This is a genomic window from Corynebacterium sp. S7, from assembly GCF_054401105.1.
The window spans coordinates 1313423-1371093 of sequence record NZ_CM136760.1; the positions used below are offsets into that span (position 1 = coordinate 1313423).

48 protein-coding genes, 2 tRNA genes and 1 pseudogene (1 of these 51 cut by a window edge) are annotated in these 57671 nt (G+C 57.2%); 36 read left to right on the forward strand and 15 right to left on the reverse strand.

Annotation, left to right across the window (positions count from 1 at the left end):
• Both ACXZ66_RS06330 and ACXZ66_RS06335 read left to right on the forward strand, forming a co-directional pair.
• Nucleotides 1-52 carry the 3' end of an alpha/beta hydrolase gene (locus tag ACXZ66_RS06330; protein ID WP_458751038.1) on the forward strand. Its footprint begins 1181 nt before the window's first position, so only the last 52 of its 1233 coding nucleotides appear in the window; its start codon lies beyond the left edge, outside the window; the stop codon is at nucleotides 50-52.
• Nucleotides 49-2472, forward strand: coding sequence for a bifunctional lysylphosphatidylglycerol flippase/synthetase MprF (locus tag ACXZ66_RS06335; RefSeq protein WP_458751039.1), 2424 nt, complete (start codon nucleotides 49-51; stop codon nucleotides 2470-2472). Before ACXZ66_RS06330 ends, ACXZ66_RS06335 begins: the two co-directional genes overlap by 4 nt.
• On the opposite strand, the gene ACXZ66_RS06340 is transcribed toward ACXZ66_RS06335, so the two are convergent.
• Nucleotides 2460-3269 (reverse strand): spermidine synthase, encoded by an 810-nt coding sequence (locus tag ACXZ66_RS06340; RefSeq protein ID WP_458751040.1) that lies wholly within the window; start codon nucleotides 3267-3269, stop codon nucleotides 2460-2462. The genes ACXZ66_RS06335 and ACXZ66_RS06340 overlap by 13 nt on opposite strands.
• A 25-nt stretch (nucleotides 3270-3294) precedes the next feature.
• On the opposite strand from ACXZ66_RS06340, the gene mnmA reads away from it, so the two are divergent.
• Both mnmA and ACXZ66_RS06350 read left to right on the forward strand, forming a co-directional pair.
• Complete coding sequence (gene mnmA / locus ACXZ66_RS06345; RefSeq protein ID WP_458751041.1) at nucleotides 3295-4374, forward strand: tRNA 2-thiouridine(34) synthase MnmA; 1080 nt, start codon at nucleotides 3295-3297, stop codon at nucleotides 4372-4374.
• 37 nt (nucleotides 4375-4411) lie between these two features.
• A complete protein-coding gene (locus tag ACXZ66_RS06350) occupies nucleotides 4412-5296 on the forward strand; it encodes a uroporphyrinogen decarboxylase/cobalamine-independent methonine synthase family protein (RefSeq protein WP_458751042.1) in 885 nt (294 codons plus the stop codon).
• 4 nt (nucleotides 5297-5300) lie between these two features.
• Here ACXZ66_RS06350 and ACXZ66_RS06355 read toward each other — a convergent pair whose 3' ends face one another.
• A complete protein-coding gene (locus ACXZ66_RS06355; RefSeq protein WP_458751043.1) occupies nucleotides 5301-5978 on the reverse strand; it encodes an exonuclease domain-containing protein in 678 nt (225 codons plus the stop codon).
• 29 nt (nucleotides 5979-6007) lie between these two features.
• Between ACXZ66_RS06355 and ligA the strand changes: the two genes are divergently transcribed.
• Nucleotides 6008-8026 carry an NAD-dependent DNA ligase LigA gene (gene ligA, locus ACXZ66_RS06360; protein ID WP_458751044.1) on the forward strand — a complete coding sequence of 673 codons (2019 nt, stop codon included), beginning with the start codon at nucleotides 6008-6010 and terminating at the stop codon, nucleotides 8024-8026.
• Nucleotides 8027-8029: 3 nt separating this feature from the next.
• Here ligA and ACXZ66_RS06365 read toward each other — a convergent pair whose 3' ends face one another.
• Complete coding sequence (locus ACXZ66_RS06365) at nucleotides 8030-8695, reverse strand: ACT domain-containing protein (protein WP_458751045.1); 666 nt, start codon at nucleotides 8693-8695, stop codon at nucleotides 8030-8032.
• Nucleotides 8696-8823: 128 nt separating this feature from the next.
• Between ACXZ66_RS06365 and gatC the strand changes: the two genes are divergently transcribed.
• The 6 genes from gatC (at nucleotide 8824) to ACXZ66_RS06395 (ending at nucleotide 16076) form a co-directional block, all read left to right on the forward strand.
• Entirely contained in the window at nucleotides 8824-9123 is a 300-nt protein-coding gene (gene gatC, locus ACXZ66_RS06370; RefSeq protein ID WP_458751046.1) for an Asp-tRNA(Asn)/Glu-tRNA(Gln) amidotransferase subunit GatC, read from the forward strand.
• Nucleotides 9124-9125: 2 nt separating this feature from the next.
• Nucleotides 9126-10610: an Asp-tRNA(Asn)/Glu-tRNA(Gln) amidotransferase subunit GatA gene (gene gatA, locus ACXZ66_RS06375; protein WP_458751047.1), complete on the forward strand. Its 1485-nt coding sequence runs from the start codon at nucleotides 9126-9128 to the stop codon at nucleotides 10608-10610.
• A 216-nt stretch (nucleotides 10611-10826) separates the two neighbouring features.
• Nucleotides 10827-12005 (forward strand): P-loop NTPase family protein, encoded by a 1179-nt coding sequence (locus tag ACXZ66_RS06380; protein ID WP_458751048.1) that lies wholly within the window; start codon nucleotides 10827-10829, stop codon nucleotides 12003-12005.
• Between the two features lie 25 nt (nucleotides 12006-12030).
• Nucleotides 12031-13719: an ABC transporter transmembrane domain-containing protein gene (locus ACXZ66_RS06385; protein WP_458751049.1), complete on the forward strand. Its 1689-nt coding sequence runs from the start codon at nucleotides 12031-12033 to the stop codon at nucleotides 13717-13719.
• 19 nt (nucleotides 13720-13738) lie between these two features.
• A complete protein-coding gene (locus ACXZ66_RS06390) occupies nucleotides 13739-15034 on the forward strand; it encodes an MFS transporter (RefSeq protein ID WP_458751050.1) in 1296 nt (431 codons plus the stop codon).
• Nucleotides 15035-15044: 10 nt separating this feature from the next.
• Nucleotides 15045-16076: a 6-phosphofructokinase gene (locus ACXZ66_RS06395; protein WP_458751051.1), complete on the forward strand. Its 1032-nt coding sequence runs from the start codon at nucleotides 15045-15047 to the stop codon at nucleotides 16074-16076.
• Nucleotides 16077-16084: 8 nt separating this feature from the next.
• Here ACXZ66_RS06395 and ACXZ66_RS06400 read toward each other — a convergent pair whose 3' ends face one another.
• On the reverse strand, nucleotides 16085-17002 hold the full coding sequence (locus ACXZ66_RS06400) for a PrpF domain-containing protein (protein ID WP_458751052.1): 918 nt from the start codon (nucleotides 17000-17002) through the stop codon (nucleotides 16085-16087).
• A 118-nt stretch (nucleotides 17003-17120) separates the two neighbouring features.
• Here ACXZ66_RS06400 and gatB point away from each other — a divergent pair, with 118 nt between their 5' ends.
• The 3 genes from gatB to mgrA all read left to right on the forward strand — a co-directional run bounded on the left by gatB (nucleotide 17121) and on the right by mgrA (nucleotide 21176).
• Nucleotides 17121-18620 carry an Asp-tRNA(Asn)/Glu-tRNA(Gln) amidotransferase subunit GatB gene (gatB, locus tag ACXZ66_RS06405; RefSeq protein WP_458751053.1) on the forward strand — a complete coding sequence of 500 codons (1500 nt, stop codon included), beginning with the start codon at nucleotides 17121-17123 and terminating at the stop codon, nucleotides 18618-18620.
• 175 nt (nucleotides 18621-18795) lie between these two features.
• Nucleotides 18796-20076 (forward strand): YkvI family membrane protein, encoded by a 1281-nt coding sequence (locus ACXZ66_RS06410; protein ID WP_458751054.1) that lies wholly within the window; start codon nucleotides 18796-18798, stop codon nucleotides 20074-20076.
• 23 nt (nucleotides 20077-20099) lie between these two features.
• Complete coding sequence (gene mgrA, locus ACXZ66_RS06415) at nucleotides 20100-21176, forward strand: L-glyceraldehyde 3-phosphate reductase (protein WP_458751055.1); 1077 nt, start codon at nucleotides 20100-20102, stop codon at nucleotides 21174-21176.
• 35 nt (nucleotides 21177-21211) lie between these two features.
• On the opposite strand, the gene ACXZ66_RS06420 is transcribed toward mgrA, so the two are convergent.
• On the reverse strand, nucleotides 21212-21685 hold the full coding sequence (locus tag ACXZ66_RS06420) for a MarR family winged helix-turn-helix transcriptional regulator (RefSeq protein ID WP_458751056.1): 474 nt from the start codon (nucleotides 21683-21685) through the stop codon (nucleotides 21212-21214).
• Between the two features lie 81 nt (nucleotides 21686-21766).
• Between ACXZ66_RS06420 and ACXZ66_RS06425 the strand changes: the two genes are divergently transcribed.
• Complete coding sequence (locus ACXZ66_RS06425) at nucleotides 21767-22264, forward strand: N-acetyltransferase family protein (protein ID WP_458751057.1); 498 nt, start codon at nucleotides 21767-21769, stop codon at nucleotides 22262-22264.
• On the opposite strand, the gene ACXZ66_RS06430 is transcribed toward ACXZ66_RS06425, so the two are convergent.
• On the reverse strand, nucleotides 22245-22943 hold the full coding sequence (locus ACXZ66_RS06430) for a LysE/ArgO family amino acid transporter (RefSeq protein WP_458751058.1): 699 nt from the start codon (nucleotides 22941-22943) through the stop codon (nucleotides 22245-22247). The genes ACXZ66_RS06425 and ACXZ66_RS06430 overlap by 20 nt on opposite strands.
• A gap of 69 nt (nucleotides 22944-23012) precedes the next feature.
• Here ACXZ66_RS06430 and ACXZ66_RS06435 point away from each other — a divergent pair, with 69 nt between their 5' ends.
• Entirely contained in the window at nucleotides 23013-23870 is an 858-nt protein-coding gene (locus tag ACXZ66_RS06435) for an ArgP/LysG family DNA-binding transcriptional regulator (protein ID WP_458751059.1), read from the forward strand.
• Here ACXZ66_RS06435 and ACXZ66_RS06440 read toward each other — a convergent pair.
• Nucleotides 23842-24915 (reverse strand): glutathione S-transferase family protein, encoded by a 1074-nt coding sequence (locus ACXZ66_RS06440; RefSeq protein ID WP_458751060.1) that lies wholly within the window; start codon nucleotides 24913-24915, stop codon nucleotides 23842-23844. The genes ACXZ66_RS06435 and ACXZ66_RS06440 overlap by 29 nt on opposite strands.
• Before the next feature lie 419 nt (nucleotides 24916-25334).
• On the opposite strand from ACXZ66_RS06440, the pseudogene ACXZ66_RS06445 reads away from it, so the two are divergent.
• Nucleotides 25335-25826, forward strand: a pseudogene (locus ACXZ66_RS06445) (DoxX family protein); the annotation flags it as partial.
• Nucleotides 25827-25907: 81 nt separating this feature from the next.
• Here ACXZ66_RS06445 and ACXZ66_RS06450 read toward each other — a convergent pair.
• Genes ACXZ66_RS06450 through ACXZ66_RS06465 form a run of 4 tightly spaced genes read right to left on the reverse strand, consistent with a single transcriptional unit; the run spans nucleotide 25908 to nucleotide 31649 of the window.
• A complete protein-coding gene (locus ACXZ66_RS06450; RefSeq protein WP_458751061.1) occupies nucleotides 25908-27314 on the reverse strand; it encodes a glycosyltransferase family 87 protein in 1407 nt (468 codons plus the stop codon).
• A gap of 10 nt (nucleotides 27315-27324) precedes the next feature.
• Complete coding sequence (ilvD, locus tag ACXZ66_RS06455) at nucleotides 27325-29166, reverse strand: dihydroxy-acid dehydratase (protein WP_458751062.1); 1842 nt, start codon at nucleotides 29164-29166, stop codon at nucleotides 27325-27327.
• 1 nt (nucleotide 29167) lies between these two features.
• Nucleotides 29168-29779, reverse strand: a complete 612-nt coding sequence (locus ACXZ66_RS06460; RefSeq protein WP_458751063.1) for a PH domain-containing protein — start codon at nucleotides 29777-29779, stop codon at nucleotides 29168-29170.
• 10 nt (nucleotides 29780-29789) lie between these two features.
• Nucleotides 29790-31649 (reverse strand): mechanosensitive ion channel family protein, encoded by a 1860-nt coding sequence (locus ACXZ66_RS06465; RefSeq protein ID WP_458751064.1) that lies wholly within the window; start codon nucleotides 31647-31649, stop codon nucleotides 29790-29792.
• Nucleotides 31650-31933: 284 nt separating this feature from the next.
• Here ACXZ66_RS06465 and ACXZ66_RS06470 point away from each other — a divergent pair, with 284 nt between their 5' ends.
• The 15 genes from ACXZ66_RS06470 (at nucleotide 31934) to ACXZ66_RS06540 (ending at nucleotide 50333) form a co-directional block, all read left to right on the forward strand.
• The gene (locus ACXZ66_RS06470; RefSeq protein WP_458751065.1) at nucleotides 31934-33802 is read left to right on the forward strand and encodes an acetolactate synthase large subunit; all 1869 of its coding nucleotides are present in this window, start codon (nucleotides 31934-31936) and stop codon (nucleotides 33800-33802) included.
• A 3-nt stretch (nucleotides 33803-33805) separates the two neighbouring features.
• Nucleotides 33806-34315, forward strand: a complete 510-nt coding sequence (ilvN, locus tag ACXZ66_RS06475) for an acetolactate synthase small subunit (RefSeq protein ID WP_018295731.1) — start codon at nucleotides 33806-33808, stop codon at nucleotides 34313-34315.
• A gap of 126 nt (nucleotides 34316-34441) precedes the next feature.
• Entirely contained in the window at nucleotides 34442-35458 is a 1017-nt protein-coding gene (gene ilvC, locus ACXZ66_RS06480) for a ketol-acid reductoisomerase (protein WP_458751066.1), read from the forward strand.
• Nucleotides 35459-35578: 120 nt separating this feature from the next.
• The gene (locus ACXZ66_RS06485; RefSeq protein ID WP_458751068.1) at nucleotides 35579-36526 is read left to right on the forward strand and encodes a cation diffusion facilitator family transporter; all 948 of its coding nucleotides are present in this window, start codon (nucleotides 35579-35581) and stop codon (nucleotides 36524-36526) included.
• A gap of 38 nt (nucleotides 36527-36564) precedes the next feature.
• The gene (locus tag ACXZ66_RS06490) at nucleotides 36565-38421 is read left to right on the forward strand and encodes a GmrSD restriction endonuclease domain-containing protein (RefSeq protein WP_458751070.1); all 1857 of its coding nucleotides are present in this window, start codon (nucleotides 36565-36567) and stop codon (nucleotides 38419-38421) included.
• Nucleotides 38422-38545: 124 nt separating this feature from the next.
• Nucleotides 38546-39292, forward strand: a complete 747-nt coding sequence (locus tag ACXZ66_RS06495; protein WP_458751072.1) for a hypothetical protein — start codon at nucleotides 38546-38548, stop codon at nucleotides 39290-39292.
• Between the two features lie 80 nt (nucleotides 39293-39372).
• Nucleotides 39373-40956: a phosphoglycerate dehydrogenase gene (serA, locus tag ACXZ66_RS06500; protein ID WP_458751074.1), complete on the forward strand. Its 1584-nt coding sequence runs from the start codon at nucleotides 39373-39375 to the stop codon at nucleotides 40954-40956.
• Between the two features lie 264 nt (nucleotides 40957-41220).
• A complete protein-coding gene (locus ACXZ66_RS06505; protein WP_458751304.1) occupies nucleotides 41221-43467 on the forward strand; it encodes a carbon starvation CstA family protein in 2247 nt (748 codons plus the stop codon).
• Nucleotides 43468-43522: 55 nt separating this feature from the next.
• Nucleotides 43523-43717 (forward strand): YbdD/YjiX family protein, encoded by a 195-nt coding sequence (locus ACXZ66_RS06510; RefSeq protein WP_458751076.1) that lies wholly within the window; start codon nucleotides 43523-43525, stop codon nucleotides 43715-43717.
• A gap of 43 nt (nucleotides 43718-43760) precedes the next feature.
• A complete protein-coding gene (locus ACXZ66_RS06515; RefSeq protein WP_458751077.1) occupies nucleotides 43761-44777 on the forward strand; it encodes a 3-isopropylmalate dehydrogenase in 1017 nt (338 codons plus the stop codon).
• Nucleotides 44778-44927: 150 nt separating this feature from the next.
• On the forward strand, nucleotides 44928-46439 hold the full coding sequence (locus ACXZ66_RS06520; RefSeq protein ID WP_458751306.1) for a cell wall-binding repeat-containing protein: 1512 nt from the start codon (nucleotides 44928-44930) through the stop codon (nucleotides 46437-46439).
• Between the two features lie 59 nt (nucleotides 46440-46498).
• Nucleotides 46499-48349, forward strand: a complete 1851-nt coding sequence (locus ACXZ66_RS06525; protein ID WP_458751079.1) for a DUF294 nucleotidyltransferase-like domain-containing protein — start codon at nucleotides 46499-46501, stop codon at nucleotides 48347-48349.
• Nucleotides 48349-48918 carry a 3'-5' exonuclease gene (locus tag ACXZ66_RS06530; protein WP_458751081.1) on the forward strand — a complete coding sequence of 190 codons (570 nt, stop codon included), beginning with the start codon at nucleotides 48349-48351 and terminating at the stop codon, nucleotides 48916-48918. The genes ACXZ66_RS06525 and ACXZ66_RS06530 overlap by 1 nt, the downstream gene beginning before the upstream one ends.
• 43 nt (nucleotides 48919-48961) lie before the next feature.
• On the forward strand, nucleotides 48962-49753 hold the full coding sequence (locus ACXZ66_RS06535; RefSeq protein WP_458751083.1) for a fumarylacetoacetate hydrolase family protein: 792 nt from the start codon (nucleotides 48962-48964) through the stop codon (nucleotides 49751-49753).
• Entirely contained in the window at nucleotides 49740-50333 is a 594-nt protein-coding gene (locus ACXZ66_RS06540) for a class I SAM-dependent methyltransferase (protein WP_458751085.1), read from the forward strand. Before ACXZ66_RS06535 ends, ACXZ66_RS06540 begins: the two co-directional genes overlap by 14 nt.
• Here ACXZ66_RS06540 and ACXZ66_RS06545 read toward each other — a convergent pair.
• Nucleotides 50311-51426 (reverse strand): isochorismate synthase, encoded by a 1116-nt coding sequence (locus tag ACXZ66_RS06545; protein ID WP_458751086.1) that lies wholly within the window; start codon nucleotides 51424-51426, stop codon nucleotides 50311-50313. The genes ACXZ66_RS06540 and ACXZ66_RS06545 overlap by 23 nt on opposite strands.
• Before the next feature lie 147 nt (nucleotides 51427-51573).
• Here ACXZ66_RS06545 and gltX point away from each other — a divergent pair, with 147 nt between their 5' ends.
• The 3 genes from gltX to ACXZ66_RS06560 all read left to right on the forward strand — a co-directional run bounded on the left by gltX (nucleotide 51574) and on the right by ACXZ66_RS06560 (nucleotide 53400).
• Nucleotides 51574-53055 (forward strand): glutamate--tRNA ligase, encoded by a 1482-nt coding sequence (gene gltX / locus ACXZ66_RS06550; protein ID WP_458751088.1) that lies wholly within the window; start codon nucleotides 51574-51576, stop codon nucleotides 53053-53055.
• Nucleotides 53056-53229: 174 nt separating this feature from the next.
• Nucleotides 53230-53301: transfer RNA gene (locus tag ACXZ66_RS06555), tRNA-Gln, on the forward strand.
• A gap of 26 nt (nucleotides 53302-53327) precedes the next feature.
• Nucleotides 53328-53400: transfer RNA gene (locus ACXZ66_RS06560), tRNA-Glu, on the forward strand.
• Nucleotides 53401-53475: 75 nt separating this feature from the next.
• On the opposite strand, the gene ACXZ66_RS06565 is transcribed toward ACXZ66_RS06560, so the two are convergent.
• Together ACXZ66_RS06565 and ACXZ66_RS06570 are read right to left on the reverse strand one after the other, a co-directional pair.
• On the reverse strand, nucleotides 53476-53673 hold the full coding sequence (locus tag ACXZ66_RS06565) for an RNA helicase (protein ID WP_458751090.1): 198 nt from the start codon (nucleotides 53671-53673) through the stop codon (nucleotides 53476-53478).
• Nucleotides 53670-54020 (reverse strand): hypothetical protein, encoded by a 351-nt coding sequence (locus ACXZ66_RS06570; RefSeq protein ID WP_458751092.1) that lies wholly within the window; start codon nucleotides 54018-54020, stop codon nucleotides 53670-53672. The genes ACXZ66_RS06565 and ACXZ66_RS06570 overlap by 4 nt, the downstream gene beginning before the upstream one ends.
• 1215 nt (nucleotides 54021-55235) lie before the next feature.
• Here ACXZ66_RS06570 and ACXZ66_RS06575 point away from each other — a divergent pair.
• Complete coding sequence (locus ACXZ66_RS06575; RefSeq protein ID WP_458751094.1) at nucleotides 55236-55607, forward strand: hypothetical protein; 372 nt, start codon at nucleotides 55236-55238, stop codon at nucleotides 55605-55607.
• A 562-nt stretch (nucleotides 55608-56169) separates the two neighbouring features.
• Here ACXZ66_RS06575 and ACXZ66_RS06580 read toward each other — a convergent pair.
• Complete coding sequence (locus tag ACXZ66_RS06580; protein ID WP_458751095.1) at nucleotides 56170-57387, reverse strand: zinc ribbon domain-containing protein; 1218 nt, start codon at nucleotides 57385-57387, stop codon at nucleotides 56170-56172.
• Between the last annotated feature and the right edge of the window lie 284 nt (nucleotides 57388-57671).

The following is a 57671-nucleotide window of genomic DNA, read 5'->3' on the forward strand; positions in this document are numbered from 1 at the left end:
AGCCCTGCGACAAAGCTTCGAAGAAGTAGCGAAGTTCGGAGGGATCAAATGATCGAGTTATTGAAAAGAATCCGGCTCTCGCTGATCGGCGCCGTGTTGCTGTGGGTGCTCTATCCACTGCGCGATAACTTGGCCCTGACCGGTTCAGGAGATGCAGAAGGTTGGCACCTGTTTACCTCGGGCATGACTACCGACCACTGGGTACCACTGATCATGGTGACACTGGCGGTTATCGCACTCGGTGGAGCAGCCGAGGTTGCCTTCGGCTCGAGGCGCTACCTGATTGTGGCGTTCGCCTCGCAGATGATCTCGGTCCCTCTCGGTTTCCTCGCTGCCGAAATCATTGAGAACTTGGGCTTCAACGAATGGGGAGAGGATCTCCTCAACGCTACCTACTTGTCGCCGCTGGGCTGGTTGTTCACCACCACCGCCGCGGCTACCGCGTGGATGCCACTGTTGTGGAAACGCCGCTTACGAGTCTTCCTGATTGCGCTTTCTGCAACCATGGTGCTGTATGCAGGTACGTTGGTGTGGGTCGTTGCGGCTGTTGGTGTTGCCTTTGGTGTTCTGGCAGGTGAAGTGCTCACTGGGCAAACGTTCACCCTGAAAAAGCCTTCCATGTCCATCCGAGAGGCCCGCATCCTGGTGGCCTTGGTCTATACCTCGGTGGCTGTTGGTCCGCTGCTTTCTGCCATTAATCCTCAATCTGATGGTCCTTTCTCGCTGGTGACTCAGCTGCTGTGGCAGCCCACTGTCTCCGGGCACATGGTGCACAAGTTGTGCACCGAGGATCCAAATAGTGTTGCTTGCTTCGATGCAACCACAATCAACCAGCTCAGCGGCATCGGCCCGACCTTAAGCAACCTGGTTCCATTCATCCTCCAGCTCGTCATCGCTTACGGCTTGGTGCGCGGGCGCAGGTTGTCATGGATTTTGGCGATTTTGACTCAAATTGTCACCATCGCCGTGATTTCCGCGCAGGTCGTTGTCACACCGTCGAATCTTCCGGCTGAACTCTTCGGCGTGAACCTCTTCTTCCTGTTGCTGCCATGGATCGTGTGCAGCGCCGTCCTGATTCGAACCTACCGGCACTTCTACGTCCGGATCAACACCTCGGCCGCGCGCAACAACACCTTGATTGTGCTCGCTGCATTCCTTGTCACGGCCGTGGCCTGGATCGTCGGTGCGAGCGCCTTCTCGCACAGGTTTACACCGCACCTGACCTTCACGGAGGTTCTCCTCGAGCTTCCACGGCGGTACCTGCCTCCTGTATTTAACCTGTTCTTCCCAACTCAGGCTGTGCCTACCTCGCATATCTCTACCTTCATCTACGAGTGGGTCGGCGTGATCTTCTGGATCGTCGCACTGGTTGCTCTGTACCGGGTTACCGCAAGTGCGGCCGACCGATCGTCGTCACGCGATCGTGACAAGGCGCACACTCTGCTCAAAGCCGGTACCGGTGACCACCTCTCGTGGATGACGCTGTGGGACGGAAACAAATACTTCTTCAGTGGCAATGGCTACGTTGCGTACAGGTTGAAGAACGGTATCGCGGTCAGCGTCGGCGAGCCGATTGTCGGTGAGGGCGATACTCGTGACGCGATCGCGGAGGAATTTGAAAAGTATGTCCAGGGCATGGGCGCGCGCGTTGCCTGGTACTCGGTGCGCGAGGAATTTGAGCGCCCAGGCTTCCGCCAGGTCCATGTCGCCGAGGAATCGGTGTTGGATGCCACCAACGTCGAGTTCAAGGGCAAGAAATTCCAGAACATCCGCACTGCCCGCAACCACGCCGCAAAAGAGGGTGTGCGCGCGGAATGGACTACCTGGAACGAGCTTGACTTTGATACCCGTGAGCGCGTTATTGCACTTTCCGAGGCGTGGGTGGCAGAAAAGGCACTGCCAGAAATGGGCTTTACCTTGGGAGGGCTCGAGGAACTCAAGGATCCAGATACTTCGCTGCTTCTCGCCATCGACGAAAAGGGCGCCGTACACGGCGTGACCAGTTGGTTGCCGGTGTACAAAGAGGGCAAGATTGACGGATACACCCTCGACTTCATGCGCCGCGACGCGCAGGGGTGGCGCCCGGCCATTGAGTTCCTTATTGCCGAAGCCATGATCCACGCCAATGGCGAGGGCATCGAGTGGATTTCGCTCTCGGGCGCGCCACTGATGCGCTCCGGCGAGCCCGAGGGACTTTTGGATACGCTGCTCGATCGCGCCGGAGATTCCATCGAGCCACTATATGGCTTCCGTTCGCTGGCCTCGTCGAAGAATAAGTTCCACCCGGGGCACACCAGTTGGGTGCTTGCTTACGACGACGAACTCGCCCTGCCGGCCATCGGCCAGGCCGTGGTGAGCTGTTACTTGCCAACGATGCGCGCCTCCGACACCGTCGCCGTGGCACGCGCGTGGCTGCAGGCGCGGAAGGACAACGAGCCGAAGAAGGAAGAGCCAAAGAGTTACTCGTCGTGACGCGCTTGGGTGCCTGAGCTGAACTCGCGCGCCCACTTCACGTCCTTAAATTGCGCAGGCACCGCGCCCTGGAGCAGCCGCTTGGTCAGTTGCTGGCTGGCCTCGAGGGGGAAATCCGCGCCGAGCAGTATGATATTGCCGTATCTGCGCCCTTTGAGCATCGGCGGATCCGCAATCACCGCCACGTGCGGAAACACCTGCAGCATCCCGGCCAGCTCCTCCTTGGCATTGGTCAGATCGGAGTGATCGCCACAGTTGGCAATGTAGAGGCCACGCTTGCTTAACGACGACCGCGCCGCCTCAAGAAACTCCACCGTGGTCAGAGCGCGCGGGGTCTGGGCTCCGGCGAAGACGTCCCGGATGATCACGTCACGACTATCGGGAACGAATTTATTTGTTTCCTCGCGGGCCTCACCAACGCGGATTTTCACGGTTGGCGATTTGGGTATGTCGAAAATCTCACGCACCAGCTGGGCGAGTTCCATGTCAATTTCTACAACCGTGTTGCGCGAGGCAGGCCACACGTGCGCGAAGTAGCGCGCCAGGGAGCACCCCGCGCCACCGAGATGGGTCAGCCGGGGCTTATCTGCAGGCTTATCCAGGCTGGTCAGCTCCTCAACGCCGGCCGCAATCCAGCGCATGTATTCAAACTCGAGGCGCTCCGGTTCGCCGGGCACATTGTTCGACGAGGGCACGCCGTTGACCAGCAGCGTGATCGAACCGTCTGATTCCTCGACAACTTCCGCGATCCCGGTTGCTATCTCAAAGGTCCGGTTTTCCTGCTGTTTTCTTGCCATGGATGTAGAGGGTACACTGCCTGACATGCGTGTTCTTGTTGCAATGTCCGGTGGTGTCGATTCCTCAGTGGCGGCTTCCCGCCTCGTCGACGCTGGCCATGATGTGGTCGGCGTCCATCTTGCGCTGTCTCAAGACGCCCAACAAACCCGCGAATCCGCCCGCGGCTGCTGCTCGTTGGAGGATTCCGCCGATGCGCGGCGTGTGTGCGACAAGCTGGGGATTCCGTTCTACGTCTGGGATTTCTCGGACCGGTTCAAGGAAGATGTCATTGACAACTTCGTTGAGTCCTATGCCATGGGCGAGACCCCGAACCCGTGCCTGCGCTGCAACGAAAAGATCAAGTTCGCGGCCCTGCTCGAGCGCGCCATTGCGCTGGGCTTCGATGCGGTGGCCACGGGGCACTACGCAATTATCGACGACGAGGGCAACCTCCGTCGCTCCGTGGATCCGCTCAAGGATCAGTCCTACGTTCTAGGTGTGCTGACCCGCGACGAGCTGGACCACTGCATTTTCCCGATCGGCGATACTGAGAAGCCTCAGATCCGCGAGGAAGCCAAGGCAAAGGGCTTCTCCACGGCGACGAAGCCGGACTCCTACGACATCTGCTTCATCCCAGACGGCAACACCCAGGCATTCCTTGGTCGCTCCATTGGTATGCGCCCCGGAATGGTTGTGGACCAGGACGGCACCGAGCTCAAGGAGCACGACGGTGCCTTCCAGTACACCATTGGTCAGCGCCGTGGCCTTGACCTGCGCGTTCCCGCTTCCGATGGTCAGCCGCGCTACGTCACCGACGTCGATGCGGCTACCGGTACCGTGACCGTCGGTCCCCGCGAGGCGCTGAAGGTCCGCGAGATCACCGCGGATCGCCTGAAGGTGCTGCACCCCGACATGCGCGGTGAGTTCGAGGCCAATGTGCAGATCCGCGCACACGGCGGCGTTGTGTCCTGCTGGGCCAATATTGAAGGCGACACGATGACACTCCAGCTCAAGGAGCCACTCTCTGGCGTAGCCCGCGGCCAGGCAGCCGTGCTCTACCTGCCAGACCCAGACGGGCACGGAGACGTGGTCCTAGGTTCGGGCACGATCTCGGGTACTGCTTAAACCCCATTAATTTCCAGCCTGATTAGACTGGTCATTTATGACTGCATTTGGGCTAGGCGAACTACCCGGGACCTCACTGTCCCAGGCCGCCGACATCGTGATTTCCGAATCTCCGCTCCCACACGTGCCGCAGCTTCCGGACCGTGGCCTCGGCTCGGACCTAATCGGGCGCACGGCATCGCTTTTGCCCATCCATGTCGATCGCGGTGCGCGCTCCTGGCGGGTCACCCCGCGGCCCCAGATTCTAACCAAGCGCTCCTCCGATCAGATGCAGCGCGACCTCGACTTTCTCGAGGAAGCGTGGGCCGGGCGCACCGATAAAATCAAGGTGCAGCTCGCCGGTCCCTGGACATTGGCTGCTGATATTGAGATGCCCAACGGCCACCGCATCATCACCGACCCCGGCGCGCTGAAAGACATGACCGAGGCTCTCCTCGAGACCGCGCGCAGCCACATCGCCGACGTGGCATCACGCTTCGACGCAGAGGTCACGCTCCAGCTCGACGAACCGCGCCTGCCCGAAATCATTGCAGGCCAGCTCAAAGGCACCACCGATTACGAAACTATCAAGGCGGTTCACCAAAGCGACATCCTCGAGCGCCTCGAACCCTTCGGCGAACACCTGCTCAACACCTCGGCACCGATATTTGGCGCGCAGTGGGTCACCGTTGACCTGACCACACTTAACACACCAAAGCTTCTCGACGACGCCGGCGCCGCACTTGGCGAAGGCCACAGATTCGCCATCGCGCCCATGGAACCAAAGAGGGTCGGGGACATCGTCGATAAGCTGCGAATCGATCCTGCCACCACGAACATGGACGTCTACGCGCCACCTGCCGCGACGCTGAAGGAGGCAGCGGCGAACTACGCCCAGGCGCGCGAATACGACGAGATCCTGCAGCGAGATTTCCTAAGCTAGAAGGCTAGCCAATCATGGGCCAGCCGGTGGCCACATCGGAGGCATCGCGACCACGAGACTCGAGGAATTTCTTTAGGTCCGACTGCAATTCGTACTGTTGCACGGCCTGGTATTCCATCAATTCGTCCACATCCATCTCGGAGAGCTCGGGCCAGAACTGCTTGACCTGTTTCCATGCGATGCGTGCCGCGGCGAGCGCATCGGAGGTGGCCTCGTGGGCGTTGTCGAGCTGCACGCCATAAAACTCCGACAGGGCGGTGAGGTTGCGCTTCTTGCCCTTGCGGTAGCGATCGCGAGCGCGGTCAATAACATAGGGATCGTAGACAGGCCCGGTTACAGTGAAATCTCCGGTAAGTGCCCTGAGCACGGAAAGATCATAAGGGGCGTTGAACACGATCAGGGTCAGGCCGTCCTCCCAGCCCTGCTTGATGGCCTGGACGGTCTCGGCAAGCACCTCGTCGTGGGGGCGACCCTCAGCGCGCGCCTTTTCAGTGGAGATGCCGTGGATCTTGGTGGCTTCCTCGGGGATTTCCACGCCGGGGTCAGCCATGGTTTCGTTCGCCTGCACGTCGCGGCCATCGATGCGCACCAACGCCGAAGTGACAATGCGCGCCTCCGCTGGATTGACTGATGTCGTTTCCAAATCAAAAGACAGCATGCGGGAGGCGTTGAAGGTTGGCATGAGGCTTAGTCTAGCTACACTTAGGGGCTGTGACCGAACAATCAGTTGATCTGCGCAGGCAATGGGACGAACTTGCTGAGGAAGTTCGCAAACACCGCGACCTCTACTACAACGGACAGCCCATCATCTCCGATAAGGAGTTCGATGAGCTGTTTGCGCGCCTGCAACAGCTCGAAGAAGACCACCCCGAGCTTGCCGTACCGGACTCGCCGACCAAGGAGGTCGGCGCGCCGATTTCTAGCGCCTTTGCCGATGTCGAGCACCTCGAGCGCATGATGAGCCTGGACAACGTGTTCAGCAACGAGGAGCTCTCCGGTTGGTTGGCGCGCACCCCGGGGCCGTACCTCACCGAGTTGAAAATTGATGGCCTGTCCATCGACTTGGTCTACCGCAACGGTGAACTCGAGCGCGCCGCCACTCGCGGTGATGGCCGCGTCGGCGAGGACATCACAGCCAACGCGCGCGTGATCGAGGACATCCCGCACACCCTGTCCGGTGACTTCCCCGAGCTGGTAGAAATCCGCGGCGAAGTATTCATCCGCCCCGAAGATTTCCCGGAGCTCAACGCCCAGCGCATCGAGGAAGGCGGCAAGCCTTTCGCCAATCCGCGCAATACGGCCGCCGGTGGAATCCGACAGAAAAACCCGGAAGACGTAAAGAAGCGCAAGCTCCACATGATCTGCCACGGTATTGGCGCCCGTGAGGGATTTAACCCGGCTACCCAGCACGAGGCGTACCAAGCCATGGCATCGTGGGGCCTGCCGGTCTCCGAATACACCAAGCCCGCGGCCAATGCAGCCGAGGTGCTCGAGGCGGTGGATTATTGGGCTGATCATCGCCACGATGCGATCCACGAGATGGACGGGGTGGTCATCAAGGTAGATTCCATCGCCGCGCAGCGCGGTCTGGGTTCCACTTCGCGGGCGCCGCGTTGGGCAATCGCGTACAAGTACCCACCGGAGGAAGTAACCACCAAGCTGCTCGACATTCAGGTGGGTGTCGGGCGCACCGGTCGCGTCACCCCATTCGCTGTGATGGAGCCGGTGTTCGTTTCTGGTTCCACAGTGTCTATGGCCACGCTGCACAACCAAGAAGAGGTCAAGCGCAAGGGCGTACTCATCGGCGATACCGTTGTGCTGCGCAAAGCTGGCGAGATCATCCCCGAGGTCTTAGGCCCCGTGGCCGATCTACGCGACGGCACCGAGCGCGAATTCATTTTCCCCACTCAATGTCCCTCCTGTGGCACCACGCTTGCCCCGCAAAAGGAAGGCGACGTGGACTGGCGCTGCCCGAACACACGCTCGTGCCCAGCCCAGTTGTCCTCCCGCCTGAGCTACCTCTCCGGCCGAGGCGCTTTCGACATCGAGGCATTGGGGGAGAAGGGTGCCCAGGATCTGATCCGTTCGGGAGTGCTTATCGACGAGGGCGCTCTCTTCGACCTCACCGACGAAGATTTGGCCAAGACCAGCGTGTACACCAATAATGCTGGCGAGGTAAACGCTAGTGGCGAGAAGTTGCTGAAGAATCTAGCTACGGCGAAGGAAGTGGATCTCTGGCGCGTTATTGTCGCCCTGTCCATCCGCCACGTTGGCCCAACGGCAGCCCGCGCGTTGGCTGGGCGCTACGGGTCAATGCAGGCACTCGTCGATGCACCCGTCGAAGATGTCTCGGAAACCGACGGTGTTGGCCCCATCATCGCGCAGGCCTTCAAGGAATGGTTCGAGGTGGATTGGCACCGCCAGATCGTGGACAGCTGGGCCGCGGCCGGGGTGACCATGGAGGCCGAGGCTGGAACCGAAGTTGAGCGCACCCTCGAGGGCCTGACCGTAGTAGTCACCGGAACCTTGGAGAACTTTTCGCGGGATTCCGCAAAGGAAGCGATTGTCTCTCGCGGTGGCAAGGCAAGTGGATCGGTGTCGAAGAAAACCGACTACGTGGTGGCCGGAGAAAACGCCGGTTCCAAAGAAACCAAGGCCCGGGACTTGGGGGTTACCGTACTCGACGAAGCCGGCTTCCAGCGCCTGCTAGAAACCGGTTCGCCTGAATAAGTTTTAGGTGAGTAGCGAGCCGACGATGGTGCCCAAATCCCCGATATGGCTCACCTCGTTGGCCAGGAAGTTCGGCCCGCCGGTGCGGCCCACAATAAGCACGAGATCAGTTCCGACCAGCGGGGCAGCAACGAGCGTGGAGTCCAACAAACCCCAAGAGTCAGGGATCCACTCTTCTTCGTCAGGGAGCAGGATGCGTGCTTCGGTGACGTTGGTCAGGGCAGGCGAGGAGCCATCGTCGCTAGGCGCTGCCTGCGAGGCTGCGATGCGTGTGACACCTTGATCTGTCTGGCGTAGAACAATGGCCCATGACGAGGTCAAAGCCAACGGCATGACCGTGACCAGCTCTTCCATCGCGCGGGGGACGTTGTTCGATTGCTTGGCTACGCGCGCGAGCATCTGAATCTGGCCACGGCGGTCGACGCGGCCAGAAAAGGGGCGGATGGAATCCACCTCGGCGCCTTCAACTTCGCCGGCAGCGGTGATAAGCGCATCGGCCATCACGTCGCGGGGGAGCTCGACCACGATATCGTCGAGAACCGTGCCGTCAGGCAGTGCTTCCACGATGTCTACTGATTGGATATTGGCACCTAAAAGCCCGAATGCTTGGGCTAAGTCCCCGAGGCTTCCGGGGGTATCGGCGAGCAATACTCGAATCAGGTATGACATGTTTTCCTCTTTCATCGGCAAAATTTGCGCTTCCCTATTTATACCAGCGCCACCTAGGTGCCCGAAGATTTCTTCGTGCCGTAATATGGGAGCGGTTCAACAGATTAAAGTGCAAAGGAAGAGTTTACGTGTCTGACATTTCCCGCGAGGATATCGAGCACCTCGCAAGTCTTGCCCGTCTCGCGCTGACCGAAGAAGAACTGTCTACATACGCCGACCAGATGGATACCATCATGGACGCTGTGTCGAAGGTTTCCCAGGTCAACACGGAAGGAGTCGAGCCAATGAGCCATCCACACTCCATCCACGCGCCAATGCGCGAAGACGTTGAGATCAAGACTCTGACACAAGAACAGGCACTCGATCAAGCCCCCGAGGTTGAAGACGAGCGTTTTGTCGTTCCACAGATCCTGGGAGAAGCTGAATAAAAATGACCGAGTACACCACACCATCTTCCGGTCTGACCGCCCTGACCGCCGCAGAGCTCGCTGAAAAGATTCATTCCGGCGAGGTCACCTCGCGCGAAGTCACCCAAGCACACCTTGATCGCATCGCGGATATCGACGACACCCTCGGCGCATTCCTGCACGTCGGCGCGGAAGAAGCGTTGGCAGTTGCCGACGAGATCGATGCCAAGGTAGCAGCGGGCGAGGAACTTCCTTCCGCCCTTGCCGGCGTTCCCGTTGCGGTCAAGGACCTCTTCGTCACCACCGACGCGCCCACCACTGCAGCATCCAAGATGCTCGAAGGCTACATGGCTCCCTATGACGCAACAGTGGTCAAAAACCTGCGCGCGGCTAGCATCCCCATCTTGGGCAAGACCAACTTGGATGAGTTCGCCATGGGTTCCTCGAACGAGAACTCGGCCTACAAACTCACCCGTAACCCACACGACACTGAGCGCACCCCCGGTGGCTCCGGTGGTGGTACTGCTGCAGCTTTGGCATCGGGCCAGGCTCCGCTGGGCATTGGTACCGATACCGGTGGCTCCATCCGCCAGCCAGCAGCGCTGACCGGCACAGTGGGCGTGAAGCCAACATACGGCACTGTGTCTCGCTATGGCATGATCGCAGCCGCATCTTCCCTGGACCAGGGCGGTCCAACTGCGCGCACCGTGCTCGATACCGCGCTGTTGCACGAAGTCATCGCAAGCCACGATCCTTTCGACGCCACCAGCGTGGACAATCCTGTGGCACCTGTTGTTGTCGCTGCCCGTGAGGGCGCAACCGGTGATCTCAAGGGCACCAAGGTCGGCGTGGTCAAGCAATTCAACCGCCCGGGCAACCAGCCGGGTGTGCAGGATGTAATCACCAAGGCTTACGACGAGTTGTCGAACCTTGGCGCCGAGATCATCGAGGTCGACTGTCCGCACTTCGACGATGTCATGGGTGCCTACTACATCATCCAGACCTCTGAGGTGTCATCCAACCTGTCGCGCTTCGACGGTATGCGTTACGGCCACCGCGGTGGCGACGACGGCACGCACTCGGCCAACGAAGTCATGGCTATCTCGCGCGCCGAAGGCTTCGGCGACGAAGTCAAGCGCCGCATCATGCTGGGCACCTACGCCCTGTCCGTTGGCTACTACGATGCTTACTATTTGCAGGCACAGCGCGTCCGCGCACTGATCGCCGAGGACTTCAAGAAGGCCTTTGAACAGGTGGACATCATTGCCGCACCGGTCACGCCAACCACGGCCTTCAAGCTGGGCGAAAAGGTCGACGATCCGCTGGCAATGTACAACTTTGACCTATTCACCCTGCCGCTGAACCTCGCAGGTCTGCCAGGTATGAGCTTGCCTGCCGGATTCGCTGAAGACACCAATCTGCCTGTTGGTCTCCAGCTGATGGCACCAGCGTTTAAGGACGATCGCCTCTACCGCGTCGGCGCTGCCTTCGAGGCCGCCCGCGCTTAGTTCTACGCCTAAGTACCACTCGCTCCATAAGCTTTTGACGTGCACAAACGTCGAAAACTTATGGGGTTTCTGCTGTGCAGGAACAGGTGCAGGAACCGATTCAAACACATGATCAACTTCACATCTGCTTTTTACCTTTGATTCACATTCTCAGTGTTAAATAAGCAGTGATTTTTTGGAAAAAGATGATCAATAATTGTTTGAAAGGTTTGGTTAATGACCTCAATTCTCTCCGCGCCAGGTATTTTGCAGCAGCAGCTGGCGATGCTCAACGGTGCAACTGCGCACCTCGATTTTCAGGCTATTGCGGCACCAGCCTCGCAAGGAGCTCACCGGAGGGAAGAACTTCCAACCCAGCGCATCCAAAACTCCTATACGTGTCGCTTCCTCACACCGAAGCTCAATGATCCAGATAATGACTTCCACCTGATCGCAGGCGAGGATCTAGCCCCTCGCGCAGGAGATGTGGTTGTGGCTCGCGTCGTGGAAATCCATAACCACAAGCGCGTGGAAACGGAACATTCGCGCAAGGCCATCTTGTTCGAAGGCCATCTGGTCATGCTGGCCTATGGTCACCGCTACGCCGCCGATCAGTTCCTCGCACACGTGCCTGAGAACTTGGACTACTGCCACCTCGTCGCAGCTGGTGGCATCGCGGGCGTTGTCACCGAACACCATGCGGGTATCGATGCGCCCACTCTTATCGAACCACTAGGCCTGCTTGCGCGTGATGGAGTCGTGGTTAATGTGATGGAATATGCCCCACACGTCAACGTGGCACGCCCAGAAGCCCCAGCAAAGACCACCGAGGTCATCGCCGTGCTGGGCACCTCAATGAATTCCGGCAAGTCCACCACAGCTGCCTGCATGATCAACGGGCTGACCAAGGCAGGCAAGCGCGTCGGTGCGGGCAAAATCACTGGCACGGGCGCGGGCAACGACCGCAACTTGTTCTTCGACGCCGGAGCCACCGAAGTCATTGACTTCACCGATTTCGGATACGGCACCACGTTCCGCCTTGATTTCAACCAGGTGCGCGACCTCACCTCCAACATGATCGAGCTGCTCGGTCGCAACAACGACGTGGTCATCGTCGAGATTGCCGATGGGATCTACCAGGACGAAACGATGCGATTGCTTCGCGACGAGATCTTCCAGGCCAGCGTCGATCGTCTCGTATTTTCTGCCGTTGATGCCCTTGGTGCTCGGGCTGGTGTGCAGACTCTACAAGAAGCTGGACTGCAGGTGGCATGTGCCTCGGGTGTGATGACATCCTCGCCATTGGCAGCTCGCGAGGCAACTGGAGTTCTACTCGATCTGAATGTTCCAGTAATTAACACGTTTGAGCTGTGTGAACCACAAGTTGTAGGATCTTTTCTCAATCAGGAGCAGTAAAAAAGGGTAGTCGCATAGGGAAACAATGGCAGAAAAGATGCCGCCGATCTGGGCGGGGCGCAGGCGTTGGCTGCTAGTTCTTCTTACAAGCCTTGGCGTAGTCCAAGCCGTCCTCGCCTTAGTGATGGCGTTGTGCGTCGAGGCCGTGTTGGACAACAACTCCCATGCTGATCGTTGGGTGCTCGTCGTGATGATTGGCTCGGCGATCGGCCTGGGTCTGGCCCGCTGGTTGGAGCGCGTCAGCGGCGAAGACCTTGGGCAAGACTATGTTTTCGAACAGCGTCGCCGCCTAGTTGTCACAGCGGTGGGGGAAAGCGAGTATTCAGGCTCCCTGGGTGTGACGGTGACTCGAGCCTCCAACGATCTCTCGTCGATTAGAAATTGGGTCTCGTTGGGGATTGTTCCGCTGGTCACCGGAATTCCGCTGATCATAGTAGTGGTAATTGGCCTGTTCCTGCTCGATTGGTCGCTAGCGCTGGTTGTCACAGCCTCGATGGCCGTCTTTTTTGTCGCTATTCCGGCGCTCTCTAGCGCCACCTTTAAAAAGTCGCGGGCCTTGCGCAAACGGCGTGGCAGGATGTCGGCGCGCATCGCCGATACTGTGCTTGCCAGCGAATCCGTGCGCGCATCGGGCGCAGTAGCCAGAGAAATCAAACAGCTTGATCGCCATAGCGAAAAGGTGGTCAACGCGGCTGTGGCTCGCGCGCGGATCACCGGGTTGACTCGCGCATTGTCCGCTACCGCTTCCTCCTTTGCAGTCGTGGCGGTGGTGTTGGTCTCCGATCGGGGATTTGCAGAGGCCGCCTCTGTTGCCTCGGCGATGACCTTGCTGGGAGTCTTATCCACACCCTTGAATGACCTGGGCAAGGTGGTGGAATACCGCCAGAACTACAACGCCGCGACACGCATCCTTGTGCCGGTGTTGAACCAAGCAGACCGGCTGAAGGAAACCGAAGAAGAACGTCGGCAAGCATGGGAAGCCCGCGAGGGCGAAGCTTTGCCGGTCCGCGGCGGATCTGTCGTCGTCGATAGGCTAGTCGTCGACGATGACCCAATCGACACGTTGGTGGTACCTGCCGGGACTTTCGTCGAGATGCGATCGACGAATCAATCTCGCCTCAGGTCAGTCGTCTCGGAGCTTTTGTCTATCGATGATGAGGATTGTTTTGTCATTAACGGGCTCGATTATGTCAGTGCTCCCGCCAAAGTCAGGCGCGAACTCGTCGGATTTGCGTCCATCCACACCCACCTTGAGCGCGGGTCGGTGAAGCGACTCATCACATACCGCAAACCTTCGGCCGAACCGGAGGAGATCAATGCGTTGATCTCGGCTGTCGGATTAGAAGCCACGGTGAATGAAGATGCAAAGGGGCTGCGGAGGCAGCTAAAAAATGATGGTCAGCCCTGGTCACAAGGGGATGTGGCGCGCCTTAAAGTGGCGCGTGCACTGCTCGGTCAACCGCCTGTGTTGATCCTTGAAGGCATTGACCAGCATTTGCCACCCGAGTTCTTGGAAGACTTGGCTGGGTACCTCGCGCATTACCCAGGCGTAGTGTTGTGCGCCACGACGCAAACGGAGTGGCTGCCAGATAACCGCGTAGTCTGGAACGTCGATGGGCTACGCGCGATAGAGAGCAGGCAGGTTAATGGGCACGGAAAAGAGCTCGGAGCGGCACGAGTCTCAGAAGACACAGACACAGTCGACCAGAAGTAGGTGGCTCGCGCTGACGGCGATGTCGGCGGGCTATTTCTTGGTCATGTTTGATCAGGCCGTCGTGCCTGTGCTCACCCCGCACCTTCCTGCGGAAGTGGGGGACTCCGTCTGGATCACCAGCGTCTATCTTTTGTGCACCGTGGTTCCCATGCTGGTCACGGGCCGGATGGGGGATCGCTTTGGCCAACGCAAGCTCTTCCTCGCGGGAATAGCGCTGTACACACTTGGCCTGGCTCTGGCTGCCATGGCCCCATCTTTCGCTTGGCTGATTGTTGCGCGTGCAGTTCAAGGTCTGGGAGCAGCAGCTTTCTTACCTCAGGCATTTAGCGTGATTGGACACATCTTCCCCGAGCATTCGCGTGGCCCTGCCTACGCAATGTGGGGCGTCGTTGGCTCAGTCGGCTCGTTGATCGGGCCCGTATTTGCCGGATGGGCGGTAGACACGATTGGGTGGCGCGGCGCCTTCGGTATCCAGGCTGGCCTCGGAGTCATTGCCTGCGTAATGGCGCTGGCATGGATTCCAAAGATGGGCACGTCGCGTGCGCTTCTCGACGCTCCCTCTGTCATCATTTCCTTTATCGGACTCGGAGCGCTCGTCTATGGGATCCAATATGGAAACATCCTTGTACTGGTAATTGGCATCCTCGCCCTTATCGTCTTCTTCAGGCTCCAAGCGAAGCACGGCGATCAGGCACTGCTGCCCCTGAGCGTGTTTAAAAACCGCAACTTCACGCTCGCCTCGGTGGGCATTGCGGCCATGGGTTTTGCTGCTGCGGCCCAGTTCATTCCGATTATGTTCTGGCTCCAGGACGCGCGCGGGATCGACGCCACCACCGCAGGCTGGTTGACAGTTCCGATGTCGGTCGTGGCGCTGATCCTCACTCCATACGTAGGTGTGCTCGCTGACCGCGTGAACCCAAAGATCCTGTCTGTCTTCGGGTTCGGGGTCTTAGCGTTTTCGATGCTGTGGACGTGGTGGCTCATGGTCGGGGATGCTTCGGTGTATTGGATGATCGCGATTACCGCGCTCAAGGGAGTGGGAAGTGCGTTTATCTGGGTGCCCAATGCGGCAACTGCCATGCGCACGATTCCTTTGCATCTATCGGGCGCGGCCTCCGGGGCCTATAACACGGTGCGCCAGGTGGGAAGCGTTATTGGTGTGGCCCTGATCGGCGCGACACTCTCTATAGCAACGCCAACTCGCGGCATTGAGCTCGCCTCGGCCGACGCCATGTTAATCCTTGCAGCTGCCATGCTCCTCGGAGTTGTTGCATCACTTTTCCTCCGCTCAGACATTCCTGCCAGGAACCGCTAAAGTTGGGGGCATGCGCCTAGCCACACTGACTTCCGGCGGCGACTGCCCCGGCCTCAACGCAGTTATTCGTAGTATCGTCCGCACCGCCAATACCGAGTATGGTTCGACGGTTGTGGGCTACCTGGACGGTTGGGTCGGTCTTCTCAACGATCACCGCATTCAGCTTTACGACGATCACTTTATCGACTCGATTCTCCTGCGTGGTGGCACTATCTTGGGCACCGGCCGTTTGCACCCAGACAAGTTCAAGGCGGGCCTTGACCAGATCAAAGCCAACCTCGAGGACGCGGGAATCGACGCACTCATCGCCATCGGCGGTGAAGGTACTCTGAAGGGCGCGAAGTGGCTCTCCGATAACGGCATTCCAGTTGTCGGCGTGCCAAAGACCATTGACAACGACGTGAACGCCACCGACTACACCTTCGGCTTTGACACCGCGGTATCAGTGGCTACCGACGCGATCGACCGCCTGCACACCACGGCAGAGTCGCACAACCGAATCCTCATTGTTGAGGTCATGGGCCGCCACGTCGGCTGGATCGCCCTACACGCTGGCATGGCCGGTGGCGCGCACTACACCGTGATCCCGGAGGAGCCCTTCGACATCGCGGACATCACCAAGGCGATGGAGCGCCGCTTCCAGATGGGAGAGAAGTACGGCATCATCGTTGTCGCCGAGGGTGCAGTGCCAAAGGAAGGCACAATGAACGCAGGGCTTGGCGACGAGGACGAGTTCGGTCACAAGACGTTTACCGGAATGGGGCAAGTCATTGCCGACGAGATCAACCACCGCACTGGCTACGATGTGCGCACCACGGTGCTAGGCCATATTCAGCGTGGCGGCACCCCAACCGCATACGACCGAGTGCTCGCTACCCGCTACGGTGCTGCTGCTGCACGAGCTGCACACGAAGGCCAGTTTGGTACCTCGGTGGCTTTGCACGGCGAGGACATTGACTTGGTTTCCCTCGAGGCCGCAACCGGCAACCTAAAGACGGTCCCGCCGGAGCGCTACGCCATCGCGAAGTCCATGTTTTCTTAAGGGTTTACCTAAAGGTCTACGAGCACCTCTCCGCGCATAATTATCCGCGCGCTGCGCTCGAGTGCTACCCACTCCAGCTTGTCACCGTTGGCCAAAGCGTCGACGGTGACTTCACCTTTCGGGTGGGTGAAGGTAAATCCACCTTCGAAAACGGTGCCGCCGAGTGCCGTAGCTGCTCCGAGCGCCAAGATGCCCGTGGCGGGAAGAGCGTGGTGGATCACGCCTACCGAGGTCATGAATACTCGGTTGCCCTCGGAGAGCGCCAACCGGGGAATCACCTTGGAATCTAGGCCCATCCGTGTGCCCGCCTCGGCGCGGAAAGATTCGAGCCGATCAAGTAATTCCTGGTCTGTGTTCATCTCTTCGCGGGTGGTCAAAGAGACCCCGAGGTCGCGTGCGCGAACGATGGCAATGGGGTTTGCAACGTCGATGAGAGTTGTATCAATGCCCTGGATTTGCGTGATGCGACCGGCGGGGAAGATGGAACCAGTTTTCTCTCCACCCGGGCGCACAAAGCGGGTGTGAGTGGGCGTGATCTCCATCAGTGTGCCTGTATTTAGGTTGCGAACTGTGCATGACTCCTGCGCGGGAATCAATCCTGTGTCGATGGCATAAGGCAGGATCGCGGAAGAGAGATTGCCACAATTGCCATTCCAATCCACGGACGCTTCATTCGGTGAGACCTGTGCAAAGACACTGACAAGTTCTGCCTCATCCGACTCGGGCGCAGGGCCGACGAACATCACCTTCGAATTCGAGGACACGCCGCCACCAAGACCATCAAAAGCGACAGGGTCGGGGCTTCCAATAAGGCGGAGGCATAACTCGTCGCGAAGCGATTGCTCTTCTGGCAAATCTTCAAGGCGAAGCAAAAGTCCTCGGCTGGTGCCGCCGCGCATGATGTGGCAAGGGTATGCGGTTGTCATGAGGGAGATAATACGTTGTGGGAACTCTAGGAATGCGGCCATCGAGGTCGGAATGCAAAATTGCAGGGGATAGACCCTGACGAGACGCGCGGACGTCAAGGGCACTAGACTACCAACCATGACTGCGTACGACCTGATGGATTACGACGAGGTACTCGAGAAGTTTGACCCTGTAATGGGCCTCGAGGTTCACGTCGAGCTTGCTACCGAAACAAAGATGTTCTCCACTTCTTCGGCGCACTTCGGTGCTGCGCCGAATACGAACGTGGACCCAGTATCGCTCGGTCTGCCGGGCGCATTGCCGGTAGTGAACGCCAAGGGCGTCGAGTGGGCCATCAAGATTGGTCTCGCTTTGAACTGCAAGATCGCAGAGTCCTCCCGCTTCGCACGCAAGAACTACTTCTACCCGGATCAGCCGAAGAACTACCAGATTTCGCAGTACGACGAGCCGATCGCCTACGACGGTTACCTCGATGTTCTCTTGGACGATGGCACCGAGTGGCGCGTGGAAATCGAGCGCGCCCACATGGAGGAAGACACCGGCAAGCTAACCCACCTCGGTGGCACTAGTGGCCGCATCCACGGCGCGACCGCGTCCTTGGTCGATTGCAACCGCGCCGGCATCCCGCTAATCGAGATCGTGACCAAGCCAATCGAAGGCGCTGGGGAACGCATGCCGGAGATTGCTCGCGCCTACGTTGGTGCTATCCGCGAGCTCGTCCGCGCGCTCGGTGTCTCGGACGGACGCATGGATCAGGGTACGATGCGCTGTGACGCTAACGTCTCCCTGCGCCCATGGGGCCAGGAGGAATTCGGTACTCGTACCGAGACGAAGAACATCAACTCCCTGAAGTCGGTGGAGCAGGCCGTACGCTTTGAAATGCAGCGCCAGGCTCGCGCGATTGAAAACGGCGAGGAGATCATCCAGGAAACCCGCCACTACCAGGAAACCGACGGCACTACGTCGAAGGGACGTCGCAAGGAAAACTCCGACGACTACCGCTACTTCAACGATCCTGACCTGCCTCCAGTGCTTGCTCCAGCCGAGTGGGTGGAGGAAATCCGTGCAACCTTGCCCGAGCTTCCGTGGGTGCGCCGCGCACGCATTGAGAAGGAATGGCAGCTGCCGGAGAAGGAGTTCCGCGACCTCGTCAACGCAGGCGCTCTCGACCTAGTCGTCGACACCGTCGAGGCCGGCACCACCCCAGACGAAGCGCGTGCCTGGTGGGTGTCCTACCTGGCAGGAAAGGCCAACGAGCTCGGCACCGACTTGGACTCGCTTGGTGTTGAGCCAGCCCATGTTGCGCGCGTGGTTGTCCTGGTCAAGGAAGGCAAGCTGACCACGAAGCTAGCCCGTCAGGCACTCGATGGTGTCATTGAGGGAGAGGGCGACGTGGACGCGGTCGTCGCAAAGCGAGGCCTTGAGGTCGTCCGCGACGACGGTGCCATCGAAGCAGCTGTCGACGAAGCGCTTGCCGCAAACCCGGACATCGTGGAGAAGTACAAGGCCGGAAACACCAAGGTCACCGGTGCAATTGTCGGTGCCGTGATGAAGGCAACGAAGGGCAAGGCCGACCCGAAGCAGGTCAACGAATTGATTGCTGCCAAGTTGAGCTAATCTGCCAACAACCTTCGTATCCACCCAGCTTCTGGTAAGGTGGGGCGACGTTGTACGGGATGTCGCGAAGAAGGTTGTCGCAAATTCCCGGCACAGTGTGGTGGGAAACCTTTTTCATAGCAAGCGCGTCTCGTACGCGCTTGTTCTGTTTTCTAGAGATGAAAAGGGTTTTTCTGTGCGTAGAAGCATCACAATCGCGCTAGCATTTGTGGGACTTCTGGTTGGTGCTGGTTTTGCTACCGGCCAAGAGGTTGTCCAATACTTCGTTTCCTTTGGTTATATGGGCCTTGTCGGTGCGGTGATTGCCGGGGCAATCATGATTTTCTCCGGGGCGATCATCTTCCAATTGGGCTCGTATTTTTTAGCCTCCGACCACAACACGGTATTTAAGAACGTTGCGCACCCCTGGGTGTCCAAGTTTTTGGACTTAACGACGACCATCACCCTCTTTGCCATCGGTTTTGTCATGTTGGCAGGTGCGGGTTCCAACCTTGAGCAGCAATTCGGCTGGCCAACGTGGATTGGTTCTTGCCTGATGACCGCGCTAGTGCTGCTCACCGGATTCCTTGACGTGGACAAAGTCACCAACGTTATCTCGGCGATTACGCCGTTTATCATCATCGCCATTGTGGTGGCCTTCGTGATCACTTTGGTGAACTTCCCTGAAGACACCTCGCACCTCAACGCGATTGCCATGCAACAAGACTCGGCGCTTCCACACTGGTTGCTCTCGGCGGTGAATTACACTGCGCTCGCGCTGATGCTGGGTGTATCCATGATTTTGGTGATTGGCGGCAACCAATCCTCCACGAAGGCAGCATTTCGTGGTGGTGTCCTCGGCGGAGTGATCTTCACTGCCATGCTGCTGGTTTTGGCCTTTGTCATCTACTTCAACATCGAAAAAGTTGGTGGCCTTGACCTGCCGTTGTTGGGTGTTTTCGATGCTATGCACCCAGCCGTCGGATTCGTGGTCTCGTGGATTATTTACGCGATGATTTACAACACGGCTATCGGCATGTTCTACGCGCTGGCCAAGCGTTTGACCTCTCATCGCCCCGAGCGTTTTGTACCCGTTTTTATCGCGGTCACCTTGGCTGGATTTGTTGTGTCTTTCCTTGGGTTCTCCAACCTTCTCGGGTGGGTTTACCCCGTGATCGGTTATATCGGCATGGTGATGATTGCCGTGACCACGATCGCGTGGTTCCGCGGACGCCACAAGCTGAAGAAGGAAGAGCAACTGCGCGAGCGCATGGCAGAACTTGCCGAACAAAACATCGACCCGGAACAGGATGAACTCTCACCGTCAGAGGTCAAGGAAGTCAAGCAACTCGCCCGCACCTCCCGCGCGGATGGCAAAGAGCTCTGGGAAACCGTCCAGCATGACGTGGCAGAGGATCTTGACCTTGAAGTACCGGATGCTTCTGATTCCGGCAACCAGAATTCCGTGCAGAAGTAGCGCGAAAAGACCACAATAGTGGCATGACTACTTATGTTCCGAATGAACAACGTTATTCCGATATGCCCTACCGTACGGTGGGGCATTCCGGCTTGAAACTGCCAGCCGTCTCTCTTGGGCTGTGGCACAACTTCGGCGATGACAAGCCGCTGGAAACCCAGCGCGCCATCATCCAACGTGCGTTTGATCGCGGAGTAACGCACTTCGACCTGGCCAACAATTACGGCCCTCCTTCAGGCAGCGCAGAGAAGAACTTCGGTCGCATTCTGCGCGAAGACTTCCAAGGCTACCGCGACGAGATGATCATCTCGTCGAAGGCTGGCTGGGGCATGTGGCCTGGCCCATACGGCTGGGGTGGATCCCGCAAGTACCTAATGAGCTCGATTGATCAGTCGCTGACACGCCTCGGCGTTGATTACGTGGACATCTTCTACCACCACCGACCAGACCCAGATACGCCGCTGGAAGAGACCTTGTACGCGCTGCGCGACATCGTGGCTTCAGGCAAGGCACTGTACGTAGGCATTTCCTCCTATGGGCCAGAACTGACTGCGGAGGCTGCACAGTTCATGGCTGAGGAAGGCTGCCCATTGCTAATTCACCAGCCCAGCTATTCCATTGTGAACCGCTGGGTAGAACAGCCAGGTGAAGAAGGGGAGTCCCTGCTGGAATCGGCCGCAAATTCCGGTCTCGGAGTGATCGCCTTTTCCCCGCTGGCCCAGGGTCTACTCACGGACCGCTACCTCAGCGGCGTGCCGGAGGGCTCGCGTGGCGCTTCGAACAAGACGTTGTCTGGTGACATGCTCAGCGATGAAAACATCACCATGGCAAAGGCCTTGAACGATATTGCTGCTGAGCGCGGACAAACCCTGGCACAGATGGCAATTGCGTGGGTTTTGCGCGAGCAGGGAGAAAACGGCGCCGACACGGTAGTCAGCGCGCTTATTGGTGCCTCGAGCGTGGAACAGCTGGATCAGAATCTTGATGCAGTGAACAACCTAACGTTTAGTCAGGAAGAGTTGAAGGCGATCGACGAGGTCGCCCACGACGCTGGGGTGAATATGTGGCGCGATGCCATTAATTCCCGCACCCACGGTTAGGGGCCTGGGTTAAGCACTTGGGTTAAGCACCTGGGTTAAGCACGAGGCATGGTTGTGGGCTCTAGCTTGGTAATTACCTTCCGGAGAAGATTGCCGAGCTGGTGAGATTCCTCGTCGCTAAGCGGATCAAAGACCAGCTCACGCACTCGCTCGACGTGACCGGGGGCCGCTTCGCGGATGAACGTCCAGCCCTCCTCGGTCATGGCCGCGATGTTGATCCGGCGGTCGTCTTTGTCGGGGGTGCGGGTAACAAAGCCACGCTTTTCCAGGCGCCCCACCACATGCGACAGGCGGGACGGAGACATCTGGGTCAGCGCCGCCAATTCCGTCATGGTGAGTTTGGCATCATCGGCCATGGAAATCTGCGCGAGGGTGAAGTAGTCGTGGTGGTTGATCCCACTGTCAGCCTTGAGCTGTTCATCTAGGCGAGTGGGCAGCCAGGAGATGACGGCCCACAGCGCTAGCCAGGTTTCGGTCTCGTCGTCGTTGAGCCAGCGAGCGTCATTCATAGTTACATATGATAGGTGCCTGATGGTTAAAACTTCAAACAGTAAGTAATTTCGTAATAGGTTCGCCTACACTTACATCTCATGTCTGTAATTCGACCTGCTGAAATCCGCGATGTGAGTGCAATCCACGAGATGATCGTGGAACTTGCGGTGTATGAGAAAGAACCCGATGCAGTCTCTGCAACACCTGAGGATCTCACGCGCCACCTCTTTGCCGAGCACCCAGCGGTATTTGCCAACGTTGCCGAAGTAGAGGGCAATGTTGTTGGTTTCAGCCTGTATTTCCTGAACTACTCCACGTGGGAGGGTCGCCACGGGATCTGGCTGGAGGACCTTTATGTCAAGCCTGCTTTCCGCGGGCATGGCTGTGGCAAGGCGCTGCTGACTGAGCTTGCGCGCATCGCCGTGGATAACGACTATCGCCGCGTCGAATGGGCCGTATTGAAATGGAATACACCCTCGATTGAGTTCTACCGTTCACTTGGGGCGGAGGCGATGGAAGAGTGGGATACATACCGGCTGACGGGTCAAGCACTGACCGCGCTAGGGAGCACGGGTTCTACATCAGAGCAAGCTTGAGCGTGAGTCCAATCAAAATGATGCCGATGCCCACGTTGAGCACCCGCCACACGCGCGGGTTGGACAGTGGCTTCGATAGTGCACCCGCGCCGTAACCGACAAGCGGGAACCAAATCAGGCTGGTAATCATCGTGCCGACGATAAATAGCCAGCGCCCTGGGTCGCCGTATTGGGCGGCGATTCCACCGATGACCACGCCGTCGACCCAAGTATTAGGGTTGAGCCAGGTCAGGATCAACGCGGTGGCGACCGGTGTCTGGATCCGGGCGCGGACCTTGGCTCGCGTGCCTTGCGCGGTTTTCAGAGCCACCGTGGCCCCGGCACCTGTGGCTTCAGTGGCTTCAGTGGCGGCTGGTTCTTTGTTGTCTACAACTGCCACCGAGTGATCGGCGGGCGCGAAGGCGTCGCGAAATGCCTGAAACGAGAACCAGGCCAGATAGGCCACACCTACCCAGCGCAGGATTTCCAGCACTATCGGGGCTTGCTCAATCAGCACACCAACGCCGCTGACTGCGATGATGTAGAGCACCACGTCAGACAGAAGGCATACGAGAATCACGGCGGTGACTGACTCGCGTTTGATGCCCTGTTTGATCAGGAAAATATTCTGCGGGCCAAGCGAGATAATCAGCGAAAACCCGAGGGCAATACCGGCAACAATGATGGAAATGATGGACACGGGACTATCTCAACACGACGAAGAAGATTAGTCCATTTACATTTATGCAACCTGGTTTAGAATTGCTTCATGGACCAGGTCAAGATGACAACACTCGCCACAATTATTGATGAAGGAAGTTTCGAAGCTGCCGCCGATGTCCTCGGGATCTCGCCGAGCGCCGTCTCCCAACGCGTCAAAGCACTCGAGCACGAAGCCGGCCGGGTGCTTCTGCACCGCACGATCCCCGTGACTGCGACGCAGGCAGGCGAGGTGGTCGTCCAAGCGGCGAAACGGATGTCTTTACTCCAGGCCGAAACCGATGCAAAGCTCACCTCGCGCCTGGCTCGGGTGCCACTCGATGTCGCGGTCAACGCGGATTCCCTTGCCACCTGGTTTCAACCAGTCCTTGGAGAGGTTGCCCGCATGGGCAACGCAAGCTTGCGCCTGCGCGTCGAAGACGAGTCGCTCACCCTTGACCTACTGCGTCGCGGAGATGTTATGGGGGCCGTTACCCGCGAGTCGACGCCTGTCTCGGGGTGTACGGTCAGCGAACTCGGCTCGATGCGGTTTGTCGCCGTCGCAGCACCTCAGCTCGTGGAAGACGGGATTGACTTCGCCCGGATGCCCGTGCTGCGCGGAAGTCCCGCAGACGGCTACCAAGATCAAGTCGCTCGTCGTCACTTGGCTCAAGGACAGCGTGTCGAGCGCGGCGAAAGCATGATTCCCACCTCGCAGGCCTTCATCGAGGCCCTGGTAGTGGGACTTGGCTGGGGGTTGTTGCCGTTGGTCCAGGCGCAGCCGCTTATCGACGAGAACAGGCTCCTCGTCATCGACGAAGAGCCTGTAGATGTTGCCCTCTATTGGCAGAGATGGCGACTGGAATCCGACCTGCTCCGCGAGCTAACCGAGGTAGTGCTTAGAGCTGGAAAGGCTCTGGATGCTTGACCCTCTCCGACTCAGCAATCGGGCCAGGAAGGGTAACTCCCTCGGCAAATGGAGAGCCAGGCAGGTGATCGCGGCCATGAGGTTCCATGATGCCTGACATGTCAGGGCCAACCGGAACGATGCCCGTTGGGTTTACCTCGTGGTGCGTGATGAAGTAGTGCTCTTTGATCTCCTGGAAATCCGTGGTGTCGCCGAAGCCCGGGGTTTGGAAGAGTTCCTTGAGGTAGCCCCACGTGTTTGGCATCTCGGTGATCTTGTTTCGCGATGCCTTGAAGTGCGAGTAGTAAACGGGGTCGAAGCGTACCAAGGTGGGGTAGAGGTAGATATCGGCCAAGGTGATGTGCTCGCCCATGAGGAAGCGGTTGGTGGAAAGACGCTCCTCGATCCAGTCCATTGCCTTCCATAGTCGGGCGTAAGCCTTCTCATAGGCCTCCTGAGAACCGGCAAAGCCAGCGCGGTAGACGCCGTTGTTGACCTCGTGATAGATCTCGGTGGTCACCTTGTCAATCTCTTCGCGCAGCTCTACAGGGTAGAGATCAGGTGCGCCCTCGCGGTGGAACTGCTTCCACTGGTCAATGAAATCGACGGGGATGGAAGGGAAATCGTTGGTAACAACCTTCTTGGAAGAAATTTCGACGATAGCGGGAACGGTAATACCACGTGGGTAATCAGGGAAGCGGTTGAAGTAGGCCTCCTGAAGAAAGTGCAGTCCGGTAACGGGATCCTTCTCGTCTGGATCAAGATCAAACGTCCAGGACCGCTTGTCGTGGGTCGGGCCAGCGAGGCCGAGCGAGATAACGTCCTCGAGGCCCAGGAGGCGACGGGTAATAATGGTGCGGTGTGCCCAAGGACACGCACGCGCAGCCATGAGGCGGTATCGGCCGGCCTCTACTGGCCAGTGGAATGTGCCGTCTTCTTGAGCCTGTGGTTCAGAACCCGGTGCGAGATCGGAGACGATATGGTCGTCGATATACGTGGTGTCGCGGACGAACTCGCCGTCGGGGGACGCATTCTTAGCGGGTTCAACCCAGTCTTCCTTCTTCATTCCAGCTCCTTTTTTCTGTGATGGTCTCTGTTGCGATTTTATTGGGATGACTTCCAGGCTAAGCCGAAGTTGCGTGCATGTCAACAAAATTTGTGGTGAGTACACACTTTGATGAAAAACACTCGGCGCGCCGTTTCACCTGCCCCGAACAGGCGACGGACTCGCCTACATTTGGGCATATGAGTGACACAAACCCACGCCCCAACCGCGATAATTCTGCGGACTTTGACGACTTAAACGATCTGGATGTCCCAACCTACAAGGGCAATGCGAACACCGCTAGTAATACGGCCAGCAGTAGTGCCGACGGTACCCCGCGGCCCGATATCTACGAGCGCACCGGACGAGCAGCCCCTGAGCGGATTGAACCGACCCAACCGGGCAAGAACACTACAACGCCTCCCACCGAGACGATTTCCATGAACCGTTCGGAGCCAGTAGCAAACTCTTCCTCGGCACAAACCGAGTTCTACACCACCGACTTTGACTACACATCCAAGGAAACCGCAAGCGCAGGAAACAACCCTGCACCAGCAGCAGCACCCGCGGCCGCATCGAGCGCTCCCGCAGCCCAAGCCACAGCTTACGAAGCACCACAGCAAGTCGAGCTCGGCCGCGGCACTCCCGCTGAGGTTCCAGGCCAAGATGCGTCAAAGGATGCGCGCCGCGGCACCACTGACCTGGGCTTGTTCTTGCTGCGTCTGCTGCTTGGCGGCTACCTCATCCTTGAATCCGTGCAGACCTTCTTCCGCCTCGGTGGAACAGCTGGTCTAGCAGGCCTGGAGGCAGATTTTGCCAACTACACTTACGGAAACATCCTTGCAATCGGCTTGCCTACAGCACAGCTGGCCGCTGGTGTCTTCCTTGTCCTTGGCTTGCTCACCCCGGTTGCAGCCATGGTTGCCACCGTAGCCACTGGCTTTGTCGCGCTGAACGCACTTTACGTTTCCGGCGCCGGAATCAACGTGTTTAACTGGCCAGAAACGATCTGGCTACCGGTCATCCTGTTCGGTATTTCGGTTGTTTTGCAGTTCACCGGACCTGGAACGTACTCCTTCGACACCGGCCGCGGTTGGGCTCGTCGTCCGCTTGCCAGCTCCTGGATCTTCATCGTTTTGGGCATTGCCGCCCTGGTTGCCGTCTGGATTTTCGGCACCGGCATCAACCCGTTCGCTTAGCGGGACCTTCTTCAAGGCCACGGCCAGCGCGATCATGTAGGCGATGGCCAGCCAGACAAAGTCGCTAACCAGAATCTTCTGCCAGATCGCAAGCTCGAAGACCTGGATTGCATCGCCAAACCACCACTTTGGTGGATTGGTCAGGACCAGTACCGCCCACAGTGCAGTCACCACTGTCAGGGCGGTATTTTGTTTGTATACCGTAGCCAGGCGCCACGCGGTAACCGGCAGGATTAGCGCCAGCCAGACCCAGTGGTGCGACCAGGACACCGGCGAGATCAGCAGCATGATCAGTGAATTGACTAGGACCGCGTCGAGCAGCAAATTGCGACGCATCAACGCCACCATTAGCCAGCCACCAGCCACAATGACCGCGAGAGAAAGCACCATAGTCAGCACATTGACCAGCGTGCTATTCGCATCAAGCTGCGCCTGCGACTCCGCAAAACGCATAATTACGCCCTTGATTGAGCTATTCGACTGATACGAAGAATCCACACCAAACTCGTTGCCCGAATTCATGCCCAGCAAGGTCACCGAGAAGTACTCAACAGTGGCGTCCCAGCGCACGGCAGCAGCAATGAGCGTTGCGACGACCGCGGTTGCGGCCGTAGTAAAGATCGCACGGAAGTCCTTGCGCAGCAAGAACACCAGGCACATGGCAAGGGGAGTGAGCTTGATCGCGGCGGCAATACCAATCCAAAAACCGCGAGGCAGCCTGCGCTTGCGAGGCACAAGATCCAAGAACACCAGACCCATGATGACCATGTTGACCTGGGCAAAGCCTTGGTTGAGCCACACAGGTTCGATCAGCATGCCCATGACCCACGCGGCGACGACGACGGCTCGTCGATCCCAAACTTGAGCCTGCGGCAGCAATTCCTTAAAGGCAAAGTGCAAGCAAGCCAGCAGCAAAATATTCGACACGACGATCATGATGTCGCCAGCCAAATCATTAGAAATAAAGCTCGGAGTCAGTGGCCCGAGCACGAGCGCGCCGAACGGCGGGTAAATAAATGGAAGCGCGAGGTCTCCCGCGTACATCGGGACGGAGTACACTTCTCCGCCCGAGAAAAACGCACGGGATCCCTCGCGGTAAATGATCATGTCTACTGGAAAGTCGGTCAGGCCAATGTGGCGCCATGTCACACCTAAACCAGCAGCCAGCCCCAACCACGTAATGAAGCGGGGCAGAAGCTGGCGAAAATCATGATCCTTCATTTGGGTGAGTCTAGTCCACTTGACGTACGGCACCCTTATCGGCGCTGGTGGCCATCTTGGCGTAGGCCCGAAGTGCCTTCGAAACGGTCCGCTCACGGTTCGGCGTCCATGGGTGCTCGGAGGCCTCCATCGCTTCACGACGACGCTCCAGCTCCTCTTCAGGTACATCCAGCGTGAGCTGGCGGTCGTGGACGGAGATGGAGATGGTGTCGCCGTTTTCGATCAAGCCGATCAAACCCTTGTGGGCAGCTTCCGGCGAGATGTGTCCGATAGACAGACCCGAGGTACCACCGGAGAATCGGCCGTCGGTGATCAGTGCGCACTTCTTACCCAAGCCAGCGCCCTTCAGGAAGGAAGTGGGGTGCAGCATCTCCTGCATACCAGGGCCACCAGATGGGCCCTCGTAGCGGATCACAACAACCTCACCAGCCTGGACCTCGCGCTTAAGGATCATCGAGACTGCCTGTTCCTGTGAGTCAACCACACGGGCTGGACCGGAGAACTCCCAGAGCTCTTCTTCCACTCCAGCGGTCTTGAGAACAGCACCATTTGGTGCCAGGTTGCCGCGCAGGATAACCAATCCACCATCAGAGGTGAATGGGTGCTCGACATCGTGGATCACGCCCTTGATTGGGTCAGTGTCCAGCTCCTCCCAACGATTGGACTGGGAGAATGCCTCAGTGGTGCGTACTCCACCTGGGGCAGCGTGGAAGAGCTCGATTGCCTGATCGGTAGCCTTGCCACCGCGAATGTCCCAGTCGTCCAACCACTCGTCGATAGTGTCATACTTGATGGAGTGAACGTTCTTGTTCAGGATGCCCGCGCGGTTGAGCTCGCCCAGGATGGCTGGGATGCCACCTGCGCGGTGGACGTCCTCGACGTGTGCGGTGCCATTTGGTGCAACCTTGGACACACAAGGAACGGAGTGGGACAGCTCGTCGATGTCGGAGAGATCGAAGTCGATCTCGCCTTCCTGTGCTGCAGCAAGGGTGTGCAAAATGGTGTTGGAGGAACCACCCATTGCCATGTCGAGTGCCATAGCGTTCCGGAATGCATCGCGGGTAGCAACGTTGCGTGGCAGGACGGACTCGTCTTCCTCGCCGTAGTAGCGGCGACACAGCTCCATGATGGTGCGGCCAGCCTCCTCGAACAGCTCGCGGCGAGCGGTGTGCGTAGCCAGGGTCGTGCCATTGCCAGGCAGGGAAAGGCCAAGTGCCTCAGTCAGGCAGTTCATCGAGTTCGCGGTGAACATACCGGAGCAGGAGCCACAGGTCGGGCAGGCGGACTGCTCGATCTGGTCCAGCTCGGAGTCGGAGACGTTGTTGTCTGCGGAGAAGGAGATCGCGTCGATCAGGTCGGATGCAGGGCGTACAACGCCATTAGCAACGACGGCCTTGCCGGCCTCCATTGGGCCACCCGAGACGAAGACAACGGGGATGTTCAGGCGCATCGCGGCGTTGAGCATGCCCGGGGTGATCTTGTCACAGTTAGAAATACACACCATAGCGTCAGCGGTGTGCGCGTTGACCATGTACTCGACCGAGTCGGTGATGATCTCGCGGGATGGCAGCGAGTACAACATGCCGCCGTGGCCCATGGCGATGCCATCGTCGACAGCAATCGTGTTGAACTCCTTTGGTACGCCCCCTGCTTCACGCACTGCGTCCGCCACAATATCGCCCACGTTCTTGAGGTGAACGTGGCCTGGGACGAACTGAGTGTACGAGTTTACAATCGCCACGATTGGCTTACCGAACTCGTTATCTTTGGTGCCAGTTGCACGCCACAGTGCACGGGCACCTGCAGCCTGACGGCCAACAGTGGTGACTTTAGAACGAAGTGGGAATACCATTTCACTCCTTCGGTGAATCGGTGGAAGCGACGCTGGTGTTTTCCTGAGCGCCGTCTTCGTTATTTGCTGTGGTTTTTGAATCTTGTTCGGGATTGCGGGAAGGGCCGTCCGCAGTACCAGCTTTTTGGCGTTGGTGCTCGGCGTACTCTTCCTGAGTCATCAACACCTGATGGCCGTCTTGTTCAATGACCGACATTTTTCCATCGAGAGACGCAAGGCCTTCGGTGAGAACATCGGGGATGCGGCCTCGGGAGGCTTCTTCAAGTTTCGGCAACGAATTGAAGGTGACCCCGGGCATGGAATACTCATGGCCGTCGGTTGTCGTAGCAACAGCCTTGGATCCCTTAAAGCCGATTCCTTCAAGCTTGTCCCAAGGAATGGTGACGTTTTTGCGAAACAGGTAGTTGATGGCAATCCCGTTCTCGTCGACACGCGTGTGCGCCTTATAGACCCACAGGATGAAGGCGATGGGGAATATGAGTAACCAACCGAGCGCGAGGGGCGCCCAGCTGATCCCGATGAGCGCGATGCCCGTCATCAATACGGTGGCAATAACGTGCGTGCGTTCTGGCCGGAAATAGGTGGTGTCCGGCGTTTGTTCTTCGGAACTCATAGATGCCATGCTAGCGAACCGTAGTTTCCGATTGCACAGTGGTCTCCGCTGACTGCGGAGAAACAGTTGGAACCTGAGTCTGCTGCGACTGTTGGGGCTGCTGTTGCTGTTGTTGTGGCTGGACTGGTTGTTGTGTCTGCTGAGGTGTGGTCACCTGCTGTTGGTCTTGATAGGTTTGCTGATTTGGCAGATTTTGCTGCGTCTGCTGTGGGGCAGTTTGCTGCGCAGTCGGAGCCTGCGAGTTTGCGGTTGCCTGTCCAGTTCCAGTCGTACCGGTTGACTGCGGGTTTGTCTGCCGGGTGCCAGTGGTCTGGCTGCCGGTAGTCTCGCCAGGTGTTGGCTCGCCAGCAGTTTCGGAGGCAGAAGAAGAGGCCGGAGGAGCAAGCACACCCGCGACGCGCTCGTCATTGGCTGTCGACGAGAAGGTCAACCCGCGCAGGATCAGCAGTACCAACAGCAAAATCAGCAAGCCCGCGGTGGAGGTACGCATCCGACCGCCGAGGGTGATGATGCGCTCGAACCGAGTCTTGGGGTCTTCCTTCTTCTCTTCCTTGGATTTCTCCTTGACCGCAGGGTCTTCGCCGTCGCCCTCGTCGAATTCTTCAGGCACGTCCGGTTGCTCGGAGTCCGCGTTCGAGGACTTTTCCTCGTCGGTATCGTCCTTATCGCCCTTTGCGCTGCCGTCACCTTCGATGCTGGTGGTAGCAGGGAAGAGCTCGGTTTTGGGCTCACCCGAGTAGATCTCGGTTGTGGCCTCAGAATTGGCCTCAGTCTTCGCTTCGGAATCCTGTGCTGACTCCTCGAGGTTGATTCGGCCGGTTTCGCCAGTCGTAGGCGCAGCTGCCGCGGTGGCCATTGTCGCAGCGGCCGCAGCGGCTGCAGCAGTGGTCTTGTCGGCCTCAGCCTCAGTAGTGCCGGTGTCGGTCGCGGTGTCCTTTGGCTCGGACTTGTCTTTGACCTCGAGAACTTCTTCGGGAATCTTAGGATTGTGCACGTCTTCAATCAGCGCACCGCTAACCGTGGTGGCCGAGCCGTACTCATCCCAGAACTCATTCAGGATCGACATACGGATTGCGCGCTCGACCAGCCACTGGGAACCGGCCTTCACCTGAATCATGAAACGCATGTCCACGGTCCACGGCATACCCACCGTCGATGGTGGGCTCACAGCAACGGCAGGGTGGACATCGAGTTCGCCGAGCAATTCAGAGGCGATCTCGGGGCGGGCGAGTGCCTCGCGGGTGGCGCGCTCAGCACGCTCAAGTGCTTCATCGGAGCTATGCGAACCCAGCAGAGGAACAGGCATAACGACGACCGCGCGCGACCAGTATTTCGACCGGTTCACCGCGACGCGGGCGGTGGAGTTCGGGATGGTTACCGTGGATTGGTCAATGGTGCGGATCTGCGTCGAACGCATGGTGAACTGGATGACAGTGCCTTCCAGCGGTTCTTTGGTGCCGGTGCCCTCGAAAGCGACCCAGTCGCCCACGCCGTATTGCTTCTCGGTGATGATGAAAAAACCAGAGAGGAAGTCCGCAATGATGGATTGCGCACCGAAACCGACGGCGGCCGAAACCACAGTCGCCGGGATCGCGGCACCGGCCAGCGAGAAGCCGAATTGCTGCAAGATCAGTACGATCAAGATGAAATAAGCAATAATCTGGATGACATAAACGCCCACTCCAGAAAGTGCAAGCTGGCTCTTGCCTTCCTCGGCATCGGCTTTTTCTGCAATGCGATGTTCAAGAATTCGGTTGGCCAAGCGGCCAGCACGTGGAACAAGGAAGATTAATACGATCAGGATCGCGATATTTAGACCTGAATCGGCGATCCACGTCCAAGCAGCGTTCAAAAGATATTGAAAAGGCATGATATCTCCGATGCTAACCCCCAAAAGGAGGAAAGACCTGTGAAGCGTGTATGATTTACCGCATGATCATTTTACGACTAGTAGTGGTACCGACGCGGCGCCTGCCGTGACGGTGAGATATTACTTCTCGTCGTTGTGACAAGCGCCCTCGACAGCACCCACCCAAAGTGCCTGTGCGAGGGTTTTGTTATGTGGTCGCGCATCAATACGGCTAAACACTCTCGGTACCACACCTAGGAATCGAATACTCGTTTACAACCTACTTTTTATAAGGAGCTTTCAAAGTGGCAGCTTCCCCCACGCCTTCGCCCGCGAAGGCAGCCAGCAAGGCAGGCAGCGCAGCCCCGGAACGCATGACGGGTGCTGAGGCGATTGTCCGCAGCCTCGAATCTCTGGGAACCGACTTGGTGTTCGGTATTCCAGGAGGTGCGGTCCTACCTCTCTACGATGCGCTCTACGCAGCGAAAAACCTTCGTCACGTGCTCGTGCGCCACGAGCAAGGTGCCGGCCACGCAGCCGAGGGTTATGCTCAGGCATCCGGCCGCGTCGGAGTCTGCATTGCAACCTCGGGCCCAGGTGCAACCAACTTAGTCACCGCCTTGGCCGATGCCAACCTGGATTCCGTTCCTATCGTGGCCATCACCGGCCAGGTTGGTTCGTCCTTGCTGGGCACCGATGCTTTCCAGGAAGCAGATATCCGCGGCGTGACCATGCCTATTACGAAGCACAACTTCATGGTCACCGACGCAAATGATATCCCTGAAGCAATCGCGTCGGCCTTCCACTTGGCCGAGACCGGACGTCCTGGCCCAGTCCTGGTTGATATCCCGAAGGATGTCCAGAACCAGGAAATGGATTTCGTCTGGCCTCCAGTCATTGACATGCCGGGCTACAAGCCGGTCACCACGCCACACTCTCGCCAGATTTCCCAGGCAACCGAACTCATCGCTGAGTCCGAGCGCCCAGTTCTCTACGTCGGCGGCGGCATCATCAAGTCCAACGCGAACAAGGAATTGCTCGCATTCGCTGACTACACCGGAATCCCTGTTGTCACCACGTTGATGGGCTTGGGCTCGTTCCCAGAATCCCACAAGCTGCACATGGGTATGCCAGGCATGCACGGTACGGTTCCGGCCGTCGGCGCGCTGCAGGGCGCGGACCTTTTGATCACCATCGGAGCGCGTTTCGACGATCGTGTCACTGGCGACCCAGAAGGATTCGCTCCAGAGGCCAAGGTCATCCACGCGGATATCGATCCTGCTGAAATTGGCAAGATCCGTGCGGCTGATGTCCCCATCGTCGGCGACGCAAAGGAAGTCCTTGAGGCGCTGCTGGAGAACTTCAAGTCTTCGAAGAAGATCTCGGCACCTGAAATCAAGCCGTGGATTGAGTACCTCGACGGTCTGAAGGAGCGTTTCCCTCGCGGATACGATCCACAGCCGAACGGCACTCTCGCACCACAGTTCGTCATCGAGACCTTGAGCAAGGAAGTTGGGCCTGAGGCGATCTACGTCGCAGGCGTTGGCCAGCACCAGATGTGGGCTGCACAGTTCCTCGATTTCGAAAACCCTCGCACCTGGATCAATTCCGGTGGCCTGGGCACCATGGGTTACGCAATTCCTGCTGCCCTAGGTGCCAAGGCTGGCATGCCGGACAAGGAAGTCTGGGCAATCGACGGCGATGGCTGTTTCCAGATGACCAACCAGGAAATCACCACCGCCGCGGTTGAGGGTTTCCCGATCAAGGTTGCCTTGATCAACAACGGCAACCTGGGCATGGTTCGTCAGTGGCAGACTTTGTTCTACAACAAGCAGTACTCGAACACGAAGCTGCACCAGGACGATCACTACATTCCTGATTTCTTGCAGCTCTCCGAGGCACTTGGTGCAGAGGCAATTCGCGTCACCACGGAAGAAGAGGTCTTGCCAGCGATTAAGCGCGCACGCGAGATCAATGACCGCCCAGTCGTTATCGACTTCGTTGTCGGTGAGGACGCGCAGGTCTGGCCAATGATTGCGGCTGGTAGCAAGAACTCGGACATCGAATACGCCCGCGGTCTGCGCCCTTTGTTTGACGGCGAAGAGTCGGCTGCCGAGTCACCTGCTGATATCCACGAGGCCCTCGACGAGGCTGCAAAGCAGAAGGAGAACTAAGACATGTCTGAAGTCACACGTAATATCCTGTCGGTTCAGGTTCAGGACGTCGATGGCATCATCTCGCGCGTGACCGCGATGTTCACCCGCCGCGGCTTCAACCTGGTGTCCCTGGTGTCAGCAAAGACCGAAACGGAAGGGCTCAACCGCCTGACCATCGTGGTTGACGCTACCGAGTACCAGATCGAGCAGATGACCAAGCAGCTTAACAAGATCATTCCGGTGATCAAGGTTGTCCGCCTCGAAGAGGAGACCACCATTGCGCGCTCGCTGATGATGGTCAAGGTCAACGCGAACAACTCGAACCGCCCACAGGTCGTTGATGCAGCGAACATTTTCCGCGCCCGCATCGTTGACGTCGCCCAAGAGTCGGTCGTCATCGAAGCAACCGGTACACCGAGTAAGCTGAAGGCTTTCTTGGATGTTTTGGAGCCATTCGGTATCCGTGAGCTCATCCGCTCCGGAGAGATTGCTTTGAACCGTGGACCAAAGACCATGGCACCGTCGAAGTAAGTAAGAAGTAAATAGCTACATCTGGTAGTAAAACCATATTTGCTACCAAAATGAAACCTAAATTTTTCCGCATGGCATAATCAGCCACGGAACACTTTTGACACACGAAAGGTGAGTGCAACACTCATGGCAATTGAAGTCTTCTACGACGACGACGCAGATCTCTCCCTGATCCAGGGCCGCAAGGTAGCGGTTATCGGCTACGGCTCCCAGGGCCACGCACACGCAATGAACTTGCGCGAATCCGGCGTTGAGGTTGTTATCGGTCTGCGTGACGGCTCCAAGTCGGCTGAGAAGGCAAAGGAAGCTGGCTTCGAGGTCAAGAGCAACGCTGACGCTTCTGCATGGGCAGACGTTGTCATGCTGCTTGCTCCTGATACCTCCCAGGCTGAGATCTTCACCAACGACATCGAGCCAAACCTCAACGAGGGTGACGCACTGTTCTTCGGCCACGGCCTGAACATCCACTTCGACCTGATCAAGCCAGCTGACAACATCGTTGTTGGCATGGTTGCTCCTAAGGGCCCAGGTCACCTCGTTCGTCGTCAGTACGTTGACGGCAAGGGCGTTCCTTGCTTGATCGCTATCGATCAGGATCCAAAGGGCAACGGCCAGGATCTCGCTCTTGCTTACGCTTCCGCAATCGGCGGCGGCCGCGCAGGCGTCATCCCAACCACCTTCGAGGCAGAGACTGTCACCGACCTCTTCGGTGAGCAGGCTGTTCTTTGTGGTGGCACCGAGGAACTGGTCAAGACCGGTTTCGAGGTCCTTACCGAGGCTGGCTACGAGCCAGAGATGGCATACTTCGAGGTTTTGCACGAGCTCAAGCTCATCGTTGACCTGATGTTCGAAGGTGGCATTGCCAACATGAACTACTCGGTTTCCGATACCGCTGAGTTCGGTGGCTACCTCTCCGGCCCACGCGTCATCGACGCTGGCACCAAGGAGCGCATGAAGGACATCCTCTCCGACATCCAGGACGGCACTTTCACCAAGCGCCTGTTGGCTAACATCGAGGGTGGCAACAAGGAGCTCGAAGCTCTGCGCAAGAAGAACGCTGAGCACCCAATCGAGGAGACCGGCGCTAAGCTGCGCGACATGATGAGCTGGGTCAAGGTCGAGCTTTCGGACACCGCTCACTAATTCGCTTTACGACGATTGCATCTGCCCAGGTTTTCACCTGGGCATTTGTTTTGCCCTCTTGCTTTCAATTGATTTTTCATTTTGTTTTCAATAAGGCTAAAACTGGCGTAGGGTAAGGGTATGCACACGCACAGTCATCCTTCTCGCCATGATCACGGGCACGATCACGGCATTGACCCGCAGACCGCGTCTTTGCGTGCGCTAATTACGGCACTGACTTTTACCGGCACGATCTTTTTCGCCGAGCTGATCGGTGGCTGGATCTCTGGGTCGCTGGCTCTGATGGCAGACGCCATGCATATGCTCTCAGATGCGACCGGACTGATTATCGCTGTGATTGCGGTGCTGATTGGTCGCAAGGTTGCTACTGCGAAGGCGACCTATGGGTACCGTGGTGTTGAGGCGATGGCGGCGGCCATTAATGCCCTGACTGTTGCGGTTGTTTCTATTTGGATTGTCGTTGCCGCGGTCATCCGGCTGAATTCCCACGCACACATCGATACTGCGCTGATGGGATGGGTTGCAGTGGTCGGCTTGGTTGCCAACCTTGCCTCGGCTTGGGTGTTGTCTAGGCAGCGGAAGAACTCACTCAACGTCGAGGGAGCCTTCTTGCACGTCCTGTCCGACATGCTTGGTTCGATTGCTGTCATCGTTGCGGCTGTGGTGATTCGGTTTACGGGATTTACCGCTGCTGACACTATTGCGTCGCTGATTATCGCTGCGCTGGTATTGCCGCGGGCTTTGCAATTGCTGAAGAACTCGGTTGATGTGCTCTTGGACAAGGTTCCTGCTGGTTTTGAAGTGGGCGAGATTCAATCGTCGTTAAGCGAAATCCCTCATGTCGAGGCCGTGCATGACTTGCATGTCTGGTCTGTGAGTGGATCTGAGGTCCTGGCAACGTGCCACCTTGTGGTCGACGGTGAGGTTCCTAGTGGCCCTGTGCTGGATGCGGCGCAGGAGAAACTGCGGGATTTCGGCATTCACCACTCGACGATTCAGATTGAACAACCTGGTCATCAGGACCACGAGCAAGTCTGTTCAGATAATAATCATACTAATATCGCGTAGTCCCGCGGACTTTGGTTTTGCCCACTAAGCTAGGCCCCATGGGTTTTACTTCGCCAAGCTATTCGCTGACTGACCTGTTCGAACGAATTGATCGATCCGAACTTCAAATCCCTGATTTCCAGCGCGAGGTGAGCTGGGACATCGATCGCATCCGCTCGCTGATTGCCACAGTGCTGCGTGGCTACCCGGTGGGCTCGCTGCTCGCTTTGGATACGCGTAATACCGACACGCCCTTCAAACCTCGTCCCGTGCCAGGTGCACCGGACCGTGGCGTTGCGCCCGGGCTGTTATTGCTTGACGGCCAGCAGCGAGTCTCTGCTTTGTATCACTCGCTGCAAGGTGACGGGTTTGTGCGCACAATTGATATGTTGGGCAATCCCATTGAGCGGAAATTCTTCGTGGATGTCCGTTTGGCTACCTCCACTGATCCGTTGACGGATGAAGCGATTTTCACCGTCGATCGGGAGGGGGAGATCCGCTCGCACTTCGGGCCGTCGATTCCCGGTGGTATCCAGAACACGGATCAGATGCTGGAAAACTACATCGTGCCTGTTTCCTCCTTGCTGGGTGAAGAAGGCAATGACCTTCTTTTTGAAATGGCTGCAAGTACCGACGACCAGGAAATTCGGACCGCGGTAAAGAAGTTCCACAATTCCGTGTTGCGCAAACTCACCGCTTATGACATCCCAATGGTGCGCCTGGATCGTGATACCCCGCAGCGTGGCGTGGGCCAGATCTTCGCGCAGGCTAACTCCGTTGGTCAGCCGATGGATGTCTTCGAGCTGCTCACCGCGGTATTTGCCAAAACCAACGAGAATTTCCGCCTCGCAGACCACTGGGCGGAGATCTCCGAGTACCTGCGCCAATTCCGTGCACTCGATGGTATTGGGCGGATGCAGTTCCTCCGTGCCGTCGCACTGTTGGTTACCAGCAGGAAAGGCCAGGCAATGGGCCACCGCGGCGACATTCTTAACCTCACCCTCGACGAGTACTTGGGTGCCGCGGAAGATTTGAAGGCCTCTTTTGCCCAGACGGCGGAGTTCCTCGAGCAACGCCGGATCTTCACCATTGACCAGGTGCCTTACACCACGCAGCTGGTGCCTTTGGCTGTTATTTTGGCTCGCCTTGCAGAGACCCCAGGTGTTTTGGAGACTTCCCAGGCTCAAGATCGCATAAACCAATGGTTCTGGGCGGCTGTTTTTGCCGAGCTCTACGCGGCTTCTTCACCGACGATCCGTTCAGGCCGCGACGTGGACCAGGTCACCGAGTGGGTTCGTGGCACCACCGATGAGCTTCCCAAATCCATCCAAGACGCAGAATTTAAGGAGTCCAGGCTTCTTACCGCAGGCCCCGATTCCGGTGTGTACCGCGGATTCTTCGCGTTGCTCATGTCGCGCGGAGCCAAGGACCTGCGCACTGGTGAAGAGTTCACGGCAGAAACCGTGGAAGAGCTCGATCCAGGCTATTTCCAGCTTTTCCCACAGGCGTACTGCGAACAGGTGGGCATAGACGATCAACTTGCAAAGTCTGTTTTGAACCTCACTCCGATGGGTAAGCGGACAGAGATTGTGATTGATGGTGGGGAACCGAAGCGTTATCTGCGCCGCATTCAAGCCAAATCGATTATGGAAGATGACGAATTCGACGACGTGCTGCGCACCCACGAACTCGAGCCAAGCTACTTGTTCAGCTCCAATTGGGAGGCGTTCTTCAAGGATCGTTGGGAAAAGTTCGTGGGCATGGTTGAATACGCCATGAACAAGAAAGTCGTTCGCGATGTTGATCGGAGTAGCGTTCAGTTCGGCGCCGACAAAGCAGATGACAAAGCAGACGACAAAGCAGACACGGTAGACGAGGGGTCCGAGAACGCAGGTGAATCAACACAGGAGCAGTAGTTTCTTTTGCCTCGCTAGCCGCCTCGTCAGCCTCGTTGCAGCATCCGCGTTGCTCGCCGGATGCGCACCTAGTGCGTCTTCGGATCCTTTCGAGCAGGCGCAGGCGGTAAATCAGAATCGCTCGGTGTCGGCGAACTTCCCGTCTCATCCCGTGGTCATTGACGACCCTTTTGGTTTCCAGACCTCTCAGCTATTTTTCCCCAGCTCGGAGATTGCCGTCATCGTCGATGAGACAACGGAAGCTGCACTACGCGGGGCATCTGTGGCCATGGTGACGCATGCTCCGATGTTGGTTTACTCGGCGGATGCGCACAATCACAACAAGGTTGTCGCGGAGATTCAGCGTCTCGGTGCCCACACTATCTTGACAGTCGGGGAGGTCGGTTTGGCCCCGTCGTCAGGCTATGTCACGGTAATTCGTGACCCGGGCGGGTTAGAGGCACTGGGGACGATGACCGCCTTTGCCTTCGAAGAGGTGACGGTGGAGAGTCCAGACGATGCTGTCCGGGCTGTCGCTTCTGTGGGTGAGCACGAACAGGTGTGGCTGCGCGCGAGCTGGGCGGACCCGGTGGTGGCACCCCAAGCACTCGCAGCTGCGGTGCCGGCGTCGAGCCCCCGCGATGCCGATATGGCCCCGAAAGTAGTAGCAGCGAACAACTCCGATTTGGCAGCGGTGGTCAATGCGCGCAGCTACGGGGCTGACGTGGAGGTCATAGATGATCCCAATCCTGTGACCTCGGCTGCTACGTACCAGGCAATGGCGGGCTTAGAATCCTTACCGCTGCTGGCGCTGGGGCAAGAATTTGGCAGCAACGAAGTACTCCAGTCACGTATTCGTAGTGCTGAGGCCATTTACATGCCTCATCAATAGGCATTCTTCTACCCTGGGCGCTAAACTATTTTCGTCATCTACCAATTCTTTTAATTGAGAACGATTTCAGGAGCAGTTTCGTGACCAAACCCGTCGTGCTAATCGCAGACAAGCTTGCCCAATCCACCGTCAACGCACTCGGAGATGCTGTGGAGGTGCGCTGGGTAGACGGTCCGAACCGCGAGGAGCTTCTTGCAGCTGTTCCTGAAGCAGATGCGCTTCTGGTTCGTTCTGCAACCACCGTTGACGCGGAGGTTCTTGAGGCAGCTAAGAAGCTGCAGATCGTCGGTCGCGCAGGCGTTGGCTTGGACAACGTAGACATCGATGCAGCTACCGAGCGTGGCGTCATGGTTGTCAACGCACCAACCTCCAACATTCACTCCGCTTGCGAGCACGCAATTGCTCTTCTGCTGTCCACCGCGCGCCAGATCCCAGCTGCGGATCAGACCCTGCGCGAGCACGAGTGGAAGCGCTCCCAGTTCAAGGGCGTGGAAATCTTCGGCAAGACCATCGGCATCGTCGGCTTTGGCCACATCGGCCAGCTGTTCGCTCAGCGTCTGAAGGCATTTGATACCACCATCATTGCCTACGACCCATATGCAAACCCAGCACGCGCAGCTCAGCTTGGCGTAGAGCTCGTTGACCTGGACACCTTGATGGCCAACTCTGACTTTGTCACCATCCACCTTCCAAAGACCAAAGAGACCGCTGGCATGTTCAACGCCGAGCTACTCGCGAAGTCCAAGAAGGGTCAGATCATCATCAACGCAGCTCGTGGTGGCCTTGTCGACGAGCAGGCACTGGCAGACGCGATCAAGTCTGGCCACATCCGTGGCGCTGGCTTCGACGTGTACTCCACCGAGCCTTCCACCGATTCGCCACTCTTCGAGCTGCCTGAGGTCGTTGTCACTCCTCACCTCGGCGCTTCCACCGAAGAAGCACAGGACCGCGCTGGCACGGACGTTGCAGATTCCGTTCTCAAGGCACTCGCTGGCGAGTTCGTTCCAGACGCAGTCAACGTCTCCGGTGGCGCTGTAGGCGAAGAGGTTGCAGCATGGCTCGACCTCGCACGCAAGCTCGGTCTGCTTGCAGGCAAGCTTCTCGACGACGCAGCTGTCTCCCTCAAGGTGACCGCACGCGGCGAGCTCTCCTCCGAGAAGATCGACGCACTGGGCCTGTCCGCAGTTCGTGGCCTCTTCTCCGGTGTCACCGAGGAGCCTGTCACCTTCGTCAACGCACCTCAGATCGCGCAGCAGCGTGGCCTGGAGTACAGCGTTGCTACAGAGACCGAGTCTGTATCTCACCGCTCTGTCCTCGAGGTCCAGGCAGTCTCTTCCACCGGCGAGGTATCCACCGTCATTGGTGCGCTGACCGGTCTTGAGCACGTAGAGAAGATCGTTCGCATCAACGGTCGCGGTGTGGATATGCGCGCTGAAGGCCGCAACCTGTTCCTGCGCTACACCGATCAGCCAGGCGCACTGGGCAAGGTTGGTTCCCAGCTCGGCGATGCAGGCATCAACATCGAGGCTGCAGCATTGACCCAGACCACCAAGGGCGACGGTGCTGTCCTGGTTCTGCGCGTTGAGTCCGAGGTTCCAGCTGAGCTCGAGGCAAAGATTGCTGATTCCCTCGGCGCAGAGTCCCTGCAGATCAACCTGGATTAATTGCAGGTTAGTTCCGGACTAATTCACTCCGTTGAGCTGGCTCACGTCAGTAGCTAGCACCTACAGCGTTTTTTCAGAAACATAAGGTTTCTGGGAAAACGCTGTTTTTGTTCGGCATATTGTGGGAATATATTGTGACCCAGTTAATGGACTGGGCCTATATGTTTTCTAAGCAACTAAAAGTTGCCCCAATGCTGGAGAGGAGTGCTGTACGTGAGTACGAAGATCGACCAGTCTTCCAACAACTTCGAAGATATCGATGACTTGCAAGACCGCATCGAAACGACAGTCACGGACGACGGTAAAGAACACATCGTTGGTATCCGTCCCAAGAAAATGATCGGCACGACAGAACGTATTGTCATTGCCATTTGCGCTGTCTTGGCGGCTCTGGGCTGGGGCGCCATTGCCCTGAACCGCGATGAAACCATCAACTCCGTATGGCTAGTGCTTGCCGCCATCGGTTCCTACGTAATCGGATACTCGCTTTATTCTCGGCTGATCGAGTACAAGGTAGTTAAGCCACGCAATACCCGCGCGACCCCTGCCGAATATGTCGACGACGGCAAGGATTTCGTTCCTACAGACCGACGAGTGCTCTTCGGACACCACTTTGCGGCAATTGCCGGTGCTGGGCCACTGGTGGGACCGGTCATGGCAGCACAAATGGGCTACCTGCCTGGTACGTTGTGGATCGTCGTTGGTGTTATTTTCGCAGGGGCAGTCCAGGATTACTTAGTGCTCTGGGTTTCCACTCGTCGCCGAGGTCGTTCCCTTGGACAAATGATTCGCGACGAGATGGGCCGCGTCGGCGGCGCAGCCGGTATCTTGGCCACCATCGTCATCATGATCATCATCATTGCCGTTCTGGCCTTGATTATTGTCAATGCGCTTGCGGATTCGCCATGGGGTGTTTTCTCCATCACCATGACCATTCCTATCGCAATGTTTATGGGTGTCTACCAGCGCTACATCCGCCCAGGCGCGGTCACAGAGGTCTCCATCATCGGCGTTGTCTTGCTGCTCGCAGCAATCATCGGTGGTGGCTACGTTGCCGACACCGAGTGGGGCGTGGCCATGTTTACCTGGTCGAAGGAAACTTTGGCTTTTGCATTGATTGGTTACGGCATTGTCGCCGCAATCTTGCCGGTGTGGCTGTTGCTTGCGCCTCGTGACTACCTGTCTACCTTCATGAAGATCGGTGTGATCGTCCTTCTCGCAGTGGCAATCTTGATCAATCGGCCTGAGGTGCAGATGCCCGCGATTACCAGTTTTGCAATCGAAGGCAATGGCCCGGTGTTCTCGGGAAGCCTGTTCCCGTTCCTATTTATTACCATCGCCTGTGGTGCGCTCTCTGGGTTCCACGCATTGATCTCGTCGGGTACCACTCCGAAGTTGATTGAGAAAGAATCTCAGATGCGACCAATCGGTTATGGTGGCATGCTGATGGAATCATTCGTTGCTGTTATGGCTCTGGTCTCTGCTGTGGTGATCGACCGACACAAGTACTTCGCCATGAACTCTCCAGCATCGCTGACGGGTGGAACTTCCGAAGGCGCAGCTGGATTCGTCGCAACGCTCGATCTCCCTGGCACCCCGATCACCGCGGCGGAACTGGATGCTGCAGCACAATCCATTGGCGAAGCGACGATCGTCTCGCGTACCGGTGGTGCGCCAACGCTGGCCTACGGCATGTCCGAGATCTTGACGGACATTCTGGGCAATCCAGCGCTGCAGGCTTTCTGGTACCACTTTGCCATTATGTTTGAGGCTCTGTTCATCCTGACCACTGTGGATGCTGGTACTCGCGTTGCACGCTTCATGATGACTGACACTTTGTCTAATATTCCTGGTTTGGCGAAGTTCAAGGACCCAACTTGGACCTTTGGTAACTGGATTTCCACGATTGTTGTGTGTCTGCTCTGGGGTGCGATCTTGATTATGGGCGTGACCGATCCGCTGGGTGGTATCAACGTTTTGTTCCCTCTGTTTGGTATTGCGAACCAGCTGTTGGCGGCGATGGCGCTGTCACTTGTGCTCGTGGTAATGGTGAAAAAGGGAATGTATAAGTGGATATGGATTCCGCTGATTCCACTGGTGTGGGACCTCATTGTCACTATGACGGCGAGCTGGCAGAAGATCTTCCATTCAAACCCGGCTATCGGCTACTTTGCTCAGCACGCTCGCTATAAGGAAGCACAATCGCAAGGTCTGGACACGTTCCAGGGCGCGGCTACTCCTGAAGCTATCGATGCGGTTGTTCGCAACACGATGGTGCAGGGAATTCTCTCTGTTCTTTTTGCAGTCCTTGTCCTGATCGTTGTCGCCTCGGCAGTCATTGTGTGTATTCGTGCCGTTCAGATGCGGGCTCGCGGTGAACATATCGGTACCACGGAAGAACCAGATACTCCTTCGCGAACCTTTGTTCCGCGCGGACTGGCTGCTACAAAGGAAGAAAAGGCCATGATGCAGGAACTGGGTATTAGTCGGGGAAGTTCTGGGGCAAACTAGCTGGGGCAAACTAGCAGGCATCACAAAAGCTTCAACGAGAAGGGAAGTGGAAATAATGATCGGTGCAATCAAGCAGGGCGCATCGTCGATCTCCTGGTACTTCAAGGAGCTCATGGGCGATAACGACTACAAGAAATATTGCGCCCATCTCAATCGTCATCATCCAGGTCAGGAGGTTCCCACCGAGCGGGAATATTGGAAGCAACGTTGGGCACGCCAAGAGTCCAACCCGCAGGCCAGATGCTGCTAGACTGACAGACAGTGTCCATCAGGTGAGAAAGGAATCCCACGATATGAAGATTGCGGTTATTGGCGGCGACGGTATTGGTCCCGAGGTGATGGCGGAGGGCCTCAAGGTCCTCAACGCTGTTCGCGACGACGTTGAAACGACCGAGTATGATCTCGGTTCCCGTCGCTACCAGCGCAATGGTGAACTTCTCACCGAGGACGATCTGGCCAGCCTGCGCGAGCACGACGCGATCCTGCTTGGTGCGATTGGCGATCCTGAAAAGGTCACCCCGGGTGTTCTCGAGCGTGGCTTGCTGCTGAAGATGCGCTTCAACCTGGACCATTTCATCAACCTGCGTCCATCGAAGCTGTACCCAACCTCGGTGAGCCCTTTGGCAAACCCAGGCGACATTGACTTTGTTGTTGTCCGCGAAGGTACGGAAGGCCTCTACGCCGGCAACGGCGGAACCCTGCGCCAGGGCACCCCTCACGAGGTAGCGTCTGAGGTGTCCCAGAACACCCGCTACGGCGTTGAGCGCACCGTTCGCTACGCCTTCGATCTGGCAATGCAGCGCGACAAGAAGCTCACGCTCGTGCACAAGAAGAACGTTCTGGTTAATGCAGGTGTGCTGTGGCAAAACGCTGTCGACGATGTGGCGAAGGAGTATCCAGAGGTGGCGGTTGATTACAACCACATCGATGCGGCGACGATCTACATGGTCACCGATCCTTCGCGCTACGACGTGATCGTCACCGACAACCTCTTCGGTGACATCCTCACCGACCTCGCCGGTGCAGTCTCCGGCGGCGTTGGTTTGGCGTCCTCGGGCAACATCGATGCATCGCGGACCAATCCTTCCATGTTCGAGCCTGTTCACGGCTCGGCACCAGACATTGCGGGCCAGGGCATTGCGGATCCAACCGCAATGATCTTGTCCGTAGCAATGATGTTGCGCTGGTTGGGTGACGAAGACAATGCGGTGCGTATCGAAGAAGCCGTTGCGCAGGATGTTTCCAGCCGTGGCGAATCCAAGGTAGTCACTGTGCAGGTCGGTGACAGGATCGCGGCAGCCCTGAAGTAAGCTACATAGGTCAAAACTTATGCACCGAAGCTAATCATTTGGCATCGGTGCATTCGTTTATCCATTTGTATGACCGCAATGGCATCGAATGAGCTCGGTGAAGATTTCACCGAGACTCGTGCCGTGTGCGCTGCTAGGAAAGGGGCCTTCATGCGCTCAAACTTGCTTGGTGTAACCGCGTTGATTGTCTCTGGTGCGTTGGTGATGACTTCCTGCTCAAGCACCAACAACTCGGACAGGCAAGCCAACTCAGCCAATACGGAATCAATGCCGGCGGAAGAAAAACCGGCACTGGAAACGCACGGCCCTGAGGTACTCACCGATCCCGATGGCTCTGGTGCCGAGGTCTCGGCTCGACTCTTTGCAACTTCCGATACCGTGGTCGTATCCACCTACGATCTAGCCGATCAGCTTCAAGCAGCCGCAATTGCGAAGAAGCTGGGAATCCCCATGCTCACCCGATTCTCCGGTAATGAAGAGGCGGTGGCCTCCGAAATTGCGCGCCTTGGTGCGACCCGCGTTATCGAGGTCCCCAGCGGAGACACTGAAATCGACACAGAGATCGCCGATACCGCGCCGGTCGTAGCAACTGATCGAAGCACCGCAGTCAAAGCAATCGCAACACAAACCGGCGGGAATCCACTTGACCTGAAGCTTCCTCCAATGTTGGCCACGCCTGAGACTTCACTGGCGGCCGCGGGAACCGCCGCGGCGGCCGGCGCACAGATCCAGGTGCTCTCGGTGCCTGATCCCCGTGAGACTTCCGAGTCGATGCGCACTGTCACCGAACAAGACACCTTGGCCCTAGGTGCGCAATTCGGATCGACCGCCAATTTTGCCGATCGCGTCGAGCTCGCCCACAATGGCGAACTACCCGGTGGCGGCGGACTCCTCTTCCCAGGTCGGCGCATGGTTGCCCTATATGGTCACCCCTCTGGAGGTTCCCTGGGCATGCTGGGGGAGCAACCACCAGCAGAGTCTGTTGATCGCCTTCAAGGGATGATCAGTCAGTATCAGCCACTTGAGCAGCAGCCAGTCCTGCCCGCATTCGAAATCATCGTGACAGTGGCCTCCGAATTCCCCGGCGACGACGGGGACTATTCCAACGAGGGCGCACCGGAGGAATTCATCGGCTACATCGACGCGATCACCGAAGCTGGTGGCTACGCCTTCCTTGATCTCCAGACAGGCCAGGCCAATTTCCTGGACCAGGCCAAACGCTACGAAGAGCTATTGAAGCGCCCCAACGTAGGCCTCGCCTTGGACCCAGAGTGGAATATTCACCCAGGCGAGAAGCCACTTGAGCGGGTGGGCTACGCCCAAGCTTCCGAGATCAACGAGGTGGCCGATTGGCTCGCGCAACTTACACGCGAGAACAACTTGCCGCAGAAGGGTTTGATCCTGCATCAGTTCCAGACCCAGATGCTGCGCGATCGGGATCAGATCAATACAAACCACCCCGAACTCGCGTTTATTTTGCACGCCGACGGGCACGGTTCCGCCCAGGACAAGTTTGAAACGTGGAACGCTATGCGCGAAGGCCTGAGCCCGGATTACTTCATGGCATGGAAGAACTTCGAGGACGAAGATTCCCCGATGTTTACCCCGGAACAAACCTATGACACGGTTTCGCCTCGTCCGTGGTTCGTGTCCTATCAGTAACTCCTATCAGTAACTCTCAAAACCCGAAAAACACGCTTATGGTGCGATAACCTTGCTCCATGAGCGTCGAACTCGAAGAAGTCCGCGGTTTCCTCGCGCAACAGGAACCGTTTTCGCACCTTCCCGCAGAAACGCTGGATGCGCTGCCTGGCAAGATGAGCATGTCTTATGTCCGTCGCGGGGAGACCATCATCGCGCCGGGGGATGAGAATAACTTTCTCTACATCATCCGCTCCGGAGCGGTCGATGTGATCAGCACCGACGATCTCCTCCTTGATCGCCGGGAAGAGGGCCGCAACTTCGGCTATTCCACCCTCGTCGGGGACCCAGCTTCTCACTACCGCATGGTCGCGGTTGAGGATTGCCTCTTGCTGCAGTTGCCGCGCGAGGAGTTCACTGAACTCATCAATGAACACCCACAGACCAAGGTCTACTGGGCATCGCAGTCTCGTCGGGTCAAGGCCGCGGCCGATGAGGTACGCGATAGTTCGGCCGCGGAGCTGATGCGCACCCCAATCAACAAGCTGATTCAGGGGCGCCCGCCCGTGACGGCCCCGGCCACGGCGACTTTGCGTGAGGTCGCGACAACGATGACAGAGGCCAATGTCTCGTCGATAGTTATCGTTGGAGACGGCCTCGAGGGCATCCTGACCGATAAGGACCTGCGTACCCGCGTCGTCTCTCATGGCCTAAGCTCCGAGTCGATCGTCTCCGAGGTGATGACCCCGAATCCACGCACGGTGGACACCGACATTCTTACCTTCCAGGCCATGCTGGTCATGAGTGAGATGGGTATTCATCACCTGCCGGTCGTCGATGACGGTGAGGTCGTAGGCGTGCTCACCAGCGGCGATATCTTCCGCCAGCTCCAAGACGATCCGATTTATCTCACCGCGGATTTGGCACGCAGTTCGTATGAAGACCTTAAGGGTGCTTATCGACGAGCAGCCGACGTCGCCGCTAGATTCATCGATCGGGGAGCTACCGCCGAAGAAGCCCAACGCCTGATGACCAGCGTGGCTGACACAATTGCCCGCCGGTTGATTACCTTGGTGGAAGAAGAAATTGGCCCAGCGCCGAGTCCTTATGCATTCGTGGCAGTGGGCTCGCAGGGCCGCCGAGAGATGGGCCCTGCCTCGGATCAAGACAACGCGCTTGTCTTGGACGACTCCTACAATGAGGAACTGCACGGCGAGTACTTTGCCAAGATGTCGGAGTTTGTCTGCGAAGGCCTTGATGCCGCAGGTCAGGTGCTCTGCCCAGGCAACATGATGGCGTCGAACCCAGAATGGCGGATGACGGTGACCGAGTGGAACCGGAAATTCCACCACTGGGTCACCGCACTTGAATCAGAATCGGTGCTAAATGCGCAGATCTTTTTCGACTTCCGCGCCCTTGCTGGCGATGAAGAGATGGCCCGCGGGGTGCACAGTAATGCCGTGATGTCGGGTAAATCGTCGACACGCTTCCATGCGCACTTGGCGGGGCTGGCTGCGCACCGGGAGCCGCCGATCGGCTTCTTCCGTGGGCTCGTGGTCGAGCGTTCCGGTGAGTATGCTGACACGCTGGATATTAAGAAGGGCGGGATCGCGGCCGTGGTGCAGATGGCCAGGCTCTATGCCATCGAAGCAGGCAGCGACGAGGTGGAGACGAAGGAGCGGCTAAAGGCCGCGGCAGGCAAGACCGTCTCTGAAAAAGGCGCCGAGGACCTTATCGATGCCTTTGACTACCTGCAGATTCTCACCGTTCGCCACCAATCCAAGCAGATTCGGGCAGGGGAGAAGCCGAACTATCGGATTGACCCGAAGGATCTGTCTGTGGGTGACCGGGAGAACCTGCGCGAGGCCTTCAGCGTGATAAAGGGCATGCAAAACGCCTTGGGCAACAAGTATCCGGTGAGGAACTTCTAATGCTGGACAAGTTTCGTCGCAAGGACCGGGGTGAGTTGGAAGAAGGGCGTTTCCTAGCTGTCGATGTGGAAACCACGGGGCTGAAGTCGAAACGTGATCAGCTGGTGTCCATCGGGTGGGTGCCCGTGACAGATCGGGTGATTGATTTGTCCGGTGCGGGCTATTTCGTCCTGGCCGGGGCCTCGGTGGGCGACTCGGCGTTGGTGCACGGAGTGACTGACGACGACATCGCTAACCACGGAGTAGCGCCCGAGATTGTGCTGGAGGAGTTTGAGAAGGCCCTTGAATCTCGTGGACTCTTGGCACACTTTGCCCAGATGGAAACAGGGTTTATCTCTGAGCTGCATCGTCAAGTACGTGGCAAGCCGTGGAAATTTCGGGAAGACCAGGTCACTGACACCTTTGCGCTGGAACGCCGGCACATGGAGCGCATGGCCACCTACCCGCGCGGCGAGGATCTGCGTTTGGCGCGCGTGCGCGAGCGTTATGGTCTACCGAACTATCGCAATCACAACGCACTGACTGATGCTTTGGCGTGCGCAGAGGTCTATTTGGCCATCACGGCGTGAGCTCGTCGCAGCTCTGTCGAGCGGGTGGGGTATTGTACGTTTCATGCGTTTTGGACGAATTGCAACTACTGAAGGAATGACCTTCGCGGTCATCGACGACGAAGCTACTACTGCGAAGCAGATTTCAGGCACCCCATTTACTGAGCCGGAGTACACCGGCAAGGAATGGAAGATGGACGAGGTCCGCCTGTTAGCCCCCATGCTGCCAAGCAAGATCATTGCCATCGGCCGCAACTACGCCGATCACGTCGAGGAGGTGTTCAAGGAGTCAGCAGAGCATTTGCCACCAACCCTGTTCATCAAGCCACCTACAGCAGTTATCGGCCCTGAGGCTGCCATCAAGATCCCAGATTTTGCTACCAAGGTTGAGTTCGAGGGCGAGCTGGCGCTCGTTGTTGGCAAGCCATGCAAGAACGTCAAGAAGGAAGACTGGCGCTCGGTGATCGCTGGCGTGACCATTGTCAACGACGTTTCCTCCCGTGACCTGCAGTTCGCCGACGGCCAGTGGGCACGCGCAAAGGGCATTGATACCTTCTGCCCACTGGGCCCATGGATCGAAACCGACCTGGACAAGTTCGATTTCGATGACCTGCCCATCAAGGCTCACCTCACCCAGAATGGTGTCACCGAAACCAAGCAGGATTCCAACTCGAACCAGATGATCATGAAGCTGGGCGAGATCCTCGAGTTCATCACTGCCTCGATTACCCTGCTGCCAGGCGATGTCATCTGCACCGGTTCCCCTGCGGGCACCGCAGAGATGTTCCCAGGCGACCGCATCGAGGTAGAAATCCCGGGCATCGGAAAGCTGGCGAACCCAGTTGAGCGAGCATAACCACTCCCACTCTGGCCACGGCACCGAGGATTTCCACGCGTTCTACGCCGAGGGCCAGAAATGGTCCGGAAATCCGAACGCGACACTTGTTCGCGAGGCCGAGAAGCTCACCCCTGGCACCGCCCTTGATATTGGTTGCGGGGAGGGAGCCGACGTCGCCTGGCTGGCACAGGCCGGCTGGGACATCGTTGGCACCGACCCAATCCAGGGAGCGCTCGATCGCGCCCGCGAGATCACCGATGCGCCACTCTACGCGCTCGATCTTGACGGCACCGCCGAGAAGTTCCCAGGTCAAGGTTTTGACCTTGTCTCCGCGATGTACATTCCGCTGGAGCCCACGCAGGCGGTCGTCGATAAGCTTGCTTCTCTTGTAGCCCCCGGCGGCACGCTGCTGTTCGTGCACCATCAATTCGATGAGCCGAACGGGATTTTGTGGCCCCAGGAAGTCGCAGAGATGCTTAGCGACGAGTTCCCGGCGCCGCAGGTCACCACCGTGGATCGGGGAGAAACGCACGGGGCTGGGGCGCATCACCGCACCGATGTGGTGCTGGTGGCTACTAGAGCCCAAGTGCGCGCATAATTGTGCGCAGCTTTGCGGAGGTCTCCTCGAGCTCAGCCTCGGGGTCAGACTCTGCGACAAGGCCGCCACCGGCCCAGGCACGCGCCATGGTGCCCTCGCCGTTGACCTCGGCGCAGCGGATGGAAACCATGTACTCGCCGTCGCCTGTGCTGTCGCACCAACCGACGGTGCCGGCGTAGAAGGAACGATCCGATTCCGCGGTAGTAATCAGCGCTTCGGCGGCATCTTGCGGGGTGCCGCACACCGCTGGCGTGGGGTAGAGGTGCAGAGCCAATTCCAAGGCATTTGGGGTTGGCTCTTTAAGCGTGCCACGAATCGGGGTGGCCAGGTGCCACATCTCGTTGGTCTTGTGTAACTGCGGACGATCGGGAATGTCCAGTGTGGTGCACAGGGGAGTCAAGATTTCCCGAATGTGGTCAACCACGTAAGCGTGCTCGTCGAGATCTTTGGCGGAATTGTACAGCTCGCGGCCCCGCGCCTCGTCGACTTCGCGGTCATAGAGGTTGCGCGCGGCCGAGCCTGCCAACGGGTAGGAGGTAACCTGGTTGCCTTCGCGGCGCACCAACACCTCGGTGGATGATCCCACCAGCATATGACCCGGTTTTCCGGCAGGGGTGAGATCGGCGATGAAGCCGTCGCGGGTATACGACATATCGATCAAACGGGCGGCAACCAGGCGGGCGTCGACGGGCGGATTGAATTCGATGTCCACCGCACGTGCCAGCACGACCTTGTCCAAAGCGGAGTGGTGGATTGTCTCAACGGCTGCCTCGACGCGGCGCAGGTGTTCCGAGGGCTCGGGATCGAAGCCGTAGACACTTGCGTGCAGGGTAGAGCCCTCGCCAATGCGGTAGTAGGGGTGCGGTTCAAGGGTGCCTGTCTCGCGCACGATGGTCTCGGGGACCGTTAGCGCGGCAGGTGCGCTGCGATCAAAGGGGAGCGCACCAACAACCATTTCGACCTGGCCGCTGTTGATCGCATCGATGGCCTCCCAGGGGTCGGTAAACGTGGCTTTTGCACCCTGGGTGCGCACGGAACCGTGCGCCCGAGACAGGAGAAAGTCGGGCGCGGTAGAAGGTCGATGGGCACACATGGATAGAAAGTGTAGCGCGCACCAGTTGGCCAAATGCGAAAAGGGTAAAGAAATAATTGTTTGTTTGTTATATGTCTCCTTCCGGGGCTCCTGGGGGAATTGCCAGCTAGCGCAGAAGGTGCAGGCCCGGGGTTGTACCATAGGCCCATGACTGAAGTACGCGTACGATTTTGCCCATCACCAACCGGCACCCCGCACGTTGGCCTGGTGCGCACCGCATTGTTCAATTGGGCCTATGCCCGCCACACCGGTGGCAAGCTGATTTTCCGCATCGAAGACACTGATGCTGCACGTGATTCCGAAGATTCCTACAAAGCCATCGTGGATGCCCTCGAGTGGCTGAACCTGGAGTGGGACGAGGGCGTGGAAAAGGGTGGCCCGCACGCACCATACCGCCAGTCGCAGCGCATGGACATCTACGCGGACGTGTTGCAGAAGCTGAAAGATGCCGGCGAGGTTTACCCTGCGTACTCCACCAACGAGGAAGTCATCGAGCGCCACAAGGCCGCCGGCCGTGACCCGCAACTGGGCTACGACAACTTCGACCGTGACCTCACCGAGGAGCAGATTGCAGCATATGAGGCCGAGGGCCGCAAGCCGGTGTGGCGACTGCGCATGCCACACAAGACCTGGAAGTGGACTGACCTCGTGCGCGGTGAGATGGAGTTCAAGCCGGAAACCCAGCCTGACTTCGTGGTTGCCCGCTCCAACGGCGCGCCTTTGTACACGCTGGTCAACCCTGTCGACGACGCCCTAATGCAGATCACCCACGTGCTGCGCGGCGAGGACCTGCTGTCTTCTACGCCTCGCCAGCTCGCACTTTACGAGGCCCTGCAGCGCATTGGTATCACCGATTTCACCCCTGAGTTCGGCCACCTGCCATTCGTGATGGGCCAGGGCAACAAGAAGCTGTCCAAGCGCGACCCAGAATCCAACCTGTTCAACCACCGCGACAACGGCATCATCCCCGAGGGCATGATCAACTACCTCGCGCTGCTGGGCTGGTCGCTCTCGGCTGACCAGGACATCTTCACCGTCGAGGAATTCGTCGCAGCCTTCGACGTCAAGGACGTTTTGGGCAACCCTGCGCGCTTCGATCAGAAGAAGCTGGAGTCCATCAACGCCGATCACATCCGTATGCTCGAGCCGGCCGACTTCAAGACCCGCCTGCGCGACTACCTGACCGAGTACACCGATTTCCCGGTCGATTACCCAGACGAGAAGTTCACCATTGCAGCCGACCTGGTGCAGACCCGCATCAAGACTCTTTCCGAGGCCTACGGGCTACTCAAGTTCCTTGTCACCCCCGATGAGGACATCGTGCTGGACCCAAAGGCCGCGAAGAAGAACCTCAAGGAGTCGGCGATCCAGCCGCTCGAGGTGGGCATTGCCGCGCTCGAGGGGATCGAGGAGTGGACCACAGAGAACATCGAGGCGGCACTGTCGAAGGCGCTTATCGACGAGCTGCAGCTCAAGCCTCGCGTCGCCTACGGCGCCCTGCGCATTGGCATCTCCGGTGAGGCTATCTCGCCACCGCTTTTCGAGTCCATGGAACTGCTGGGCCGCGAATCTACCCTGACCCGCCTGAAGGCTGCGCGTGAGCAGACGCCGTACACGGCTGAAGCCTAAAAGTTTCTTCGCGTTTTTCTGCTTCGTCGAATGGCTATACCAGAATTACAAACACGTAATTTATGCGCTGTGACCTGCCGATTTGGTCTTAATTGGTAGTTCTGGTTATAGTTATCAACGTTGTTCCGAGCAAGTGCTCACCAGCCAGGTGAGAACAAAGCGAAGGAAAACGATTGGCCTATGGTGTAATTGGCAACACTACGGTTTCTGGTACCGTCATTCTAGGTTCGAGTCCTGGTAGGCCAGCTGCAGAGCAATCTGCAAGTCCTAATGCCCCGTTCGTCTAGCGGCCTAGGACGTCGCCCTCTCACGGCGGTAACACGGGTTCAAATCCCGTACGGGGTACAAATGAGAAAGAGCGAGACCGATAAGGTCTCGCTCTTTTTCTGTTTGTTGCTTTGATTAGCCGGTGGCCTTTGGTTAGTCTTCCATCGCGGCAAGATCGCGGATCTGCTGGGTGATCTTAACGTTGCCCTTGCCTTCTATGTCTCGCTTCATGATGAGCTTTGCAGCCCTAATTTGAACGGAGAGTGGTAGTTCCCGGCCTTCCGGCGCGTTTGTCTTTCGCGGCATTGGACGAGACGCACTGGTGCTGGAGCGAGAATCGTGAATCGTCATTGTTTCATTCCTTCCCAGTCGGAACTGTGAAGTGCGGGAATAATCGAAGTTATCGCAGCATCGATCAGTTCTTGCTCTGGCTGTGAGATATCTGGGTGGTCGTCGATAGAATCGAGGATCGCTAACCCAAGATTAACCTCGATGGGGTTCTCAGACAAGCACATCGCGCACGCCCAGCGGAGGTCTGCATGCCATTCCTTCAGTGATTCAAGGCGCCTTGAGCTAAGGATCGTGTGATTAACGCCGAGCCAAGCGACCAGTGCTGCAGCCACTGGGGCGGCGACCCGCGTAACGGATTCAAGAAGCAGGCGTCGAGTTTCCTCCGTAGCTAAAGCTAGAGCGACCATGAATATGGTGACACCGGCGGAAGCACTTGGCGGTGATATCCCACTTTGTCCCACGGGTGAGGTTTTCCGTGGGAAGATGGATGAATGGACCCAGTTCAAGGGCAGGGCTACTGGTAAGCCAGAAGAGGCATGGTTTAACTCCGCTTCAAGTCGAGACTCTAGAGTGGATCAGAGCTGGCCAGCCACCAGAAGCAAACGCGGATGATGAGAATCTAAGTTATCGCGGTAAGGCCCGCAGACTCGAGCATCTTGGGTTGGTGGAAGTCTCGGGCAGTGGCGATTCTTGGGAGGTTTAACTAAGGGACTTAGGGCGGAAGTGGCCGGCGGGTTTTGCTACTGATTCAATATCTGATCTGAAGGCTGGGAATACAAGAAGTGCGAGAAAGCCAAAGAAGCGGGTAGGAAGCTTGGTTCGGACGGATCCAGGCGTCGTAACAAGCACTCCCGTGATTCCATCGGCGCCTTTAACTTCTGCTTTACCTTCACCAGAAGCAGAGAAAATGTTTAATGGACTTCTCTAGGCAGAGTTCCATATTGTGTCTCGTCGTGTCGATGATGATCAAGAGACGGACGAGAGAAAGCGACAGTTGGAAGCGCTGCGGCGAGCGAAACCTTGTTGGGTGAGCAATGGCGTGTGAGCAGCCAGACCAGGAGGGAGGGGCAGTATTATGCTTCTCGAAACTTTGTAGATATTGGTATCTTCCCAGTCGATCGTTGGCTGAGTGAGCCGTTGCCTGAAGAAATTAATCGCTAAAACTTATTCACTGGGCTGTCCATGATCCTGGCTTTATGGGCACGAATCGTTGCTAGACTTAAAAGTGATTAAAAATCCTACGAACACACTAGTGCCTTTAGGACGATGACGATTTGCCGGAATTAACGAAGAGGAACTAATCATGGGTCGGTTTCCAGAGGTAACTTGGTTTTGCGATCGTTGTGATGAACACTTGAATTCTCAGGATGGGTTTGATGACAACAAGTACACGTGGAAATGTCAGCACTGCGGGCATAAGAACAGCATCTCGAGAGATAACATTTTTAATTCTTCCGAGGACTATTTCGGAGGGGCAGATCCAATCAACTATTGAGTGAGGATCCTTTAGCCGTTACGGAGCTCACCAATGCTCTGGTGATGACAACTACTCATTGAATGCTCAAGAGGCAAGTATTGCAAGCGGCGTTTTGGCAGGTTGGGCGGCGCTGCTGAATACCTGAATGAGCATGACGGGCCGGGATCTTTATGAAAAGATGAAACTTGAACAAGCCCGTAGGGTATTTGTCCCTTTTTCGACGGGCTGCGTAATTCGCGAGAGGAACCACATGAGGCATGTGTTTAGAGCCCAGAAGCTCGGTTGGGAAAAGGAAAAAGAAGGCATCTGGTTTGACGCGGATGAATATACGGAAGAGGAAGCTAAGGCTCAGTTTGAGGAGTACGAGGGTACCACTCAAAGGGGAGACTCCTACGCCGGTTATGAGTACGGTGGAGATAAGTTTTACCGAGTCACTTATCTGGGGTTGTATGAAGATGATGAGATGCCTAGGAATGATGCTGAGTGGTGGCAGAGTCTGTTGAAAAAGGACAATTAAATTCAAACGTTTGGGGGCATCGACGTTTCCTGCCGAGCCGTATCCACAAGGTGTGCACGCGATTGTAATGGATGCTAGGTATCGTTAATCTGGCTCATTGATATCCCCCGCCATGTCCGCCTCGGGGCGAACAGGGGGGAATCGGGTCGATTGGGTGGCGCATTGCTCCGATGCCCACGTTAAGATTTTAGTCTCATTACACCTGCTAGAGATGCCTTTTGAAGGTCTGGTCGCCGATTGGCAGCGCCTCGTGCACTTTTGTGAAAAAGGGTACAAAGCATTAAGAAGTCAGTAAATTTTGCGAGGGCTGCGATTTACTGTGTTGGGGCTATGGTTGGCGCATTCTGATGCGGATTTTGTCGACCTTGTCCTTTGAAAAGAAACCGCGGGCTGGCTGGTTTGATTGGATTGTGAAAATCGTTGTTTCAAACTACAACTTGATGTCTAGGCTGGTGACAGAGGCATGCAAGAGAATTTAAGTAAGCAAATAATCTTAGACGGTTGAAATTTTCGGCTGTACCAGTCTGATTAATCTGAGGCCCGTCGACGTAAAATTAGTTGACTACTTAGAGTATTCGAAACGAATATCCATTCGCCGAATCTGCACTGTCCCGTTTATGAACCGTGCTCGAAGCACTCGGTCCTCTTTGACAACGGGTTTGTCGGCAAAGTCGGCGAACCGGTCTCCGCTAATGACATAGGCGGTAGATGCAGATGCAGCATCTAGGATCATTTCGTCAGCACCAGAAGGATTGTCGTCTAGGTGGAACTTTGTACCTGGCAAAAGATCGTGAAGTACTCGCTCATCTCGAAGTCCAAGGGTTTTGAGTATTGATCCGTCAAAGATGACTTCGACGTGAATGTCTTCCGGTATCTCTTCGCAGAGCTGGCGTAACGCAGAAAGCCCTATAAATTCATCCCCGTCGTAACAGAGATTGCTACCGTCGATCACGACTGATTGGATGTCTTGCCCCTCGCGTTCGATGATATCTTGAATTCGATTTTCAATCTTTCGCTGATTTCTTTCTTCGCTTTCGATCTGTTTCATGATCCTTCTGATTTCTTTTGATGGACTACCACTACCGAAAGCAGCTTCGCATTCTTCGTGAATAAGTCTCCGTTCGTATCCGTTAGTCGCACTATTTAATCTTTCTTCGAAAGTTCTGGCTTTAGAAAGTTCGGTGTTCAGCCCTCTAATTCTCTGAGCAATACTCTCTAATTTTGCAACTTGTTTCTCTATTAGTTGGTTTATCGAGGCCTCCTTATCTTTGAGATCGGAGAATTCTTTTTGTCCAACTTCGATCTTGTGTCGGAGGTCGGATATTTCGCTTTTTATAAAGTCCTCATCAAGTGCGTTGAATCGATCAATCTCGTTCTTGATTTCAGCAATTTTGCTTTTCGTTGCGTTGTTTTTGGTGTTGGAAGTGTTCAGCTGAGAATTAAGGCGCGCAAGTTGCTTATGTCGTTGTTCCAAGGCCGTTTTTGCCCTTTTACGTTCTGTAGTTGGCAGCAAATTCCACAGCTTCCACCCGGGTTTTAACTCTTCTTCACTTTTCTTTATCTTTTTCTCTAAGCTTCGAATTTTGGTTTTGATCTCCTTGCTCTCGTTCTCCCCAGCCTTTAGATTCTGGTTCTCCGACTCTAGGTTCTCTTCTGCGGTTTGAGCGTTGAATGCTTTGAACCAAGATAGGTCCGATTCCAACCTGTTTAAGGCTGAAGTGAAATCAGCTATATCGTGCTTGAGATTGACCACTTTTACGGTGTAAGGGTTGTAATTCATGTACATCCACCTATTTTTTGATTTGAAGTAGGATTCCAGCCCGCTCTCCGTGGTTGGAATGCTATGAAATTTCAGCAATAGCTGATTTAGGGGCACAATGCCATAAAGCACTGTGACTTATCACGGTATCGTGAATTCTCTCGATCTAATGATTGAAAAGTGAAATTTGCTTCGGGAGTTCTACGTGGGTTTGTGCAAGAAATGGGGTGAGGATCAGAAAGCTTTCGAGGTGTCGTTAGAAACTGCCAGCTAATTTGTTTCTCAATTTCCAAAAGGTGTACCTA

Coding starts and splice junctions, on each gene's coding strand:
- mgrA (WP_458751055.1), top strand. CDS start 20,100: ATGACTACTTATGTTCCGAATGAACAACGTTATTCCGATATGCCCTAC.
- ACXZ66_RS06465 (WP_458751064.1), bottom strand. CDS start 31,649: ATGCCTTTTCAATATCTTTTGAACGCTGCTTGGACGTGGATCGCCGAT.
- mnmA (WP_458751041.1), top strand. CDS start 3,295: ATGCGTGTTCTTGTTGCAATGTCCGGTGGTGTCGATTCCTCAGTGGCG.
- ACXZ66_RS06425 (WP_458751057.1), top strand. CDS start 21,767: ATGTCTGTAATTCGACCTGCTGAAATCCGCGATGTGAGTGCAATCCAC.
- ilvD (WP_458751062.1), bottom strand. CDS start 29,166: ATGGTATTCCCACTTCGTTCTAAAGTCACCACTGTTGGCCGTCAGGCT.
- ACXZ66_RS06335 (WP_458751039.1), top strand. CDS start 49: ATGATCGAGTTATTGAAAAGAATCCGGCTCTCGCTGATCGGCGCCGTG.
- gatA (WP_458751047.1), top strand. CDS start 9,126: ATGACCGAGTACACCACACCATCTTCCGGTCTGACCGCCCTGACCGCC.
- ACXZ66_RS06525 (WP_458751079.1), top strand. CDS start 46,499: ATGAGCGTCGAACTCGAAGAAGTCCGCGGTTTCCTCGCGCAACAGGAA.
- ACXZ66_RS06440 (WP_458751060.1), bottom strand. CDS start 24,915: ATGAAGAAGGAAGACTGGGTTGAACCCGCTAAGAATGCGTCCCCCGAC.
- ACXZ66_RS06570 (WP_458751092.1), bottom strand. CDS start 54,020: ATGGTCGCTCTAGCTTTAGCTACGGAGGAAACTCGACGCCTGCTTCTT.
- ACXZ66_RS06535 (WP_458751083.1), top strand. CDS start 48,962: ATGCGTTTTGGACGAATTGCAACTACTGAAGGAATGACCTTCGCGGTC.
- ACXZ66_RS06545 (WP_458751086.1), bottom strand. CDS start 51,426: ATGTGTGCCCATCGACCTTCTACCGCGCCCGACTTTCTCCTGTCTCGG.
- ACXZ66_RS06340 (WP_458751040.1), bottom strand. CDS start 3,269: ATGGCAAGAAAACAGCAGGAAAACCGGACCTTTGAGATAGCAACCGGG.
- ACXZ66_RS06510 (WP_458751076.1), top strand. CDS start 43,523: ATGATCGGTGCAATCAAGCAGGGCGCATCGTCGATCTCCTGGTACTTC.
- ACXZ66_RS06350 (WP_458751042.1), top strand. CDS start 4,412: ATGACTGCATTTGGGCTAGGCGAACTACCCGGGACCTCACTGTCCCAG.
- ACXZ66_RS06575 (WP_458751094.1), top strand. CDS start 55,236: ATGAGCATGACGGGCCGGGATCTTTATGAAAAGATGAAACTTGAACAA.
- ACXZ66_RS06460 (WP_458751063.1), bottom strand. CDS start 29,779: ATGAGTTCCGAAGAACAAACGCCGGACACCACCTATTTCCGGCCAGAA.
- ilvC (WP_458751066.1), top strand. CDS start 34,442: ATGGCAATTGAAGTCTTCTACGACGACGACGCAGATCTCTCCCTGATC.
- ACXZ66_RS06450 (WP_458751061.1), bottom strand. CDS start 27,314: ATGAAGGATCATGATTTTCGCCAGCTTCTGCCCCGCTTCATTACGTGG.
- gltX (WP_458751088.1), top strand. CDS start 51,574: ATGACTGAAGTACGCGTACGATTTTGCCCATCACCAACCGGCACCCCG.
- ACXZ66_RS06385 (WP_458751049.1), top strand. CDS start 12,031: ATGGCAGAAAAGATGCCGCCGATCTGGGCGGGGCGCAGGCGTTGGCTG.
- ACXZ66_RS06400 (WP_458751052.1), bottom strand. CDS start 17,002: ATGACAACCGCATACCCTTGCCACATCATGCGCGGCGGCACCAGCCGA.
- ACXZ66_RS06515 (WP_458751077.1), top strand. CDS start 43,761: ATGAAGATTGCGGTTATTGGCGGCGACGGTATTGGTCCCGAGGTGATG.
- ACXZ66_RS06520 (WP_458751306.1), top strand. CDS start 44,928: ATGCGCTCAAACTTGCTTGGTGTAACCGCGTTGATTGTCTCTGGTGCG.
- ACXZ66_RS06485 (WP_458751068.1), top strand. CDS start 35,579: ATGCACACGCACAGTCATCCTTCTCGCCATGATCACGGGCACGATCAC.
- ilvN (WP_018295731.1), top strand. CDS start 33,806: ATGTCTGAAGTCACACGTAATATCCTGTCGGTTCAGGTTCAGGACGTC.
- ACXZ66_RS06390 (WP_458751050.1), top strand. CDS start 13,739: ATGTCGGCGGGCTATTTCTTGGTCATGTTTGATCAGGCCGTCGTGCCT.
- ACXZ66_RS06355 (WP_458751043.1), bottom strand. CDS start 5,978: ATGCCAACCTTCAACGCCTCCCGCATGCTGTCTTTTGATTTGGAAACG.
- ACXZ66_RS06365 (WP_458751045.1), bottom strand. CDS start 8,695: ATGTCATACCTGATTCGAGTATTGCTCGCCGATACCCCCGGAAGCCTC.
- ACXZ66_RS06530 (WP_458751081.1), top strand. CDS start 48,349: ATGCTGGACAAGTTTCGTCGCAAGGACCGGGGTGAGTTGGAAGAAGGG.
- ACXZ66_RS06395 (WP_458751051.1), top strand. CDS start 15,045: ATGCGCCTAGCCACACTGACTTCCGGCGGCGACTGCCCCGGCCTCAAC.
- ACXZ66_RS06420 (WP_458751056.1), bottom strand. CDS start 21,685: ATGAATGACGCTCGCTGGCTCAACGACGACGAGACCGAAACCTGGCTA.
- ACXZ66_RS06435 (WP_458751059.1), top strand. CDS start 23,013: ATGGACCAGGTCAAGATGACAACACTCGCCACAATTATTGATGAAGGA.
- ACXZ66_RS06380 (WP_458751048.1), top strand. CDS start 10,827: ATGACCTCAATTCTCTCCGCGCCAGGTATTTTGCAGCAGCAGCTGGCG.
- ACXZ66_RS06490 (WP_458751070.1), top strand. CDS start 36,565: ATGGGTTTTACTTCGCCAAGCTATTCGCTGACTGACCTGTTCGAACGA.
- ACXZ66_RS06580 (WP_458751095.1), bottom strand. CDS start 57,387: ATGAATTACAACCCTTACACCGTAAAAGTGGTCAATCTCAAGCACGAT.
- gatB (WP_458751053.1), top strand. CDS start 17,121: ATGACTGCGTACGACCTGATGGATTACGACGAGGTACTCGAGAAGTTT.
- ACXZ66_RS06565 (WP_458751090.1), bottom strand. CDS start 53,673: ATGACGATTCACGATTCTCGCTCCAGCACCAGTGCGTCTCGTCCAATG.